Annotated in this window: 47 protein-coding genes and 1 tRNA gene; 17 read left to right on the forward strand and 31 right to left on the reverse strand. The window is 72.5% G+C overall.

Annotation, left to right across the window (positions count from 1 at the left end; translation table 11 throughout):
* From SZ60_RS15500 to SZ60_RS15510, 3 genes are all read right to left on the reverse strand, one after another.
* The coding region (locus tag SZ60_RS15500; protein ID WP_043597644.1) for a chaplin family protein at positions 1 to 1,288 on the reverse strand (1,288 nt) is incomplete at its 3' end.
* A gap of 99 nt (positions 1,289 to 1,387) precedes the next feature.
* Positions 1,388 to 2,425: a hypothetical protein gene (locus SZ60_RS15505; RefSeq protein WP_043597591.1), complete on the reverse strand. Its 1,038-nt coding sequence runs from the start codon at positions 2,423 to 2,425 to the stop codon at positions 1,388 to 1,390.
* Between the two features lie 183 nt (positions 2,426 to 2,608).
* Positions 2,609 to 3,292 (reverse strand): hypothetical protein, encoded by a 684-nt coding sequence (locus SZ60_RS15510; RefSeq protein ID WP_043597594.1) that lies wholly within the window; start codon positions 3,290 to 3,292, stop codon positions 2,609 to 2,611.
* Positions 3,293 to 3,668: 376 nt separating this feature from the next.
* On the opposite strand from SZ60_RS15510, the gene SZ60_RS15515 reads away from it, so the two are divergent.
* Both SZ60_RS15515 and SZ60_RS15520 read left to right on the forward strand, forming a co-directional pair.
* Complete coding sequence (locus tag SZ60_RS15515; RefSeq protein WP_043597596.1) at positions 3,669 to 4,961, forward strand: ice-binding family protein; 1,293 nt, start codon at positions 3,669 to 3,671, stop codon at positions 4,959 to 4,961.
* Positions 4,962 to 5,058: 97 nt separating this feature from the next.
* Positions 5,059 to 5,571 carry a MarR family winged helix-turn-helix transcriptional regulator gene (locus tag SZ60_RS15520; protein WP_043597597.1) on the forward strand — a complete coding sequence of 171 codons (513 nt, stop codon included), beginning with the start codon at positions 5,059 to 5,061 and terminating at the stop codon, positions 5,569 to 5,571.
* 21 nt (positions 5,572 to 5,592) lie between these two features.
* Here SZ60_RS15520 and SZ60_RS16690 read toward each other — a convergent pair whose 3' ends face one another.
* The 4 genes from SZ60_RS16690 to SZ60_RS15540 all read right to left on the reverse strand — a co-directional run bounded on the left by SZ60_RS16690 (position 5,593) and on the right by SZ60_RS15540 (position 10,093).
* On the reverse strand, positions 5,593 to 7,008 hold the full coding sequence (locus SZ60_RS16690; protein ID WP_052505462.1) for a LamG-like jellyroll fold domain-containing protein: 1,416 nt from the start codon (positions 7,006 to 7,008) through the stop codon (positions 5,593 to 5,595).
* Positions 7,009 to 7,043: 35 nt separating this feature from the next.
* Positions 7,044 to 7,649, reverse strand: coding sequence for a hypothetical protein (locus tag SZ60_RS15530; protein ID WP_043597598.1), 606 nt, complete (start codon positions 7,647 to 7,649; stop codon positions 7,044 to 7,046).
* Positions 7,650 to 7,832: 183 nt separating this feature from the next.
* Positions 7,833 to 9,509: an AarF/ABC1/UbiB kinase family protein gene (locus SZ60_RS15535; RefSeq protein WP_231567191.1), complete on the reverse strand. Its 1,677-nt coding sequence runs from the start codon at positions 9,507 to 9,509 to the stop codon at positions 7,833 to 7,835.
* A 41-nt stretch (positions 9,510 to 9,550) separates the two neighbouring features.
* On the reverse strand, positions 9,551 to 10,093 hold the full coding sequence (locus SZ60_RS15540; RefSeq protein ID WP_043597601.1) for a PadR family transcriptional regulator: 543 nt from the start codon (positions 10,091 to 10,093) through the stop codon (positions 9,551 to 9,553).
* Between the two features lie 386 nt (positions 10,094 to 10,479).
* Between SZ60_RS15540 and SZ60_RS15545 the strand changes: the two genes are divergently transcribed.
* Positions 10,480 to 12,774: an Ig-like domain repeat protein gene (locus SZ60_RS15545; protein WP_043597603.1), complete on the forward strand. Its 2,295-nt coding sequence runs from the start codon at positions 10,480 to 10,482 to the stop codon at positions 12,772 to 12,774.
* A 231-nt stretch (positions 12,775 to 13,005) separates the two neighbouring features.
* Here SZ60_RS15545 and SZ60_RS15550 read toward each other — a convergent pair whose 3' ends face one another.
* From SZ60_RS15550 to SZ60_RS15570, 5 genes are all read right to left on the reverse strand, one after another.
* The gene (locus tag SZ60_RS15550; protein WP_043597604.1) at positions 13,006 to 13,791 is read right to left on the reverse strand and encodes an SDR family oxidoreductase; all 786 of its coding nucleotides are present in this window, start codon (positions 13,789 to 13,791) and stop codon (positions 13,006 to 13,008) included.
* A gap of 258 nt (positions 13,792 to 14,049) precedes the next feature.
* On the reverse strand, positions 14,050 to 16,515 hold the full coding sequence (locus SZ60_RS15555; protein WP_043597648.1) for a beta-glucosidase: 2,466 nt from the start codon (positions 16,513 to 16,515) through the stop codon (positions 14,050 to 14,052).
* 41 nt (positions 16,516 to 16,556) lie between these two features.
* The gene (locus SZ60_RS15560) at positions 16,557 to 17,462 is read right to left on the reverse strand and encodes a carbohydrate ABC transporter permease (RefSeq protein WP_043597605.1); all 906 of its coding nucleotides are present in this window, start codon (positions 17,460 to 17,462) and stop codon (positions 16,557 to 16,559) included.
* The gene (locus SZ60_RS15565; RefSeq protein ID WP_043597606.1) at positions 17,459 to 18,493 is read right to left on the reverse strand and encodes a carbohydrate ABC transporter permease; all 1,035 of its coding nucleotides are present in this window, start codon (positions 18,491 to 18,493) and stop codon (positions 17,459 to 17,461) included. Before SZ60_RS15565 ends, SZ60_RS15560 begins: the two co-directional genes overlap by 4 nt.
* 10 nt (positions 18,494 to 18,503) lie before the next feature.
* The gene (locus SZ60_RS15570) at positions 18,504 to 19,790 is read right to left on the reverse strand and encodes an ABC transporter substrate-binding protein (RefSeq protein ID WP_043597607.1); all 1,287 of its coding nucleotides are present in this window, start codon (positions 19,788 to 19,790) and stop codon (positions 18,504 to 18,506) included.
* A 147-nt stretch (positions 19,791 to 19,937) separates the two neighbouring features.
* Between SZ60_RS15570 and SZ60_RS15575 the strand changes: the two genes are divergently transcribed.
* The 3 genes from SZ60_RS15575 to SZ60_RS15585 are packed head-to-tail and all read left to right on the forward strand — an operon-like array spanning position 19,938 to position 22,373.
* On the forward strand, positions 19,938 to 20,945 hold the full coding sequence (locus tag SZ60_RS15575; protein WP_043597608.1) for a LacI family DNA-binding transcriptional regulator: 1,008 nt from the start codon (positions 19,938 to 19,940) through the stop codon (positions 20,943 to 20,945).
* A 58-nt stretch (positions 20,946 to 21,003) separates the two neighbouring features.
* Positions 21,004 to 21,660: a hypothetical protein gene (locus SZ60_RS15580; RefSeq protein WP_043597652.1), complete on the forward strand. Its 657-nt coding sequence runs from the start codon at positions 21,004 to 21,006 to the stop codon at positions 21,658 to 21,660.
* Positions 21,657 to 22,373 (forward strand): hypothetical protein, encoded by a 717-nt coding sequence (locus SZ60_RS15585; protein WP_043597609.1) that lies wholly within the window; start codon positions 21,657 to 21,659, stop codon positions 22,371 to 22,373. Before SZ60_RS15580 ends, SZ60_RS15585 begins: the two co-directional genes overlap by 4 nt.
* Before the next feature lie 261 nt (positions 22,374 to 22,634).
* Here SZ60_RS15585 and SZ60_RS15590 read toward each other — a convergent pair whose 3' ends face one another.
* On the reverse strand, positions 22,635 to 23,999 hold the full coding sequence (locus SZ60_RS15590; protein ID WP_043597610.1) for an SLC13 family permease: 1,365 nt from the start codon (positions 23,997 to 23,999) through the stop codon (positions 22,635 to 22,637).
* Positions 24,000 to 24,117: 118 nt separating this feature from the next.
* Positions 24,118 to 25,479 carry a homoserine dehydrogenase gene (locus tag SZ60_RS15595; RefSeq protein ID WP_043597612.1) on the reverse strand — a complete coding sequence of 454 codons (1,362 nt, stop codon included), beginning with the start codon at positions 25,477 to 25,479 and terminating at the stop codon, positions 24,118 to 24,120.
* A gap of 167 nt (positions 25,480 to 25,646) precedes the next feature.
* On the opposite strand from SZ60_RS15595, the gene otnK reads away from it, so the two are divergent.
* From otnK to SZ60_RS15610, 3 genes are read left to right on the forward strand one after another with little or no spacing between them, the layout of a single operon-like run.
* Entirely contained in the window at positions 25,647 to 26,921 is a 1,275-nt protein-coding gene (otnK, locus tag SZ60_RS15600) for a 3-oxo-tetronate kinase (protein WP_043597613.1), read from the forward strand.
* On the forward strand, positions 26,918 to 27,595 hold the full coding sequence (locus SZ60_RS15605; RefSeq protein WP_043597614.1) for a class II aldolase/adducin family protein: 678 nt from the start codon (positions 26,918 to 26,920) through the stop codon (positions 27,593 to 27,595). Before otnK ends, SZ60_RS15605 begins: the two co-directional genes overlap by 4 nt.
* A 20-nt stretch (positions 27,596 to 27,615) precedes the next feature.
* Positions 27,616 to 28,401 carry a DeoR/GlpR family DNA-binding transcription regulator gene (locus tag SZ60_RS15610; RefSeq protein WP_043597616.1) on the forward strand — a complete coding sequence of 262 codons (786 nt, stop codon included), beginning with the start codon at positions 27,616 to 27,618 and terminating at the stop codon, positions 28,399 to 28,401.
* Here the strand turns inward: SZ60_RS15610 and opgC are convergent, their stop codons facing one another.
* The 13 genes from opgC to SZ60_RS15680 form a co-directional block, all read right to left on the reverse strand.
* Complete coding sequence (gene opgC / locus SZ60_RS15615; protein ID WP_156155637.1) at positions 28,402 to 30,948, reverse strand: OpgC domain-containing protein; 2,547 nt, start codon at positions 30,946 to 30,948, stop codon at positions 28,402 to 28,404.
* The gene (locus tag SZ60_RS15620; RefSeq protein ID WP_052505463.1) at positions 30,936 to 31,355 is read right to left on the reverse strand and encodes an ATP-binding protein; all 420 of its coding nucleotides are present in this window, start codon (positions 31,353 to 31,355) and stop codon (positions 30,936 to 30,938) included. The genes opgC and SZ60_RS15620 overlap by 13 nt, the downstream gene beginning before the upstream one ends.
* Positions 31,348 to 31,680, reverse strand: a complete 333-nt coding sequence (locus SZ60_RS15625) for an STAS domain-containing protein (RefSeq protein WP_043597617.1) — start codon at positions 31,678 to 31,680, stop codon at positions 31,348 to 31,350. Before SZ60_RS15625 ends, SZ60_RS15620 begins: the two co-directional genes overlap by 8 nt.
* A complete protein-coding gene (locus SZ60_RS15630) occupies positions 31,677 to 33,626 on the reverse strand; it encodes a glycosyltransferase (protein WP_231567193.1) in 1,950 nt (649 codons plus the stop codon). Before SZ60_RS15630 ends, SZ60_RS15625 begins: the two co-directional genes overlap by 4 nt.
* Before the next feature lie 59 nt (positions 33,627 to 33,685).
* Positions 33,686 to 34,876 carry a GAF domain-containing SpoIIE family protein phosphatase gene (locus tag SZ60_RS15635; protein ID WP_052505464.1) on the reverse strand — a complete coding sequence of 397 codons (1,191 nt, stop codon included), beginning with the start codon at positions 34,874 to 34,876 and terminating at the stop codon, positions 33,686 to 33,688.
* Positions 34,877 to 35,033: 157 nt separating this feature from the next.
* Entirely contained in the window at positions 35,034 to 35,639 is a 606-nt protein-coding gene (locus SZ60_RS15640) for a hypothetical protein (RefSeq protein ID WP_043597619.1), read from the reverse strand.
* Between the two features lie 77 nt (positions 35,640 to 35,716).
* Positions 35,717 to 36,109, reverse strand: a complete 393-nt coding sequence (locus SZ60_RS15645; RefSeq protein ID WP_082060222.1) for a hypothetical protein — start codon at positions 36,107 to 36,109, stop codon at positions 35,717 to 35,719.
* Between the two features lie 20 nt (positions 36,110 to 36,129).
* Positions 36,130 to 37,188, reverse strand: coding sequence for an Asp23/Gls24 family envelope stress response protein (locus SZ60_RS16695; protein WP_052505465.1), 1,059 nt, complete (start codon positions 37,186 to 37,188; stop codon positions 36,130 to 36,132).
* 96 nt (positions 37,189 to 37,284) lie between these two features.
* Complete coding sequence (locus tag SZ60_RS15660; protein ID WP_043597625.1) at positions 37,285 to 37,887, reverse strand: hypothetical protein; 603 nt, start codon at positions 37,885 to 37,887, stop codon at positions 37,285 to 37,287.
* On the reverse strand, positions 37,884 to 38,462 hold the full coding sequence (locus SZ60_RS15665) for a DUF6286 domain-containing protein (protein WP_043597626.1): 579 nt from the start codon (positions 38,460 to 38,462) through the stop codon (positions 37,884 to 37,886). The genes SZ60_RS15660 and SZ60_RS15665 overlap by 4 nt, the downstream gene beginning before the upstream one ends.
* On the reverse strand, positions 38,459 to 38,812 hold the full coding sequence (locus SZ60_RS15670) for a hypothetical protein (RefSeq protein ID WP_043597627.1): 354 nt from the start codon (positions 38,810 to 38,812) through the stop codon (positions 38,459 to 38,461). The genes SZ60_RS15665 and SZ60_RS15670 overlap by 4 nt, the downstream gene beginning before the upstream one ends.
* The gene (locus SZ60_RS15675; protein WP_043597628.1) at positions 38,809 to 38,997 is read right to left on the reverse strand and encodes a DUF2273 domain-containing protein; all 189 of its coding nucleotides are present in this window, start codon (positions 38,995 to 38,997) and stop codon (positions 38,809 to 38,811) included. The genes SZ60_RS15670 and SZ60_RS15675 overlap by 4 nt, the downstream gene beginning before the upstream one ends.
* Positions 38,994 to 39,431 (reverse strand): Asp23/Gls24 family envelope stress response protein, encoded by a 438-nt coding sequence (locus tag SZ60_RS15680; protein ID WP_043597631.1) that lies wholly within the window; start codon positions 39,429 to 39,431, stop codon positions 38,994 to 38,996. The genes SZ60_RS15675 and SZ60_RS15680 overlap by 4 nt, the downstream gene beginning before the upstream one ends.
* 190 nt (positions 39,432 to 39,621) lie before the next feature.
* On the opposite strand from SZ60_RS15680, the gene SZ60_RS15685 reads away from it, so the two are divergent.
* The 3 genes from SZ60_RS15685 to SZ60_RS15695 are packed head-to-tail and all read left to right on the forward strand — an operon-like array spanning position 39,622 to position 41,194.
* Complete coding sequence (locus SZ60_RS15685) at positions 39,622 to 40,257, forward strand: RNA polymerase sigma factor (protein WP_082060218.1); 636 nt, start codon at positions 39,622 to 39,624, stop codon at positions 40,255 to 40,257.
* On the forward strand, positions 40,254 to 40,862 hold the full coding sequence (locus SZ60_RS15690) for an Asp23/Gls24 family envelope stress response protein (protein ID WP_043597669.1): 609 nt from the start codon (positions 40,254 to 40,256) through the stop codon (positions 40,860 to 40,862). Before SZ60_RS15685 ends, SZ60_RS15690 begins: the two co-directional genes overlap by 4 nt.
* Positions 40,859 to 41,194: a hypothetical protein gene (locus SZ60_RS15695; RefSeq protein ID WP_043597633.1), complete on the forward strand. Its 336-nt coding sequence runs from the start codon at positions 40,859 to 40,861 to the stop codon at positions 41,192 to 41,194. Before SZ60_RS15690 ends, SZ60_RS15695 begins: the two co-directional genes overlap by 4 nt.
* Before the next feature lie 99 nt (positions 41,195 to 41,293).
* On the opposite strand, the gene hxlA is transcribed toward SZ60_RS15695, so the two are convergent.
* Positions 41,294 to 41,917: a 3-hexulose-6-phosphate synthase gene (gene hxlA / locus SZ60_RS17325; RefSeq protein ID WP_043597635.1), complete on the reverse strand. Its 624-nt coding sequence runs from the start codon at positions 41,915 to 41,917 to the stop codon at positions 41,294 to 41,296.
* Positions 41,918 to 42,094: 177 nt separating this feature from the next.
* Between hxlA and SZ60_RS17330 the strand changes: the two genes are divergently transcribed.
* The gene (locus tag SZ60_RS17330; RefSeq protein WP_043597637.1) at positions 42,095 to 42,946 is read left to right on the forward strand and encodes a LuxR C-terminal-related transcriptional regulator; all 852 of its coding nucleotides are present in this window, start codon (positions 42,095 to 42,097) and stop codon (positions 42,944 to 42,946) included.
* A gap of 257 nt (positions 42,947 to 43,203) precedes the next feature.
* Here the strand turns inward: SZ60_RS17330 and SZ60_RS15710 are convergent.
* Together SZ60_RS15710 and SZ60_RS15715 are read right to left on the reverse strand one after the other, a co-directional pair.
* Positions 43,204 to 43,276, reverse strand: a tRNA-Arg gene (locus SZ60_RS15710).
* 87 nt (positions 43,277 to 43,363) lie between these two features.
* A complete protein-coding gene (locus tag SZ60_RS15715; RefSeq protein WP_043597638.1) occupies positions 43,364 to 43,654 on the reverse strand; it encodes a hypothetical protein in 291 nt (96 codons plus the stop codon).
* Positions 43,655 to 43,836: 182 nt separating this feature from the next.
* On the opposite strand from SZ60_RS15715, the gene SZ60_RS15720 reads away from it, so the two are divergent.
* From SZ60_RS15720 to SZ60_RS15730, 3 genes are all read left to right on the forward strand, one after another.
* Complete coding sequence (locus SZ60_RS15720) at positions 43,837 to 44,424, forward strand: helix-turn-helix domain-containing protein (RefSeq protein WP_043597639.1); 588 nt, start codon at positions 43,837 to 43,839, stop codon at positions 44,422 to 44,424.
* Between the two features lie 8 nt (positions 44,425 to 44,432).
* On the forward strand, positions 44,433 to 45,812 hold the full coding sequence (locus SZ60_RS15725) for an MFS transporter (RefSeq protein ID WP_082060220.1): 1,380 nt from the start codon (positions 44,433 to 44,435) through the stop codon (positions 45,810 to 45,812).
* Positions 45,813 to 45,884: 72 nt separating this feature from the next.
* Complete coding sequence (locus SZ60_RS15730; protein ID WP_156155640.1) at positions 45,885 to 46,745, forward strand: phosphatase PAP2 family protein; 861 nt, start codon at positions 45,885 to 45,887, stop codon at positions 46,743 to 46,745.
* 44 nt (positions 46,746 to 46,789) lie between these two features.
* Here the strand turns inward: SZ60_RS15730 and SZ60_RS15735 are convergent, their stop codons facing one another.
* Complete coding sequence (locus SZ60_RS15735; RefSeq protein WP_043597640.1) at positions 46,790 to 47,941, reverse strand: VIT1/CCC1 transporter family protein; 1,152 nt, start codon at positions 47,939 to 47,941, stop codon at positions 46,790 to 46,792.
* 33 nt (positions 47,942 to 47,974) lie between these two features.
* On the opposite strand from SZ60_RS15735, the gene SZ60_RS16700 reads away from it, so the two are divergent.
* The coding region (locus SZ60_RS16700) for a DUF429 domain-containing protein (RefSeq protein ID WP_156155641.1) at positions 47,975 to 48,424 on the forward strand (450 nt) is incomplete at its 3' end.

Consider the following 48,424-nt stretch of genomic DNA (forward strand, 5'->3'; position numbering starts at 1 on the left):
CGGTGCCGGTGCCGGTCGTGGTGCCCGTGCTGGCCGAGTCACCGACCACCGAGACGGCGTTGCCGCCCACGGTCACGGGCAGCCCCACCGACGGCACGACCTGCGTGCCACCGAGGACGCCGTCGTCACCGCTCGTGGTGCCACCGGTCGTGCCGGTCCCCGTGGTGCCGGTGCCGGTGCCGGTCGTGGTGCCCGTGCTGGCCGAGTCACCGACCACCGAGACGGCGTTGCCACCCACGGTCACGGGCAGCCCCACCGACGGCACGACCTGCGTGCCTCCGAGGATGCCGTCGTCACCGCTCGTGGTGCCACCGGTCGTGCCGGTCTCCGTGGTGCCGGTGCCCGTCGTGCCGGTTCCGGTGCTGGTGCCCGTGCTGGCCGAGTCACCGACCACCGAGACGGCGTTGCCGCCCACGGTCACGGGCAGCCCCACCGACGGCACGACCTGCGTGCCACCGAGGATGCCGTCGTCACCGCTCGTGGTGCCACCGGTCGTGCCGGTGCCCGTCGTGCCAGTGCCGGTGCTGGTGCCCGCGCTGGCCGAGTCACCGACCACTGAGATCGCATTGCCACCCACGGTCACGGGCAGCCCCACCGACGGCACGACCTGCGTGCCACCGAGGACGCCGTCGTCACCGCTCGTGGCGCCGGTGGCCGAGCCGGCGGGAACGGCGTCGGTCGCGCCTCCTGCGGGGGCCTCGGTCGTGGTGCCCGTGCTGGCGGAGTCGCCCAGCACCGAGATCGCGTTGCCGCCGACCGTGACCGGCAGGGTCACGTCGACCAGGCCCTGGGTGCCCGAGCCGATCGAGTCGTCACCCGACGTGGTGGCCGGTGCGGACGCCACAGGGGCGGCCGGGGCCGGGGCCGGGGCGGGCGCCGCGGCGGCCGAGTCGCCGAGCACAGAGATGGCGTTGCCACCGACGGTGACGGGCACGTCGACCGAGACGATGCCCTGGGTGCCCGAGAGCACTCCTGAGTCACCGCTCGTCGTCGTGACCGGTGCCGCAGGTGCGGCAGGTGCGACAGGTGCGGCAGGTGCCGCCGCCGGGGCGGCGGGAGCAGCAGCTGGCGCGGCAGGTGCCACGGCCGTGCTGCTCGAGTCGCCGAGGACGCTGACCGCGTTGCCGAGCGCCGAGACCGGGGCCTCGACGACGGCGCCGACCTGGGTGCCCGAGAGCAGCCCGTCGTCACCGGTGGTGGTCGCCGCGTTCGCGGCGGTCGTTCCGAGGGCCCAGATGCCCCCGACGAAGAGCGCTCCCATGAGCCCTCTCGAGACGTACTTGTTCATGGTCTTCTCCAAGAGATGAGGTGTGTGGTGCCGCGCAGTCGCGGCGGGGTCGCTGATGTCGCCGGCAGCCGGGAAGCTGCAGGGGCGACGCGACCGGCCTCAGTCGGGAGAAGAGTCGGTGTCGTACGCAGGCGTCGACGGGAGGTCGTCGTCGCCGTCCGCGGACCCCGCCGAGACGGCGAGTCCGGGAAGCTGGGAGGCGCGGGTCGCGTCGAGCGCGACGGCACCGCCGGCCGCGCCCCCGCCCGAGGCCTGACCGTTCGCGCTGCCGCCGGTGCTCGAGGGCAGGGCGGGCGAGCCGTGGTCGTCTCCGGCGGGACGCGGCGTGGGGCCCTGGGTGGGTGCCAGGGGCACGGTGGTCACGTCGGCACCCGTCGCCGGACCGGCGGCGATCTGCGCCCGCAGGGTGGTGACCGCGTCGGTCGCCTCGGTCGCCGCGTCGGCGACCGACGCAGCCGTGACGACGTCGGCGCCGACAACTCCGAGGAGGTCGATCCCGTCGTCTCCTGCTGCCGCATCGGTGAGGGCGTCGCTCGCGGGGAGCGTGAGGCCGGGCCGGGGCGTGACACCCTCGGGCACGACGGGCGGGACGATCGGCGTGGCGGGGGCCGCCGCCGAGTCGCCCACGGCGGTGAGGCCCTCGTCGACGACGCCGGTCAGCGGGTCGGTCACGGTCGAGACGGGTGCCGGGCCGGTGACGGCGGACACCACGGGGACGGCTGCGACGACCTGGTCCACGGTCTGCGCGACGGGCGCGACGACGGCCGAGACCGGTGCGGCGGCCGCGACCTGCTGCACGGCCTGTGGCACCACGGGGGCGGCGGCCTTCACGACCTGCTGCACCGGGGGCGCGACGGCGGTGGCCTGGACGGCGACGTCCGTGACCTGCGACACCGCGCCTCCTGCGGTCTGACCGACGGCGGCCACGGGGGCGTCGAGCGAGCCGGCGACCTGGCCGACGGCCGAGGTGACGCCGCCGAGAAGTGACGAGGGGGCTTCGTCGGCCGAGGCCGACGTCGACGAGAAGGCGAGTCCGAGACCGACCATGCCGATCGCCGCGAGACCCGAGAGGCCGAGGAGGCGCACGAGACGGATCGAGGCGGGTCGCCTCGTCGTCGTCTCGGCCGTCTGATCCACGGCGCACCTTCTTCGGTCGCGTCTCACATCGGGTGGTTGGTCCCGACACCGGGGCCGTGAGCCCCTCATCACGCTGGTAGGACGCGATGTGCCGTCGTTTCTACGCCGACCGACCGGAGTTGTCCATGAGGACACCTCAGATGTACCCCGTTCAACCAGGCTTTCCCCAGGTGCCGCGAGAGGTCACACCAGCTCGAGGTCCCAGGCCGGCGGCACGTAGGCGGAGCCCCAGCCTGCGCGTAGACGGGTGATGGCGCGGTCGAACGACTCGAGCACGTCCATCTCACGGCGGACCATCGACTGGAGCTGCAGCCCCTCGTACAGGGCGATGAGTTGCTCGGCCCCTCGGGCCGGCTGCATGGTCTCGGGCTCGCGCCCGAGCTCCACGTCCTGTGCGAGGGAGGCGTGGATCAACCGGTAGAACTGCAGCCACTGCTCGTACAGGGGCCTCGCGAGCGGGTGGCCGGGCGTGGCCGCGACGTTGACCGTGGCACTCAGCAGGCGCATCAGCGCGGGCTCGGCGGCGTTGGCCTGGACGATGGCCCGCAACAAGGCGATCGTTCCGTGGGTCCGGGCGAGCGGCAGCAGGGGGCGGGTGCGGCGACCGACCCAGAGGTCGACCGTCGCGAGCACGAGCCCGTTCCAGTGGGTGAACTCGTCGGTCACGACCTTCACGGGCAGGTCGGCCGCCTCGGCGACGAGCGCGAACGACGCCTCGTGGAAGGCGTGCACGGTGAAGACGCGCATGGCCGCCTCGACGATGGCGATGCGTCGCTCGACGGCGACGGACGGGGCTCCGAACGGGACGGCCGGGGCGGTGGGGGCCGTCGGGTCGTCCGCCGGCTCGGGGTGGGTCTCGTGGATCACGGATCGACGTTACGGACCGTGGCGAGCACCGGTCGACGCCCAGTCCGGGGCACAAGGCACCCGCTGCGCCGGTCGCGTCACCGAGGCGACGCGACCGACGGGGCCGGAGGGGGCGCGTACCCGAACGCCGCCGCCCTCCTCGCCGCACGACACCCGATGGGTCGTGGCCGGTCCTCACCCGAAGAGGACCGATGTGGCGTGTCCAAGTTGTACGCCAGCCATCACCCGACCCCCTCAACCCCGGGCGGATTATCAGGAACTGTTTTAAACATTGTGTTATCAGGTCGTTCCGCGTATACATCGAGTAGCGGGGAACTCCAACGCGTACCGATCACGTGTGTCCAGGGGTCTCCTCCTCTTCCAGTCAGGTGGCGCCATGCCCCGTTCGACGTCCACCTCCCTCCTGGCCCGTTCGGGGCTCGTCCTCGGCGTCGCCGCAGCACTCACGGTGGCTTCGGCCCTGCCGGCGAGCGCCGCGAACGTCATCGACGGTCCCGTCGACCTCCAGTCGGCCGGCACCTATGCCGTGCTCGCCGCGTCCACGGTCACGAACACCGGAACGAGCGTGGTGAACGGCGACGTCGGTCTCAGCCCGGGCACTTCGGTCGTCGGATTCGACGCCGGCGGCCCCGGTGTGATCGTCGGCGGCGTGCAGCACGTGAACGACGAACCGGCGCAGCTCGCGCAGCAGGACCTCACGACGGCGTACGACGTGGCCGCGGCCCTCACCCCGCAGGAGAGCAACGTCATCGACCTGGCCGGTCGGTCGCTGACCCCGGGCGTCTACTCGGGGGACGCGGTGCAGCTCACCGACAACGGCGCCCTCGCGTTCGCCGGCAGCGCCGAGTCGGTCTGGGTCATCCAGGCCGCCAGCACCCTGACCATCGGCTCGGCCACCACGATGACCTTCTCCGGCGGCGCGAGCGCCTGCAACGTCTTCTGGCAGGTCGGCAGCTCGGCCACCCTGGGCAGCGCCGCGGACTTCCGCGGGACGATTCTCGCCCAGCAGTCCATCACGGCCACCACCGGCGCGACCGTCATCGGACGCCTCCTCGCCCGCGGCGGCGCGGTCACCCTCGACACGAACACCATCACCGTTCCCGCGGCCTGCCCCACCGTCGGCACCCCGTCCGAGACCGTCGCCCCGACCATCACCTCCGGCAGCCCGACGGCCGCGACCGAAGGCACGCCCTACTCGTTCACCGTCACGGCGACCGGCACCCCGGCCCCGACGTTCACCGTCACCACCGGCACCCTGCCCGCCGGCCTCACGCTGAACGGCACCACGGGCGAGATCTCGGGCACACCGACCACGCCGGGTGACACCACCGTCACCATCACGGCCGACAACGGCACCACGCCGCCCGACACCGCGGACTACACGATCACGGTCACGCCGGCCGACGTCGTCACCCCGCCCCCGGGCGACGGCGGCACCCCTCCCGGCACCGTGACTCCCCCCGGCACGACCACGCCCCCCGGCACCGCCACCCCGTCGACCCCGGCGGTCCCCGTGTCCGACCGGAACGGCAACGGCCCCCGCGGCGACCTGGCCTACACGGGCTCGGACACCGTGATGCCCGCGATCGGTGCCGGCCTGGCCCTGCTGCTCGGTGCCTCGCTCGTCGTCACCACGGCGATCCGTCGCCGACGCCTGAATCGTTCCTGACCGATGTCCCCGGGCGGCCCGTCGATGTGCTTCGATGGGTCGCCTGCGGATGTCCCCGTCACAGGACGGATGCTCGCGGACCACATGAGAGGTCCTGATGAGCCACGTCCCGACGACCCCCGACGACTACGTCCACGACCCCGACTCCACCTCGGGCCGCGTCATCGACGCGATCTACGCCCTCCAGGACGCCGAGGCCCTGTACCGGGCCCGACTTCGATCGAAGTTGGGCATCGGCGCCAGTGAGCTGACGACCGTCCAGTTCCTGGCGCGACTCGAGACCCGGAACATGTCGGCTCGGCCGACGGACGTCGCGGCGCACCTCGGGATGACGAGCGGAGCCGCCTCGATCATCATCGCCCGTCTCGTGACCCGCGGGTACGTCGTCCGCCGGAGGAATCCCCGGGACGGACGCGGGCAGCACCTCCAGCTGACCGACGCCGTGCACGGCGCGGTCGCCCGAGCGGCGGGTGGGGGCCGGCTGGGAGCCCTGGACGGGGTCCTCGGCCTGTCCGAGCGCGAATCACGACGCGTGGTCGCCTTGCTCTCGGGTGTGACCGACGGCTTCACCGACGGGGCCTCGATCGACCGACCCGCGCCTCCTGCCTGAGGCCCTCCCCTCGGAGGCCGGTCACCGGCCCGCCGCGTACCTCGCGCTCACCTCGGCCGCCGTCGATGCCACGTCCAGGACCGTCGTGTCGTCGAGGTCACCGCGGTAGTACTTGCTCGTCGGGGACGACGGCCACGAGATGCTGACCGCGTCGTAGCCGATCCGCCAGTAGCCGCGGGCGTTCTCGGCGGCCGTCTGGGTCGACGAAGCGACGAGCGTGCCGTCGACGTAGAGGGCCGTGCCCGACGGGCCCAGGGTCGCCGTCGCCAGGTGCCACGCACCGTCCGTGTAGGCCGCCGGACTCTCGACGCTGAAGTAACCGCCGCTGTAGACGCCGAAGATCAGCGTGCCCTCGTCGGTCAGGTAGAGGTGGCGGTCGTACTGGCCCGACAGTCCTGCCCGGCTGTTCCCGAAGCCGATCAGCTTGCCGCCCGTGGTCGTGGTCGTGCGGAACCAGGTCTCGACGGTGAAGACCTGCGGACCGTCGATCATCTGCCCCGTCGTGACCTGGCCGCTCACGCCGTCGAGCCGCAGGTAGGGTCCGTCGCCGGCGGCGCACGTGCCTCCTTCGATCGTGGCCCCGGGCGTGAGGGTCCCCGATCGTCCGTTGCCGCTGCTGTCGCGCGCGCTCGTGCCGACGCCGTCGTTGAACTGGTAGGCGAACCGCGCCTGCGCCGCCACCGGACGATCGAGGCACGAGAACCGGGACGTGGCGAATGCGCTCGACGTCGACGTGGTGGCCGAGAACGCGGCGTGGCTCGAGCCGACGACGAGGAACAGCACGGCCACCCCGGCGACCACGGTCACCACGAGACCCGAGACCCTGACGGCGCGGGATCGCCCCGACGGGTGCGGGGGTGCGCGGTGGCGGGAGAGGGCGAGCGGGTCGGCGACGTCCTCGCTCGCCGGCTCGAGCCGCGTCGCCGCGAGCAGGAGCAGCACCACGAGGGACACGACGAGCACGCCCAGGACGCGATCGCCACCGTGCCAGAGCATCGCCGACCCGATCGACGGGACGAGCAGGACCCCGACGCCGTGCACGGCCCCGGGCGACACGAGGCTGGAGTCGACCTCGGCGTTGGCGTCGCCCTTCAATCGCAGCGAGCCGTCGTCGGTCGTGTCGACCAGCCGGTGCAAGCGCAGGTCGCCGGCGCGGTCCGGGTCGTCGACGAGCAGCACCTGCCCCGCGTCGAGGGCGGCGGCGTCGACGGGCATGGCCACGACGACGTCCCCCGGGGTGATCGCCGGAGCCATCGACCCCGAGGCCACGGTCGTGGGCGACCAGCCCCAGAGGGCCGGGACGGCCGCCCAGAGCAGGAGGCACACGGCCGTCGCCAGGACGACCCGCGCCGTCGTCGCCAGGCACAGCGCACCCCAGAACGACAGGTCGGAGCGGACCTGCGGGGTGGTGGCGGCGGGGGCTGCGAGGGTCGTCATGATGGCGTGTTCCGGCTCGGGCGTCGACTCCCGCGCTAGCGGGTCTGGGCCTCCCAGGTGAAGGCGATCGCCGCCCGGGAGTCCTGACCGGTGTTCGGCGTCGACTGGCTGAGCGAGTACGAGAACTTGAACGAGCGAGCCTCGGAGGTCGTCCCGGTCGGCGACCAGGTCGGGGCGCCGTTCGCGTAGCCGGTCCGCTGGCTCGCGAAGTCGGCCAGCGTGCCCGAGAAGACCTGGGCCCCCTGGCTCGCCGGGGTGAAGCCGTCACACGACGCGCTCGAGGCACCCGACCCTTGTTGGATCGTCAGGTCGAGGTACGACGACAGCGAGTTGGTCGTGGTGGCCGCGGTGCCGTAGAGGCGGACGGCCGAGGGCAGGCTGCCCGTCGAGGTGACCGTGACGCACTTCGTCCCGGCGTCGCCGGGCATCAGGTTCGAGGCCGAGAACAGGGCGACGTCGGAGTCGTCGTCCGTGAGCTGCACGGTGCCGGTGGACCAGTTGCTCGTCGGGTTCGAGGTGGTGGCCGAGAAGGCCGAGTACGACGCCGTCGAGATGATGGCGCCGGAGGCGATGACGGCGACGGGCACGGCGGCCCAGCGGGCACGGCGCGTCCAGCGGGCGCGGCTGATCGATCGGGACATGTCGGGGAGTCCTTCGGGTGGGGTGTCGCCGAGGCCCCGTGGTGCCGGTCGGGAGGGAGCTCGGACGTCTCGGCACGGTGCCGATGGGGCGAAGGTACCGACGGATCGCCTTCTCGGTGAGGGTCGACGTGTCCCCAGTGAGGGGGATCGCCCCCGTACCCCGCCGGATCGTCCCGCCCTGCCTCAGCGGCCGCGGCCCGCCACGAGCGCGTGCAGCAAGGGGACGGCCGAGGTGACCATCAGCACCGTGCCGACCACGTCGTCCCCGTCGCGCAGGACCGCCCCGGCGATCAGCAGGGCCGCGAAGAGCACGGCCGAGACCACACGCCGCGCGGTCCGCTCGATGCGGGTCAGCTGGCGCTCGATCCGGGGGCTGCCCACCTCGAGCGTGCCGTCCTCGAGGCGCGTGACGAGGTGGTCGAGTCGGCCGGGCAGCCGCACGGCCACCGTGGCGGCGTCGAGGGTGCGGCGCGTGACGTCCTGCACGGCGTTGCCCCGTTCGTCACGGATCAACTGGGCCGCGTACGGCTCGACCGAGTCCCACAGGTTGAAGGCGGGGTCGAGCGCGCTGGCGACCCCCGAGGTCAACGTCATCGCCCGGAGGACGAGCAGGAAGTCCTCGGGCAGCTGGAACGGCAACGACCGGATCAGGTCGCCGAACTGACCGGCGAACTCGCGGTACTCGCGCGGGTCGACCTGCCGGAGCTCGGCGAACCCCATGCCGCCGAACCGGGCGAAGGTGGCGGTCACGGCCCGCTCGAGCCCGAGTGTGTCGGCGCTCGGCAGCAGGACGCCGAGGTCGCGCATGGCGCCGACCATGCCCGAGCCGTCGCGGGACGCCGCCGCGATCAGCAATTTCCGCAGGCCCGTCCGGGTGCCGGTCGGCACCTCGCCCATCATGCCGAAGTCGATGAAGGTGAGCTTCCACGGTCGCTGTCCGTCGACCGCGTCGGGCACGGGCGTGACGAAGATGTTGCCGGGATGCGGGTCGGCGTGGAAGAACCCGTGGGTGAACAGCTGGTCGAACATCACCTCGGCGAAGACGGGCGCCACCTCGGCGGGGTCGATGCCGGCAGCGGCGAGCGCGTCGACGTCGGTGATCTTGATCGCCGAGACGTCGTCCAGCACGAGGACGCGACGCGTGGTGCGCTCCCACACGACGTCGGGCACGCTCACGCGGTCGTCGTCGGCGAAGTCGGCGGCGAACCGGGCCGAGTTGGCGGCCTCGTTCAGGTAGTCGATCTCCTCGAGGCTGGTGCGCGCGAACTCCTCGACGAGGGCGGGGGCGTCGACCCGGTCCGACACCAGTCGGACGTGGCTGAGCCAGCCGCCGACGCGACGGAGCGCGGCCAGGTCGACGTCGACCACGGCGTCGATGCCGGGCCGCTGCACCTTGAGCACGACGGCGGAGAGGCCCGTGTCGGCCGCGTCGGCGGGCCCGAGCGTCGCGCGGTGCGCCTGGCCGAGCGACGCGGCGGCGATGGGAGACTCGGCCACCGTCGCGAAGACCTGCCCCAGGGGTCGGCGGAGTTCGGCCTCGGCCAGGGCCCGGATGCCCGCGAAGGGGACGGGCGTGACCTCGTCCTGCAGCCCCTCGAGCTCTTTCGTGATCTCGGGCGGCAGCACGTCGAGGCGTGACGACAGGTACTGGCCGACCTTGATCATCAGGCCGCCGAGGTCGAGCGCGAGCGCGTGGAATCCCCGGGCGAAGCGACGCATGCGCCGGGCCCGGGTCCGCTCGGCCAGACGCCGCAGGCCGAAGCGGGGCAGGACGAGTTCGAACCACCAGGTGACGGCGAGATGCCGCGAGGCGAACCGCAGGATGCGGCGGTACCGCGCGCGACCGGCCCGGTCACGCACCGGAGGACTGGACGCGGAGGGGTCGGTCGACGCCACCCTCGTCAGTCTCGGGCGAGGATCGAGTAGATGCGACGACGGGCCTCGTCGAGCACCGCCACCGCCTCGTCGACCTGCTCGGGCGAGCCCGTTCGGCCGACCTGCGCCGTGGCACGGGCCAACTCGACGCCAGCCTTGGGCAGGGCGCGGAAGCGGTCGCCGGTGGCGGTGCGCTCGGGCTCCCACGGTGCCGACGGGTCGACCCCGGCGGCGGCGCGACCGGCCTCGGTGAGCGAGTAGACCTTGCGGCCGTCGGTCTCCTCCGCGGCGACGAGCCCCTCGTCCGAGAGCAACTGCAGGGTCGGGTACACGGAACCGGCGCTGGGCTTCCAGTCGCCACCGCTCCGCTCGTCGATCTCGCGGATGATCTGGTAGCCGTGCATCGGGCGTTCGGCCAGCAGCGCGAGGATGGCGGCACGCACCTCGCCCCGGGGGGCGCGGGTGCCCTCGCGGCGGTCGAAGGTCGAGCGGAGCTGCTCCATGGCCTGCCACATGCCGTCGAGGCCGGTGCCGAATCCGAACGTGCCGGGTGCTGACGTGCTGCTCATGGTGTTCTCCTTCTCGAGGGTCGGACGCGGTCGAACGATACCCGGACGATATACCCCGTCCCCTGGAGCGTCAGGGCTGACGCCCAGGCAGGAGGCGCGGCCACGGAGGTCCCGAACGGTCCTGTTCTGGGGGTGCCCGACCACTCGGACGGGGGGTCCGCGCCGGCGGACCGGGGTGGTTGAGTTCCATTCGTGGGTATGAACCCCCACCGACGGCTCGCTGCCGTCACCTCTCCGGCGTTCCCCGACGTCCGCCGGCGAGCCCTGCCGCCTCGGCGTTCCCCGACGTCCGCCGAGGCGGCAGGACCTCCGTCGTTCCCCGACGTCCGACGGAGCAGCACATCCTCGGTGACGACTCGCGCCTCCGAGACCTCTTGGAGTCCTGCATGCCCTCGTTCCCGACCGGCCGCCTCGCGGCCACCGCCGCCGCCGCGGCCCTGGTGCTCACCGCCCTGGTGTCCGCACCGGCCCAGGCCGCCGCCCCCTCGTCCGTCTCGGCCGGCACGGTTCCGGTCACGACGGCCTCGGCCTCGACCACCACGTCGACGTCCGCCGCCTCGACGGTCAGCGCGGGCGTCGCGGCCGACCTGTCCCGCGACATGGTGAAGGTGCCCGCCGCGCCCCTCCTGAAGGCCCAGACCGACGACGCCGTGTCGCCGGTGGCCGGCGTGACGAACCACCCGGTCTACGTCAGCCTCGCCACGGTGACGGCCGCGACCTCGGACGACTCCGCGACGCCGCCCGACGAGGCCTCGGTCCGCGCCGCCGTCACGCAGCTGCACGACTACTGGTGGGAGGAGTCGGGTCACACCGTGAACGTGACGCTCGCCGGCATCGAGACCCGCCCGCTCGACCAGACCTCGTGCGTCCCCGCCACGGTGCTGAACTCGGTCCACACCTCGGCCTTCGGGGGTCGGTTCGCGAAGTACGCGTGGGCCGGGACCAACGAACACCTGATCGTCCTCAGCCGCGAGACCTGCGGCACGACGGCGACGGCGTTCGGCACGGTCGGCGGCGACGGCGGCGAGGTGTTCAGTTCGTACGGCGCGGGCACCGCGCTCGGCGTCCCGGTCCTGTTGCACGAGTTCGGCCACAACCTCGGGTTCGGCCACGCCGGCGCCGGCATGTGCCGCAGCACGACCTCGTTCGACGGGGCCGCGAGCGACTACCGCTACGCCACCTCGACCGACACCCCCGCCGCCTGCCCCGTGCTCGAGTACGGCGACTTCCTCGACATCATGGGCTACTCGGTCTCGTCGGCTCGACCCCACCTGTCGTCCGTGCAGCGCGTGCGTGCCGGCTTCCTGACCGACGTCACCACGCTCAGCGGGGCCGGCACCACCCGGCAGGTCACCGTCGCCCCGCTCGACGGCAGCGCCAAGGGCCGCGCCCTCAAGGTCGTCGATCCGCTCAGCGGGCAGGACTACTACGTCGAGTACCGCACCGCCACCGGCACGGACGCGACCAGCGCCGAGTTCGGCGGTCGGGCGGCGTCCTGCGCGCTCGTCGCGTCGGGCTTCACCCGCTGTGCCCTCACCAGCGACAAGGCGACCGGCAGCGTCCGGGTGCTCCGACCGCTCACCCTCTCGGGCAGCACGGTGTCGACCGTCGCCCTGGCCGTCGGCCTCGACTCGAAGCGCGACCCCAGCCGTCGCGACACCCACCTCGACGCGGGCGAGTCGTTCACCAGTGCGAACGCCGGCTTCACCGTGTCGGTCCGCTCCATGACCCCGTCCGGAGGCGCGGTGCTCGACGTGACGCTCGCCGGCGCCGCCAAGAAGGCTCCCGCCACGACCACCACGAGCGCGCTGACCGTCGACCGGACCCGCCAGACCTACGGCTCCACCACGCGCATCACGGCCACCACGCAGGTCACCACGGCCGACGGGTCCGCCCCGGCCGGCACGGTCACGCTGCGGGACGGCACCACCGTCGTCGGCTCCGTGCGGGTCGGGGCCGGCGGACGCGCCGCGGTGACCCTGCCGGGGACCACGGCCGCGGGTGCCCACTCGCTGCGCGCCTCCTTCGTCCCCGACACGGCCGCCCAGGCCGCGTCGGACTCGGCGGTCGTCCCGGTCACGGTCGACAAGGCGGCGACGACGGCCTCGCTGACGCTGGACCGCAGCACCCAGGCCTACGGCTCGACCCCCGTGACGGTGACGGTCGCCGTCACCGGCGTCGCCGGGGTCGCACCGACCGGCACGGTCTCGGTGTCGCTCGACGGCACCCGCGTGGCACAGGTCGCCGTCTCGGGCGGCAAGGCGAGCTACGCGCTGCCCTCGACGACGACCGTGGGGACGCACCGCCTCGTCGCGACCTTCACGCCGGCCGACGCCTCGCTGACGTCGTCGACGAGCAGCACGGCCAGCATGACCGTCACGAAGGCGACGTCGACCAGCACCCTCGTGCCCGGCTCGACCGCCGTCAAGAAGAACACCGCCTCGAGCGTCACCGTCACGGTCTCGGCCACGGGCGTCCCGAACCCGACCGGCACCGTCACCGTGACCACCGGCGGCAAGGTCGTCGGCACGGCGACCCTCTCGGCCACGGGTTCGGGGCGGGTGACGGTCCCGGTCGCGAAGTTCGCGCAGGCGGGCACCTACTCGCTGTCGGCCTCGTACGCCGGGGCGAGCACGGTCTCGACCAGCGTCTCGAAGCCGGTGCAGGTCACCGTCCGCTGACCCCCGCCGCGCCTCCTGCCCTGACCGCCCCGCAGTGTCGGCTCGAACGACCTGCCCATTCGCACCTGCTCTTCGCCCTCCCGACCCGCGACGCACCCGGTTTCGAACCATGCACCCAGAAGAAACGGGGTGCAAGGTTCGAAACCAGGTGCGAGAGCGCAGGCGGCGCGGGCCGGCAGGGTGCGAGGCGGCAGGAGGCGCGGGTCGGCGACTCGGGACGCCCCGCGTACATCAGTACTTCGCGGACTGCCCGCCGTCGATCGGCACGACCGCCGCGTTGACGTAGGTGGCGTCGTCCGACAGCAGGAAGGCGACGACCGAGGCGATCTCGTCGGCCTTGCCGTAGCGCTTGGTCGGGTTGATCTGGATGAACTGCTCGGCGGCCTTCTCGGGGTTCTCGGCGTCGATCTGACGCATCGAGGCCTCGACCATGGGCGTCCAGATGGCGCCGGGGGCGATCGCGTTGACGCGGATGCCGAACTCGCCGTACTCGACGGCCGAGTTGCGGGTGAGGCCGACGACGCCGTGCTTGGCCGCGGCGTAGCCCGACTGGTTGCCGACGCCGCGGATGCCGCCGACGCTCGCCGTGTTGACCACGGCACCGCCGTCGCCCTGCGAACGCATGACGCCGAGCACCTTCTCGAGGCCGAGGAACACCCCGCGCAGGTTGATCGAGACGACCTTGTCGAACTCGTCGGCGCCGAACCGCTCGGTGAGGTTCTGCTTGCCCTCGATGCCGGCGTTGTTGAAGAACGCGTCGATGCGCCCGAAGCGTTCGACCGTCGCCGACACGTAGCGGGCGACGTCGTCCTCGCTCGACACGTCGGCGACGACGGTCAGCACCTCGGCACCGGGGACGGCCTCGAGCACGGCGGCCTGCGAGTCGGCGAGGCCCTTCTCCGAGACGTCGACGAGCGCGAGCTTCGCCCCCTCGCTCGCGACGCGGACGGCGGCGGCCCGGCCGAGGCCCGACCCTCCGCCGGTGATGAGGACGACCTTGTCGGTGAAACGCTCCATGGGACGGGCTCCGGTTCTCTCGTTCGGTGGGCCCGACGCGGCGCCGGGCCAGTCGCCGCGCGACGGTGCGCGACTCGCCGTAAGGCTACACATGTCGCCTTACTGCCCCCTGACCGCGGCGTCCGCCCGACGCCTCCCGCCCGCCGCGCCGCAAAGAACCCCGTTCCGTGCGAGGAACCACGAACCTTCGTGGTTCATCGCACGGAACGGGGTTCGCGGGCAGAGGAGGCGCGGGTCGGCCACCCGAGGAGGCGCGGGTCAGCTCCCGTTGCGCGTCGCGATCTCGACGCCGACGATGCGCTCGTCGGCGATCGTCACGGGGTACACGTCGCCCGTGAAGCGCACCGCCGCCTCGGTCTCGCGTTCGGCGCACGAGCCGCCGACCCAGAGCTCGACGTCCCCGGGCTCGACGACCCGTCGGTGCTGCCGGTCCGTGAGCGCCAGACGGGTGGTGGGGACGCGGAAGACGACCCGCGCCTCCTGACCCGGTTCGAGCGCGACGCGCGCGTAGCCGAGCAGTTGCGCGACGGGCCGGGTGACCGAGCCCACGACGTCGTGCGCGTACAGCTGCACGAGGTCGGTGCCGGGGCGAGAGCCCGTGTTGGCGACCGTCACCGACGCGACGAACGAGCCCCCCGTGGGCACCTCGGCCGAGTCGACGACCAGGTCGGAGCGTCGCCACGAGGTGTACGACAGCCCGTGACCGAACGGCAGCACGGGCGTGCTGTCGGCGCTCGTCACCTCGGACGGTCCACCGAGCACCGGGTGCAGGTAGGAGAACGGCTGTGCGCCGGCCGACCTCGGCAGCGACACGGGCAGGTGCCCGGACGGCTCGACGCTGCCGGCCAGGACGCCGGCGACGGCGGCGCCGCCCTCCTCCCCCGGGAAGAACGCCTGGACGACGGCGGCGGGCGCCCCCGCACCCGACACCGCCCAGCCGATGGCGTACGGCCGGCCCGAGAGCACGACCATCACGGTCGGCGTGCCGGTGGCGACGACGGCCTCGACGAGCTCGCGCTGCACCCCGGGCAGCTCGAGGCTCTCGACGTCGTTGCCCTCACCGACGGTGCCCCGTCCGAACAGGCCGGCCCGGTCGCCGACGACCACGACGGCGACCTCGGCCCCGCGCGCGGCGTCGACTGCGGCGGCGATCCGTGACCGGTCGTCGCCTTCGACGTCGCAGCCGGCCTCGACCACGACGTCGGCTGCGGACAGCTCGCTGCGCAGGGACCCGGCGACGGTCGGCAGCTCTATGCCGAGCGGCACGCCCGGGTGGTGCGCCAGCACGTGGTTGACGAACGAGTAGCAGCCCATCAGGGCCTCGGCGCTGTCGCCGTTCGGCCCGATCACCGCGACCGAGGCCGGGCCGGCACCTGCACCGGCACCAGCACCGGCGCCAGCACCGGCACCGGCACCAGCACCGGCACCAGCACCGGCACCGGCACCGGCACCGGCCGCACCAGCAGCGGCACCGGCACCGGCACCAGCGGCACCGGCGGCCCCACGAACCAGTGGCAGCACCCCGTCGTTCGTCAGCACGACGACCGACTCGTCGGCCAGCCGTCGCGCGACCGCCCGGTGCTCGGCCGAGTCGAGGTCGATCGAGGTCGGCGGCGGCGTCTCGAACGTCTCGTCGAGCAGCCCGAGCTCCTCCTTCTCGGCGAGCACGCGGAGGACCGCCCGGTCGACCAGCGCCTCGTCCACCTCGCCGCGGCGCACCCGCTCGGCCAGGGGCGCGAGATAGGCGTCACCGGTGGGCAGCTCGACGTCGATGCCGGCCTCGAGGGCCAGTGCCGCGGCCTCGCCCCGGTCGGCGGCGACCGCGTGCATCACCTGCAGGAACGCCACCGAGAAGTAGTCCGACACGACGACCCCGTCGAACCCCCACCGTCGGCGCAGCACCTCGGTCAGGTACGACGGCGTCCCGGCGACCGGCACCCCGTCGATCTCGGCGTACGAGTTCATCACCGAGCGCACCCCGCCGTCCAGCACGGCCATCTCGAACGGCGGCAGCAGGACGTCCTCGACGAACCGCGGTCCGACCTGTGCCGGTGCGTGGTTGCGCCCCGCCGCCGAGGTCGAGTAGCCCACGAAGTGCTTGAGCGTCGCGTGCACGCCGGCCGCCTGCAGCCCCTTCACGTAGGCGGTGCCGATGGTGCCGACGACGTAGGGGTCCTCGGCGATGCACTCGTCGACCCGACCCCACCGGGTGTCACGGATGACGTCGAGCACGGGCGCGAGACCCTGGTGCACGCCGAGGTCGCGCATGGACCCGCCGATCAGCCGGGCCATCTCCTCGACCAGCTCGGGGTCGAACGAGGCCCCCCAGGCGAGCGGCGTGGGGAACGTCGCGGCCTGCCAGGCGGCGAGGCCGGTCAGGCACTCCTCGTGCACCAGCGCGGGGATGCCCAGACGGGTCTCGTCCCGCAGGCGGCGCTGTTCGCGCCACAACCAGGAGGCGCGCTCGACGGGGTCCACCGGCCTGGTCCCGTAGACCCGCGTCAGGTGCCCGAGCCCGTGCCGGGTCGCCTCGACGTAGTCGCCCGACGTCGCCATCTCGCCCTGCATCGGGGCGACGTTCTCGGCGCCCTGGTCGACCCACCAGCCGACCAGCTGGGCGAGCTTCTCGTCGAGGGTCATCTCGGCCGCCAGCGACGCCACCCGGTCGGAGGCGCGGGGTTCGCCGACCGTGAGGGCCTGCGGTCGGTGAGCGGTGTCGGTCATGTCGGCTCGCGCCTCCTGGTCTGTGACGGTGTCGGTGGCGGTCATCCCTTGACCGCCCCGGTGAGCCCGCCGACGATGCGGCGTTCGAAGAGGCTGAAGAAGATCAACGCGGGCAGCATCGAGAGCGCCGTGAAGGCGAGCACCCGTGCCGTGTCGACCGAGTACTGCGACGAGAACGCCTGCACGCCGAGGGGCAGGGTGAACGTCGACGGGTCGTTGAGGATGAACAGCGGCAGCAGGTACGAGTTCCAGGCGCCGATGAAGGCGAGGATGCCCACCGTGATGACGCCGGGCAGCGACAGCCGCACCACCATGCGGAAGAAGAAGCCGAGGCGGCTGCAGCCGTCGATGAACGCGGCCTCCTCGATCTCGTCGGGGATCGCGCGGAGGAACGGCACGAGGATGATGATCGTCGTCGGCAGGGCGAAGGCGATCTGCGGCAGGATCACGCCGGCCAACGAGTTCGTCAGGCCCAGGTCGCGGATGACGAGGTACAGCGGCGTGATCGCGACGGTCATCGGGAACATCAGCCCTGCCGCGAAGAGCGCGTAGAGCACCCCGCGACCGGCGAAGCGGTACCGGGCCAGCACGTAGCTGGCGGCCAGGCCGAGCGCGACCGTGCCGATCGTGGTCGCCCCGGCCGAGATCAGCGAGTTGCCGACCTGTCGCCAGAACGTGCCGCCGGTCAGCACGTCGAGGTAGTTGCCGATCTGCCACGGGCTCGGGAACCCGGACGGGTCGGTCGTGATCTGCGCGTTGGTGCGGAAGCCTCCGATCACGATGAACGCGACGGGCGCGAGCATCGCCACGATGACGACCGCCGCGACCACGTACGCGACGCCGCGTCCGGGGTCGGCGATGCCGCGCCTCCTGCGCTTGGCCGGTCGGTCGCCGGTGACGGCGGGCCCGCGGCCCCGAGGAGGCGCGGTGAGGGTCGAGGCGGTCATCGTTCTTCTCCTGCGGTGGTCGCCGAGGTCGTGACGGCCCCGGCCGTGTCGCGTCGCAGCACGAAGCGCTGGTAGACGAGGGCGACGACGAGCGAGATGAGGAACAGCACGACCGCGACGGCGTTGCCGTAGCCGTAGCTGCCCGAGGTGCGGCCGTTCGCGACCATGTAGGTCGCCATGGTCGAGGTGCCGGCGGTCGCCGCGATGTACTGACCCCAGATGATGTAGACGAGGTCGAAGAGCTGCAGCGAGCCGATGATCGACAGGAACGCCCAGATGCGCAGCGTCGGTCCGAGCAGCGGCAGCGTGATGCGGCGCTGGATCTGCCACCAGCTCGCGCCGTCGATGGCCGCGGCCTCGCTGAGCTCCTCGGGCACGCCCTGGAGCCCGGCGAGGAAGAGGATGACGGCGAAGCCGACGTACTTCCAGGTGATGATCACCAGCAGCGTCCAGATGGCGATGCTGGGATCGGCGAGCCAGTCGGTGGCGAACGAGCCGAGGCCGACCTTGGTGAGCAGGTCGTTGACGGCGCCGCTGCCCTGGAGCATGAGGCTCCAGCCCGTGCCGACGACGACCTCGCTGATGACGTAGGGCACGAAGATCAACACGCGGATGAGCGACTGACCGCGCAGCTTGCGGTTGAGCAGCAACGCGAGGCCGATGGCGACCGGGCCCTGCAGCACGAGCGAGAGCACGACGATCGTGGCGTTGTGCCGCAACGCGTCGAGGAAGGTCGGGTCCTGGAAGATCGTGACGTAGTTGCGGAACCCGACGAAGTCGGTCGGCGGGCCGAAGCCGGACCAGCTGAAGAAGCCGTAGTAGGCGGCCATCACGATCGGGAAGACCACGAACGCCAGGAACACCACGAGGGCGGGGCCGACGAGCAGGGCGATCTCGAGGCCGCGGGCGCCACGCCCCTTCCGGGACACGGCCCGGGAGGCCACCGGGGGCGAGACGAGTGCCTCGCCCCCGGCGGTGGCGTGAGGCCGCGAGGGTGCGGCGGGCCGCACGGAGGGTTCGCGGAGGCTCACGATCCGACCTCTACGCCTTCTTGGCGGCGGCGTCGACGGCGTCGACGAACTGCTGCGGCGTGCCGTCGCCCGAGAGCAGGTCGACCACGGCGACGTTCATCGCGTTGCCGACGTTCAGGCCGTAGACGGTGTCGAGCCACTGCGAGACGAACGGGGCGTCGTTGTAGGCGCTGAGCACGTCCTGCAGGTAGGGCTCGGTGACGGCCTGCTGGGCGACCGTGTTGACCGGAGGCGCGTTGAAGGCCTTGTAGTACGCCTCCTGCACGTCGGGGGTCGCCAGGTAGTTCAGGAAGTCCACGCACGAGTCGGGAGCACCGGCCGAGCAGGAGTACCCGTCGACGCCGCCCATGATGGCGCCGGCCTCGCCGTCACCACCGTCGACGGCGGGGAAGGGGAACCAGCCCAGGTCGGACAGCGGCTTCTGGTCGGGCGTGAGCGAGGCGATGACGCCCGGGTCCCACGCACCCATCAGTTCCATGCCGGCCTGGTGGTTGGCGACGAGGCCGGCCGAGCTGCCGGCGCCCTGCTGGGCAGCCGTGGTGAGGAAGCCGTCGTTGAAGGGCTCGGTGTCGCGGAAGTCGGCGAGGTCCTCGGCCGCCTTCACCCAGCAGTCGTCGCTGAAGTCACGGTCGGTCGCGGCCTTCTCGAGCACGTCCGAGCTGCACGAGCGCAGGGCGAAGAAGAAGTACCAGTGCGCGGCGGGCCACGCGTCCTTGCCGCCGAGCGCGACGGGCGAGACACCCGAGCCCTTGAGGGCGGTGACGGCCTGGTCGAGCTCGTCCATCGTCTTCGGGGCCTCGGTGATGCCGGCCGCGTCGAAGAGGTCCTGGCTGTACCAGAAGCCCCCGGGGAGGACGGCGACGGGCATCGAGTAGACCTTGCCGTCGACCGAGCCCGACCCGAAGGTGCCCTCGCTGATGTCCTTCTTCGCCTCGTCCGAGATGACGTCGGTGAGGTCCTTGACCTGTCCGGCCGAGACCATCGCCTGGAGCTTGCCGCCGCCGCGCTGCAGGAACACGTCGGGGGCGTCGCCCGAGTTGAGGGCGGTCTGCAGCTTGCTGTCGAAGTCCTCGTTCTGGACGGTCTGGACGTCGATCTTCACGTCCGGGTTGGCCTTCTCGAAGTCGGCCGCGGTCGCCGTCCAAAAGTCCTGGCCGGGGCCGGTCGTCGAGTTCTGCCAGAGGGTGAGCGTGCCGTCGTCCGACCCGCTTCCTCCCCCGGTGCTGCAGCCGGTCAGCAGTCCCGCTCCGATCAGCAGGGCCGCCGACCCGGCCAGGAGCCGTCGAGATGTGGTCATGGTTCCACCTTTTCCTCTTCGTTGAGCGGCCGTGGTCGGCCGAGCGTGCCGTGCTCCGATGCGCGGCATGGCCTCAGTGTCGAAAACGTCCGGACGGGTGTCAAACGTTTTCGAAAACCATTTCCGTCGGGCTAGGCTGCGGACGTGATGACGGCACGGGTGACGATCCACGACGTGGCACGGGCGGCCGGGGTGTCGGTCGCGACGGTGTCGAAGGCGGTCAACGGGCGCTACGGCGTCTCGGCCCAGGCGATCGAGCGCGTCATGGCGGCGGTGGACGAGCTCGGCTACGAGTCGAGCCTCGTGGCCAGCAGCATGCGGGCCCGCCGCACCGGGGTGATCGGCGTGCTCGTGGCCGACTTCGAGCCGTTCAGCTCGGAGGTCCTCAAGGGCGTCGGGGCGGCCGTCCGGTCGCGGGGCGCCGAGTACGACCTGCTGGCCTACAGCGGAGCGCACCGCGGCGAGAACACCGGCTGGGAGCGTCGCTCGCTCAGCCGGCTGAGCGGCACGCTGATCGACGGGGCGATCCTCGTCACGCCGTCCGTGCTGACGACGGCCGCGAGCATCCCCGTGGTGGCCGTCGACCCGCACACCGGGCGCACCGACCTGCCGTCGGTCGAGGCCGACAGCCGCGGCGGGGCGTTGCTCGCCGTCGAGCACCTGCTCGGCCTGGGCCACCGGCGGATCGGATTCCTGGCCGGGCGCCCCGACCTGCGCTCGGCGTCGTTGCGCGAGGCGGGCTACGTGCAGGCGCTGCGGGCGGCCGGCGTCACCCGCGACCCGGCACTGACCCGCAACGGCGACTTCGAGTTGACGGCCTCTCGCCAGGCGGCCCGCTCGCTGCTGACCAGCCCCGACCGGCCGACGGCCGTCTTCGCCGCCAACGACCTCTCGGCCATCGCCCTGCTGCGCACCGCGCTCGACCTCGGCCTGCGGGTGCCCGACGACCTCAGCATCGTCGGGTTCGACGACATCCCCGAGGCCTCGCGGGAGTCGCCTCCGTTGACCACCGTGCAGCAGCCCATGCAGCGGCTCGGCAGCGCGGCCGCAGGCATGCTCTTCACGATGCTCGAGGGCGGCGAGCCGGCCGCCCCCGAGGTGCAGCTGCCGACGCGGCTCGTGGTGCGCGGCACGACGGGGCCGCCGCGCGGGTGACCAAGATCTGCCCTCGGACTTCCACAATCATTCGCGATCACGTACGGTTGTGCACACCATGGCCGAATTGAGCGCATCCGAGTACGCGAAACGTCACGACATCTCGACCCGGCGTGCCCAGGCGGCCGCCGCGGACGGACAACTCGACGCCCGGTGGGTCGGCGGACGATGGCTGATCGACGACGCCGCCCCCCATCGACACCAGCCCGGTCGCCCGCTATCGCGCCGCTCGGCGGACGCCTTGATGGCTCGGCTGACCGATGAGCCCGACTGGGCGAATGGACTGTCACCCAGCGAGCGGGGCCGGACGCTGGCCCGGATCGTCGAACTCCGGCAGGGCACGACACCGTCCGAACGCCTCGCCCTCTGGCTCCGGACCGCCTACCCCACAATGCGGGGGTTCGACGCGCCGACTGCCGACCTCCCCGATCTCCGACTGGACACCCGGCTCACGCCCGGGGGCAGCAGCGACGAACGCTCGGGCATGAGCGACGGCGGCAGGCTCGAGGCACATGTGTCGGCTGTCGACCTCGACGCCGTGGTCCACGAGTACCTGCTCGTCCCGTCCCGCCGACCTAACGTCGTGCTCAGGGTGCACGACGGCGCCGCACCGCGGCCGCTGCCACTCGGTGCCCTCATCGCCGACCTGGCGACGAACACCGGGCCCCGAGAACGAGCCGCCGCCGACAGGTTGATCCACGAGGGCTCGCGATGATCGTCGCGCCTGCGCTCCGAGCCGCCCAGGCCGACGCCTGGCACGCCCTCTTCGAGGTGCATGAGCGCCTGCCGACCGGCTGGGCCGTCGTCGGCGGCCAGATGGTCCAGTCACATTGCTGGGAGCGCGGGTCGACGTCCGCCCGCCCCACGAACGACGCGGACACCGTGCTCGACGTACGTGCCCATCCGACGATGTTGCTGCGATTCACGACGGTCCTCCGCGACTGCGGGTTCGTCGCGGACGGCCAGAGCTTCGAGGGCCATCAGCACCGCTGGGTCCGGGGCGGCGCTCAGATCGACGTCCTCATCCCCCGCTTCCTCGGCGAGCGGGCGTCCTCACGTCGCGGCATCACCGGCGGGACGACCCTCGCCGCCCCGGGCGCCCAGGGTGCGGTCGACCGGGCGTGCGCCGTCGAAGTCCGGGTGAACGGCCGCGACGGCGTCGTCTCGCGGCCGACCTTGCAGGGCGCGCTCCTCGCCAAGGCCGCAGCCGTCGAGATCCCGGGAGACGACCACACGCGACACCTCGTCGACATCACCACCCTCGTGTCGCTCGTCTCCCGCCGGGATCGAGTGGGGGTGGACGTCACCGAGACCGAACGTCGCCGCATCCGTGCCGCCCTCAGCCTCATCGAGCGCGATCCGCTCGTCTGCCGGGTCGCGGACGTCGACCCGATCGTCGTCGACCGGCTGCGCCTGGCCTTCGCCTGACCCCCGCAGACCCCGGTGTCGCCCTTGACACCAGAGTCCGTGCCGAGAGTTCGGGCTCCCGACGATGCCAGCGGTTCGGGCCGCCGACGGCGTGCCGCGACGGGGTCGGTCGGGCACGGGGTGCCCAGGGGCACCCGGGCATGTCTTCGGAGCGGCACGTCTCCCCCGTTGGGGTGACATCGCGAGAAAGGCGGAAACGCAGGAGGCGCGGGTCACGCGACCCGCGCCTCCTGCGTCCTCGAGGCCGTCAGGCCCGACCGATCAGGCCCAGAGGAACGGCACCACGAACGCCAGCAGCGTGACGACCGGTCCGATGACCACCATCGAGAGGCCCCATCGGGTCAGGTGGCGGTAGAGGCGCGGTCGGTCCTCCTCGACGCCCGAGGCGACGATGGTCGCGCCGGTCGTGCCGAACGGAGCGCAGTCGACGAGCGAGGCGGAGATCGCCAGGGCGTAGATGAAGCCGGTCATCTCGAGTCCGCCGCCCGGGACGAGCAGGGGGACGGCGAGCGGGATGAGCGCACCCAGGATGCCGATGGTCGAGGCGAAGGCCGACACGAGACCGGCGATGACGCAGATGACGAACGCGGCGAGCAGCGGCGACGAGACCGAGCGGGCGACCTCGCCGAGCTGGTCGATGGCACCGAGCCGCGTCAGGACGCCGACGTAGGTGATGATCCCGCCGAGCAACAGGATGGTGTTCCAGTCGATGCGCGCCAGCGACGCACGGCCGACGTCGGGCTTGAGGAAGGCGAGGAAGACGGCGAGCGTCAGCGCGACCGCACCGAGGTTGAGGTCGACGTCGAGCAACGTGATCGTGAAGAAGCCGACGATCAGCACCGGGATGCTCACGAGCACGACGAGCTGGTACGCGCCGAGTCGGGTGGCGGTGGCCGGCTCGGTGAGGACGGCGGTGCCGCCCTGACCGTGCCCGGCACCGGCAGTGCGCCCGCTTCCGGCACTGCGCGTGCCGCCGGTCCCGCCGGCTGCCACCGTGGCCCGGGCCGCGCCGGCCGCCCGGGTCCGGGCGATCAGCTCTCGACCGCCGAACAGGAAGAACGCGACCAGCACGACGAGCGTGTTGACGCCGACCGAGAGGCCGAACATCAGACCCGGGTTGTACGGGATGCCCGAGGCCCGTGCCACGGTCATGACCGTGATGCCGTTGATGCTCGTCGGGGCGAGGGCTCCGCCCACGATGGCCGAGCTCATGACGATGCCCATCATCGTCGAGTGGATCTTGTGCTTGTGCGCCAGGCTCATCGCGATCGGCACGATCGTGAAGGCGGCGTGCGACGTGCCGAGGCACGCGACGAGCGTGCCGATGACGAACATCGCCCAGGGGATGAGTGCCACGCGGTCGCCGATCAGACCGACCGAGCGGTCGACCAGCCAGTCGACGACGCCGGTCTCGCGGGCGATGCCGAACAGGTAGGTGATGCCGAGCAGGATCAGCAGGGCGTCGACCGGGAAGCCGCCGAGGACGTCGTCGAGGCTCTCGCCGACGACGAGCACGCCGACCAGGAGGGCGGCGACGAACGCCAGGGCGCCCATGTGCACGTTCCGGATCGCCGAGAGGGCGAAGACGGCGACGAGGACGATCAGCGCGACGAGCTCGACGCTCACGAGGTCGCCGCCGGGGTGGGTTCGGTCGGTTCGGGGGTGTAGGGCATCGTCGTCGATCTCCTGGTTCGGGGTGTCACGGGTCGGGAGGGGGGAAGGGGAAAGGCCGAGGAGGCGCGGGTCAGCGACCCAGCGCGAGCCCGGCCCGGTAGGCCGCCAGCGCCGCCTCGGGCACGTCGGCGAGGTCGTCCAGTCGCACGAGGTCGCCGGGGGCCACGTCGGCCACGAGCCGCGCGCCGCCGAGCAGGTAGTAGGGCGCGATCCCGTCGTCGTCGGGGTCGACGATGACGGGGGCGACACCGGCGATCTCGTGATGGTGGCCCTCGACGCGGAAGGCGGTGCCGGCCGACAGCGCCTCGTCGGCCCGGGCCGCGAGGATCGTGTGCTGCCGGGGCTCGGGCAGGCGCGACGTCCCGTCGACCGCGGCGACGATGCTCAGCGGGGTCTCGACGCCCATGAAGTGGTACGGCCAGTAGATGCAGGCGTGGCGGCCGTCGCGGCTGACGACGTGCCCCTTGCCGCGCAGCGTCTCCCAGGTGACGGGGTCGCCGGTGCGGACGATCACGAAGACGCCGCCGGCGAAGCTGGCCTCGCCCGGCAGGCGGAGCATCGAGAAGACGTCGACGACGCCGGTGCGACCGAGCAGACCGCCGTCCTCGCGTGCCGTGTAGAGGTCGGCGAGCTCGTCCGGCCGGGCGACGGGGTAGTGCATGGCCTCGACGTCGGCGCGGGCGCCGGTGTAGAGCGAGACGACGTTCATCTCGCACGAGTCGGCGGCCGCTGCCCGTTTGAGACCGGCGACCGCCGAGGCACGCGCCTCGACCGTCGCCAGGGGGTCGTCGCCCAGGTCGAGCAGCGACGCCAGGGAGGGGGCGTGGACGGTCGTGCCGGCCTGGTCGACGACGCCCGTGGCCGGGTCGAACGCGAGGTCGTACTCGCCCGACTTGCCGAGGGCCACGACGTCGAAGCCGCACTCGAGCACCCAGGCCACGAGACGCAACAGGTTCGCGGGCTGGTCGCCGTCGCCGGGCAGGTACCGCAGACCGGCCGCACGGGCCTTGGCGCTCAGCGCCACGCCGGCGACGGACTCGACCTCCTTGCTGACCATGACGACGTGCACCCCCCGGTCGAGCGCGGTGTCCGCGTAGCCGTGCCCGGCCTCGATGCGACCGGTGGCCTCGACGAGGACGTCGACACCGTCCCAGTCGACGGCCGAGGCGTCGGCGATCACGGCGATCGAGCCGGCCGAGACCGCCTCGGCGGTCGCCGCCGCCGTCGACGGCGTCGCGACGGACGCGGCGGGCACCCCGAGCTCGTGGAGCATGGCCGTCACCCCGTCGACGTCGGGGTCGACGAGCTGCGTGGCCGTCAGGTCGGGCAGGCGGCGCAGCTGGTCGAGCAGCGTGCGGCCGTAGCCACCGTTCGCGCCGGTGAGGAGGACGCGGACCGGAGTCGCGCGAGACGTCGTCGAGTGGAGGATCACCGTTGTTCCCGTTCGTTCAAGAGGCCAGGAGCGGCCCGGGCGAGCATGGCAACTGTAGCGAGACTTATCAAATTGTCAAACATCGCACCAAATAGTCACATAGACTGTCCTCGCCCACCCGCCCAGTCCGAGGCGCCGTGAGCCCGCCCGCCACCGAGAGGTCCTGCATGTTGATAGGTGCCGTCGCCGACGACTTCACCGGAGCCACCGATCTCGCCTCGGGCTTCCGCCGCCGTGGCCTCGAGACGGTGGTCGTCGTCGACCCCGCCGCCGTCGAACCGACGACGTACGCCGGCGTCGACGCGGTCGTGGTGGCCCTGAAGACCCGCACGGCCCCGGTCGACGAGGCCGTCGAGCAGTCGGCCGCCGCCCTGTCCTGGTTGGTCGAGGCCGGCGCCGGACGATTCGCCCTGAAGTACTGCTCGACCTTCGACTCGACCGACGAGGGCAACATCGGGCCCGTCCTCGACGCCTTCCGCGACCGGCTCGGGGTCGACCGGGCGATCGTCGTCCCCGCGTTCCCCGCGAACGGCCGCACCGTCCGCGACGGTCGCCTCTTCGTCGGCGACGACCTCCTCGAGGACTCGTCGATGCGTCACCACCCGTTGACGCCCATGACGCGCTCGCGGCTGCGCGATCTCCTGGCGCCCCAGACACCGACCCCCGTGACGGAGGTTCCCCTGGACGACGTCCGCGCCGGGGTCGACGCGCTCCGATCGACGCTCGACGACGCGCCGTCGGGCTACCTCGTCGTCGACGCCGTGGACGACTCCGACCTCGAGACGATCGGCCGGGCGACGGCACACCACCGCCTCCTCAGCGGCGGAGCGGGCCTGGCCCTCGGGGTCGGTGCCGCCGACGCCCCGCCACCCGCCCTGCCCGCCGAGTTCTCGCACGTGAGCGGCCGACGCCTGGTCGTGTGCGGGTCGGCGTCCACCGCCACCCGCGGCCAGATCGCCCACGCGGCGGCCACCCACCCCACGCGCAAGGTCGACCTCGCGGCCGCCACGACCGACCCCGCGGCCGAGATCGCGGCACTCGCCGACTGGGTGCGCGGTCTCGACGCCGACTCGGTCCCCGTCGTCTACTCGGTGGGCGACCCGTCCGACGTCGTGGCGGCGGGCCCCCGCGGCCCGTCGACCTCGACCTCGACCTCGACTCCGTCGGCCGCGTCCGTGGTCGAGTCCGTCCTGTCGACCCTCGTGCACGACCTCGTCGCCGACGGCACGGTAGGGCTGGTCGTCGTCGCCGGTGGCGAGACCAGCGGTGCCGTCGTGACGGCACTCGGGGCACCCGCCCTGATCGTCGGGCCACCGCTGGGCCCGGGCGTCTGCTGGAGCGCCGCGACGACGAGTGACGGCCGACCGGTCGCCCTCGTCCTGAAGAGCGGCAACTTCGGTGCCGCCGACCTGTTCTCGACCGCCTGGGAGGCCCTCTCGTGACCGCCACGACCACGAAGACCGCGACGACCGCGGCCGAACGACTCGTCGACGCCGGCCGCGCCCTCGTCGCCGCCGGCCTCAGCCCCGGCAGCTCGGGCAACGTCAGCGTCCGCGACGGCGACCGTCTGCTCATGACCGGTACCGGCACCATGCTGGGGTCGCTCACCGTCGACGACCTGTCGGTGCTCGCCCCCGACGGCACGCTGCTCGCGGGCCCGAAGCCGTCGAAGGAGGTCGCGCTGCACCGCGCGATGTACCTCAAGAACCCCGAGCACCGGGCCGTCGTGCACGTGCACTCCCCCTCCGCCGTCGCCCTTTCGTGCCTCGAGCCCTGGTCCGGGCACTGCGCCGTGCCGCCGCTCACGCCGTACTCGCTCATGCGGGTCGGCCAGGTGCCGCTGCTGCCCTTCGTCGCCCCCGGCGACCCGGCCATGGGGTCGCTGGTCACCGACAGTCCGCTGCCGTTCCGCGCGGCCCTGCTGTCGAACCACGGCAGCGTCGTCAGCGGCGAGGACCTCGACCGGGCCGTCCTCGGTGCCGTCGAGGTCGAGGAGGCCTGCCGGATCGCGCTGCTGACCCAGGGCGCCGACCGCCGCCTCATCCCCGCCGACCAGGTGGCCGCCATCACGGCGGCGTCGGGCATGCCGTGGACGGGCCCCACCGCACTAGGCTGACCGACGCGAGAAAGGCCGACGTGTCCCCCACAGCCCCCCTCATCCCCGAGCAGCGGCGCGAGAGCATCGTCGAGCACCTGCAGCGCGAGCGCGTCCTCAGCTACCGGCAGCTGACCGACCTCCTCGGCGTCAGCCAGATGACGGTCCGACGAGACGTCGCGACCCTCGAGGACGAGGGTCGGGTCACGGCCACCCCCGGTGGCGCCAAGCTCACCCCGCGACTGCTGGTCGAGGCGAGCCGGGACGTCAAGCAGGACGTCGACGTCGCCCAGAAACGGGCCATCGCCCGCGCGGCCGCGGCGCTTGTGCGCGACCACATGACCGTCTACCTCGACGCCGGCACGACCGTGCAGGCCATGCGCGAGCACCTCGACGACCTCACCGGCCTGACGGTCGTCACGAACGACCTCGCGACCGTCCGGTCGTTCTTCGACCACCCCGACGTCGACCTCATCGTCGTCGGGGGCCGGGTCGACAGCGCGAACCAGTCGACGCTGGGGCGGCTGACCCGGTTGACGCTCACCGAGCTGTCGCTCGACCTCGCCTTCATCTCGTCGAGTTCGTGGGACCTCACGCACGGCGTCACGACGCCCGTCGAGGCCAAGGTCGAGGTCAAGCGGGCCGCGCTCGAGGTCGCCGAACGCTCGGTGCTCGTCGCGGACAGCTCGAAGTACGGTCGCTTCGGCAAGTACCGGGCCCTCCGCCTCGCCGAGCTCGACACGATCGTGACCGACGACCGCCTGGGCGACGAGGCGACGGCGGCCCTGGTCGACGCCGGTCTCGACCTCGTGGTCGCCGCCCCCTGATCAGCGCGGGACGACCGAGAACAAGAACTTCTTCTTCACCATCACCCAGAGCAACAGCACCGAGACCACGTGGACGACCGTGCCGACGATCACGTCCGAGCGGTCCAGCCCGGGGATCGACGCGACGGCGAGCACGAAGAAGACCTGCCAGATGAACACGTAGAGGCTGGCCTGCCCGAGGGGGACGTAGAACCAGCCGAGTGCCGCCGAGAGCGGCTTCCAGAACACGGTGAGGATCGCGTAGACGCAGACGACCACGAGCGCCACGTCGACGAGCCGGCCCCACTGCATGTCGACGCGCTGGTAGCCGGTCGAGTACAGGGTGTCGTACAGACCCGACGGGATCGGCCCCGGGCTGAAGCCGTAGGCGTGACCGGCCCAGATCAGCGCGAGGAAGCCGGCGTAACCGACGACTCCCACGCCCACCAGGACCTTGCCGAGCCGGGTGGTCAGCGCCGCCACGATCTGCCGCCGGTACCAGCCGATCACGAGACCGTGGGTGAAGAGCACCTGCCAGGCGACGAGCGGGAACACCGGCTCGAACTGCGACGGCAGGAGGTGGAAGTCCGGGAAGACCACACCGACGGCGTAGATCGCCCAGCTGAGCAGCAGGACGGCCCACCAGGCACGCCGCTTGATCGCCCACGTCAGCGCCGGGATCGTCAGGCTCAGGACGACGAACAGGCCCATGATGTTGAACGGCCACGGCCCCATCTCGAGCAGCAGCAGTTGGCGCACCGCGTACCAGGGCGGCGGGTAGTCGAGCAGGCGGTCGACGTTCGGGTAGAGGTCGTAGACGCGTCCCTCGGCCGAGGTGCCCGTCATGCCCGTGCCGCGGTCGGTGAAGGTCGTGATCGCGGCGGTGTTCAGGAACGGCACGAAGCTCAGCGCGAAGACGATCAGGATGACCGCGAGGGTCACGACGTACTGCTTGCGAGCCCGGACGAACGCACCGATCGCCGCCGCCTTCTCGCCGTACTTCTTGATGCCGAGCGGGTAGACCATGCCCAGCACGATGCCGCTGAGGAACACGAACATCTCGGCGCCCGTGATCGCCCCGACGGCCTTCAGCGTGACGAACGAGAACGGCCCCGCGACCTCGATGTGCGTGACGACGACGGCCAGGATGATGAACCCGCGGAAGAGGTCGATGCGCAGGTCGCGGGCGGGGGATCCGTCGTCCGGGTAGCGCCAGCGGGGCAGCAGGCGCCCGACGACGCCGCTCACCAGGAAGGCCAGGGCGAGCGCCACGGCACAGGCGACGATCCAGCCCATCTCGTCGCCGCCGCCGTCGCGCACCTGTACGGTCGCGGCGTCGCCGTCGGTCGAGGTCACCCGGTCGCTGACCGGTCCGAGGTCGACGCGGTCGCCCGCCTCGAGGTCGGTTCGCAGGGCCTCCGCGATTCCCGGCTCGGCGGTGGCCCGCCAGTCGACGGGTCGGTCGCCGGCCTCGGCCTCGTCCCGCTCGACCTCGAGCCAGGTGACGCCGGCGATCCGGTCGTGGGTCGGCAGGGCGTCGAACACCTGACGCCACCAGCCCTGCTTGACGTCGAGCTCGGGGGCACCGTCGAACTCGTCGGCGTAGAGGGCGCCCGTGTCGAGCAGCATGGGTCGGTCGCGCCCCTCGGCGAAGCGCTCGTAGAACGTCGACGGCTGAGCCTCGGTGTAGCCCCAGGTCTCGTCGAAGCGCGCCTCGACCTCACCCGCCGCCGGGGCCTGGTTCTCGACCAGCGGCACCGACGTGCCGGCGGCCGTCGAGGCGCTGCCCTTCGCGAAGTAGAACATCGACTGACCCACCCAGTCGACGGCGTCGTCGCCCGGGTAGTACGGCCCGTACGGGTCGTCGGCCTCGGTGACGCGCCCGTCGTCGTTCGTGTCGAGCAGGTCGACGTCGCCCGAGGGGGTCTCGGTGAGCCGGCCGACGGCGTCCGAGAACGGATAGCCCGCACCGTAGGACGGAGCCCACACCATGCGGGCCTGCGAGTCCCCCGCGTGGACCACGTCGGCCAGCGTGCGGAACGCCCCGACGAACGCCGTGGGCTGTTGCCCCCAGCGCTGCCAGTTGCCGTTCATCTCGGGCGCGAAGCGCACCAGCTGGAGCGTGCCGTACTGCTGGTCGATCTCGGTCAGCAGGTCGTCGGCCCGACGCGCGTCCGCGGCGTCGAGGTCGGCGAGCCGCCCGGTGGGCTCCAGGCTGACCACGAGCACGGCGCCCTGGGCGGCCGCGGCACGGGCCGACCGTCGCCACTCGTCGGTGGCCCGACCGTCGAGCGGGTAGTCGATGTTGACGCCGTACAGCGACGGCGTCGCGCCGAGTCGACCGGCGTAGCCGTCGGGGCCGTCCGAGCCCCAGTCGAGGTCGGGGCCGAACCACGTGCCCGAGGGTTCGGGAGGCGCGGCGGCGGCCGACGCGGACGTCGCGTCCCCGAGCACCGCCGGCCCCAGCACCAGCGGCACGAACGCCGCGACGGCGAGCAGGGCCGCGCCGATCCGACGGGCCGCCCGCCGACGTGGCACCGTCGCCGACGGGTGCCTCAGCGTCGGCACACGAGCGTCCACACGTTGCGGCCGTCCTCGTGGCGGTAGTCGAGGCTCTCGAGGCTGAGGAGCGCCAGGGCCAGGCCGCGACCGTCCTCGTCCTCGAGGTCGGCCATCGAGACGGCGCTGAGGTCGATCTCGCTGGGCATGCCGTTGTCGTGGAAGACGGCCCTCAAGCGGTCGTCGGTGGCGGAGAGCTCGAGGGTGAAGCGGCGTCCGCGGTCGGCCTCGGACCGGCGCGAGTGCTCGACGACGTTCGCCGCGATCTCGACGATGGCGGTCTCGAACGAGAAGCGCGTCTCGAGCGAGTCGTCGCCGAGCGAGGTCCACCACGCCTCGAAGGCGTTCTGCACCAGGTCGATGCTCTCGGGTTCGACGGCCACGTCGATGACGACGGGGCCGGGACGCTCAGTCATCGAGGGCGGCCGCGACCGAGGCGCGGGGCTTGAGGATGCGGTCGAGGTTCGTGAGGCGCAGCACCATCGAGACCTGCTCGGTGGGGGCCACGAGCCGCAGGTCTCCCCCGGCCTGGCGTGCCGACTTGAGGCACGACACGAGGGCCCCGAGGCCCGACGAGTCCACGAACGTCGTGCCCGAGAGGTCGACGATGATGAGGCGGTCGCCGGCCGCGAGACGTGCGGCCACCTCGTCGCGGAGTTGTGGTGTCGAGACGACGGTGAGGCGCCCCTGTGGGGAGAGCACGCAGCCGCCTTCGACGGCCTCGACGGTGACGGTCATCATGATTGTTCCTTGTCGTGGGGTGCCGAGGGCCCCGGATAGAGAACGGCCCGGACGATGATGCTGAAGATCACCAGGTCGAAGAGCACCCAGGCGATGTTGACGAGCGGCGCGATGCCCTCGGCCTGCCCGGTGGCGTAGCGGATGCCGACCAGCACGAGTGCGGCGACGAGGCAGGCGACGGCCCAGATCTGCGGTCGGACGAGGTCCCACCGGGGGCCGGTGGCCGCCTGCTTCGTCTTGGGCGTCACCGAGAAGCCGAGTGCGCGGCCGCGGTAGACGTTCTGGAACGCCGTGGTGACCGAGGCGATCCAGACCGGGAAGAGCGCCAGCGAGTACTGCTGCCCCCGCCAGGTCGGCCTGCCCGCCGCGACCACCCAGAAGAGCAGCTGGTTGAGCACCAGGAAGGGGATCAGGCGGGCGAAGAAGTCGACGCTGTAGGCCTGCACCGGCACGACCCCGAACGACAGGCAGAGCACGGGCGCCGCGATGTAGACCACGGCGGCGAAGCCCGAGAGATAGCTCCACATGGTGGAGAAGTACATGAGACGCTGGCCCCACGACAGCCCCTTCTGCACCAGGGGGTTCTCGCGGAAGAACACCTGCATGGTGCCCTGGGCCCAGCGCAGCCGCTGCGTCATCATGGTCGCCAGGTCTTCGGGCGCGAGCCCGATCGCCAGGGTCTCGTCGTGGTAGACCGACCTCCACCCCAGCCCGTGCAGGCGCATGGCCGTGGCCATGTCCTCGGTGACCGAGATCGTGGCCAGGGGCATGATCGCCTGCGCCTCGGAGCCGCGGTCGACGTCGAGCGCCCCGACGAGCAACGAGATCGACTCGATGGCGGCGAGCGGCGAGGACGACCGCTGCGCGAGCAGGTCGAGGGCCGCCTCGTCGAGGGCGTCGAACGTGTCGGGGCCGAGCGACATGGCCGCGAGCTCGGCGAGGTCGCCCTTCATGGCCGCGAGGTCGGCGTCGGCGAAACGGAAGGCGATCGTGTCGATGCTGCGCTGGAACCGGTAGGTGACGTCGCCGATGGACTCCCCTGCGGCGAACTCGGCCCGGGCCCGCTCGACGACGGTCTCGGCGTCGTCCAACGCCTCGAGCACGCGGGGCTGGCCGACGGCCTCCTCGCGGGCCCGCACCAACAGCTTGCGCGAGGTGCGGACGGCTCGACGCACGGCGGCCTCGACCTCGGTGACGTACCGCGAGACGCCCAGCTGCATCAGCGCCTCCCGACGGAGGACCGCGTTCGACCCGCAGAAGAACGCGCTGTTCCAGCCGTCCTTCGACTGCTGGATGGGCCCGTAGAACAACGGCGCCTGGCTGCCCAGGGGGTCGGACTCGGGCACGTTCTCGAACCACTGCGGCGTCTGCACGAGAGCGACGCGCTCGTCCTTGAAGTAGCCGAGGGTGCGGTCGAGGATCTCGGGCTTCGGCACCTGGTCGGCGTCGAGGATCAGCAGGAACTCGCCCTCGGTCGACAGGAGGGCGTTGTTGAGGTTGCCGGCCTTCGCGTGGCGCGGCCGGTCGGCCCAGTCGTCCGACCGGGTGATGACGCCGATGCCGGCGGCGTCGGCGGCGGCCCGGATCTCGGGGCGACCGCCGTCGTCGAGTATCCAGGTCGTGTGCGGGTATCGGATGCGCTGCGCCGCGAGGGCGGTGCGCATGACGAGGTCGACCTCCTCGTTGTAGGTGGTGACGAAGACGTCGACCGTGACCCGAGTCTCGAGGCCGTCCGGGTCGGGCGCGGTCGGCGGCTCGCCACGCTCACGCAGCCGCCAGGCCCCGAGGCCGAACAGCAGCGAGTCGATCACGCTGTACGTCTCGGCGAGGATCAGCGGCACCGCGATCCACCACGACGACCAGTTCACCGACGCGGCCCAGCGCCAGACGATGTAGTTCAGACCGGCGAGCGACGCCAGCAGGACCGCCACCCGGATCGCGACGATGCGGCGACCCGGGGTGGTCCGGTCGAGCAGCCGCTGGTCGCGGCGACTCAGGGTGTCGGTCACGCGCGACGGTCCATGACGACGACGGTGACGTCGTCGCGCGAGAGGCGTCGCTCGGTCAGGGCCGCCATCGAGCCGAGCAGGCCGAGGCCGTCGGCACCGCCGGTGGCGGGCCGCGTCGCGAGCCGCCCGACCTCGAGGGCCCAGTCGAACTCGTCGTCGAGGACGTCGAGGACGCCGTCGCTCATGACGATCAGCTGGTCGCCGACGCCGAGGCGGGTCGTCTCGGTGACGTGCTGTTGCTGCTCGTCGAGCCCGAGCGGCAGCCCCGTGCCCGCGAGGTGCTGCACGCTGCCGTCGGCCCGGACGATGATGGACAGCCCCGCCCCGGCGTCGACGAACGAGAGTTCGTCCGTGTCGAGGTCGAGGACGGCGTGGAAGTACGTGACGAACGTCCCCGTGCGCTGGAGGTCGGTCCGCACGGCTCGTTCGATGCGGTCGACCGCGAGGCCGAGTTCGCGTCCGGCGGCGACCTGCGGTGAGGCCGCCCGACAGGCCGCCCGGACGGAGGACCCGATGATGGCCGCCCCGACGCCCTTGCCCATCACGTCGCCGACGGCCACGTGAACGAACCGGCCGACGAGTCCGTAGTCGTAGTAGTCGCCCCCGACGCTCAGCGAGGGCAGGCAGATGCCCTCGACCCGGACGCCCTCGACCTCGAGGGGCTCGGCCGGCAACAGCGCCTGCTGCGTGGAGCGGGCGGCCGAGGCGTCGGCGTCGGCGAGGAGCTCGACCTGGGCCCAGGCGGCCAGGTCGCGGAACTCGGCCATCTCGTCGTCCGAGAGCTGCCGGGGCTCGGCGTCCATCAGGCAGAACGACCCCACGACGTTGCCCGATCCGTCGCGCAGCGGGTGACCGACGTAGAACCGCAGCCCGTTGTCGTTGAAGGCGCCCAGGTGGGCGAACCGCGGGTCGACGCGGGCGTCGTCGGTGGTGACGATCTCGCCCGTGTCGGTCACGAGGCTGCACGGGGTGTCGGTGCGCCCGGACTCGGGGTCGTCGAAGCCCGCCCGGCCGACGAAGAGCGCGCGCTCGTGGTCCATGACGGTGACCGACGACAGCGGCACCCCGAACACGGCCCGGGCGACGCGGGTCACGCGGTCGAGGCGGGCCTCCTGGCCCGACTCGACGATGCCGAGCGTCTCGACCGCTCGCTGCCGACGTTCTTCGCGGACTTCGTCCCTGATCACACGGCTCCCTCTCGCTGGGCGCGCCTGGTGGGAGCGCGCCGTCTCCGAACCCTGCAACGATGCCACAGAGCCCTCGCCGCGTCATGCCCACCATTAGGGGGACACCGAGGAGGCGCGGTGCCGGTCGACCGGCACCGCGCCTCCTCGAGGCCTCGCGTCAGTCGAGGAAGTCGAAGACGAGATCGAGCGATCGGGCGGGCTCGATCGGAGCGGGCGACCCGGCAGGCGCCGCGACGAAGATGCTCAGCAGACCGTGCGGGGTCAGGACGACCGAACCGCCCCCGACGACCGGTGCGTCGGCATCGGCCGTGGCGACGAAGGCCCGACCGTCGAAGGCGTCCACGCGCTCGTCGTCGACCTGGTCGAGGGAGAGCCCGTCGACGTTCCCCTCTTCGGGCACCTCGGCGTCCATCCCGGCCGCGTCGAGCTCCTTCACCGTCGCGATGAACCCGACGCGTGACCCGTCGGCCTCGCTGGTCCACGTGCAGTTCGCCTCGTCGTCGCCGATGGTCGACGTCTCGGCGACGAGGGTCCGCCCCGTGACGAGATCACCCAGCACGACGCCCGCGGCGTCGCAGTCGGCGGGCAGGGTGAACTCGCCGGACGCCTGCTCGGCGGCGTCGGCCGTGGCCGTCGCCTGACCCGACGACGACCGACCGGCGTCACCGGAGTCGTCACCGCCGCCGGTGCAGCCGGCGAGCAGCAGCGTGAGCGCGACGGCCCCGGTGACGGTGGCGAGTGCTGGTGTGGTGGTGAAGCGCATGATGATCCCCCGGTGACGCGCCGGACCCCTTCCGACGACCGCCTCAGCCTAGACGGGTCGGTCCACCTCGGGACCGGTCAGTTGCCGGGCCAGAACCGGGCGACCAGGTCCTGGATGAACGGGATGAGGTCCTGCACCTGGTCGACACCGGCGAGGGCGACGGCCACGAGGGGCCACAGCGACACGACGAGCGTCGAGATCACGGCCGCCACCCCGAGCACCCAGGCCAGGGCGCCGTTGCGCACCTTCACGACGAGCAGCAGCAAGACCAGGGCCAGCACGTAACCGATGGCGATCGCCGCGGCGATCGAGCCGACGGGCACGTCGAGGGCGCCCGCCGTGCCGCCGTCCGCCGCACCGATCAGGGTGAGGACGGGCAGCAGCACGCCGACGACGATCAGCACGCAGATCACGACCGAGGTCACCAGGGCGGCCCAGACGGCCCGTGGCCGGGGGCGTCGGGTCGTCATCGTGGTGCGCCGCCCGAACATCACTTCTCCGTCGTCGCGACGTCGTCGCCGTCGACGACGACCTGCGCATCGCTGTCGGAGTCGATCTCGACGGTCACCGTGCCACCGTCGACCGTCACGGTCACGTCGGCGCCCTCGGTGTGGCCTGCGTCTCCCGAGGAGGCGCGGGGGGCGTCGTCGTCCGAGGCCCGGTTCTCGTCCACCGCGTCGGCGACGCCGTCCACGGCGTCGGCAGCCTTCTCGCGGGCGCCGGCGACGACCTCGGACGTCTTGTCCAGTGCGGCGTCGGTGGCGTCGGCGGTCGTCGAGCGGGCGTCGTCGCCGCGGTCCGCCGCGGAGTCGTGGGCGTCGGCGGCAGCGTCCTTCGCCTGGTCGGCCACGTTACGTGCCTCGTCGGCGACGTCGTCGGCCTTGTCCGCCGCCTTCTCGCCGACCTCGGCGGCGGTGGCCTTCGCCTGCTCGGCGACCTCGCCGGCCTTGTCACCCAACTCGCGGGCCTTGTCGGACAGGTCGCCCGCCGCATCCGCGGCGCGGTCCCGTGCCTCACCGGCGGCGGCCTTCGTCTTCTCGCCGGCCTCCTTCGCCCGGTCACCCGCGGCGGAGGCGGCGGCGCCGACCTTGTCGCCGGCGTCCGAGACGGCCTGCTTCGCCGTGTCCGCCGCGGCGTTCACCTTGTCGGCGGCGTCCTCGTCGGAGTCGAACGGGCCGTGCACGTCGGTGACGGTCACGTTGACCGTGACCTCCTCGCCGTCGAGTTGCCCGACGGCGTGCTGGACCTGCGTGCGGACGGTGTCGGCCAGCGTGGTGACGTTGGTCGGGTACTCGGCCACGACGGCGATGTCGACCACGAGTCCCTCGTCGGTGGTGCCGGCCCGGACGCCGGGGACCGAGCCCGTGCCGATCGCCGTGCGCAGGGCATCGGCCAGTCGCTGGGTCGAGGTGCCGAGGGCGTGGACGCCCGAGACGCCGAGGACGGTGACGCCGATCGTGTGCTCGAGGACCTCTTCGGGCGAGGTGGCCTCGGTGGACGCCGCAGCGTCGATGTCGATGGGGGTGACGTGGTGGGTGGACTCGTTCATGAGACCGGCCTTTCATCGGGGAACGTGGATGGTGCGACGGACGGCCCCCGTCCTCGGTCGAGGGCGAGGGCCGTCCGTGCGGTGGGGCGACGGGCGTCAGTCGAGCCGTGTCGCGGACGACATCTGGCTGCGCAGTCCGCCGTTGATCTGGATGACGACGGGCGTCTCGGTGCCGAGGACGCCGTCCCAGTGGGCGACGGCCTGGTCGATGCTCCGGCGGATCTCGGTCGGCGACACGCCCCGACGGGCGTTCGCGGTGACCCGCAGGACCGACTCGCGCTTGACGCGGAAGGCGGTCACGTCGACCGAGACGATGCCCGGGGTGTCGGCCAGCGCCTCCTCGAGGACCTGTTCGGCGACCTTCGCGTCGATCACCAGGCGACCACCGGTGGTCTGGTCGCGACGCGAACCCTCGTCGACGGTGAGCAGCGTGCCGGTCTGGCCGTGCCCCTGTCGCAGGGCGAACCAGGCGAGCAGGATGATCAGCACGAGGCTGACGACCGCGACGACCCAGAGGATCCACGGCTGGTCGGTGAGGGCGTCGGTGGTCGGGCCCTTCACGTCGGAGGCACCCTGCGAGACGGTCTGCTGGACGTCGGGCAGGAGGGCGCCGACGGCGACGGCTCCGCCGGCGAGCAGCAGCACGAGGCCGATGACGAAGACCACGATGCGGTTCAGAGCGCGATTGGTGCTGTTCATGAGCCGACCGTTCCTTTCTCGGACAACTTGACCTTGTGACGCAGGGCCGGGCTGAAGTCGTAGGCGTCCAGTTCGTCGCGGACGGCCTCGTCGATGCTGCGGACGTCGGTCTGACGGCCCGACGTGCGGGTGACCTCGATCAGGGCGCTGCGCTTGCCCACGCTGACGCTGACCTGCGAGGGGTCGACGTCGCCGGCGTAGCTCGCGGTGCGGGCCAGCGAGCGGGCGATGACCCGGTCGTCGACCACGGCCACGGTGCGCTCGGCTCGACCCCCGCGACGACCCCGGCGACCGGGGGCGAGCGACACGACGATCAGGACGAGCCCGATCAGGGCCACGACGACCGCGACGGCCGTCAGCACCCCGACGGGAGCACTCGCGGCGTCGAGGGTCGAACCGACGAGGTCGGTCGGCGCCAGGAGCAGCGGTGCCGTACCGACGGCCTCGAGGACCGCCTCGGTGCCGATCCACGCCAGGGCGACGATCAGCAGGACGGCGAGGGTGATGGCGATGCCGGCCCGCGACGAGTGCGTCTCACGGCGCACGATGCGCTTGTAGAGCGATGCGGTGCTCATGCGACGCGCTTCCTCTCTCGGATGTCGGCACCGGTGATCTGCAGGTCGACCTTGTCGATGCTCGACCCGGTCAGCTGCAGCACGCGGTCACGGATGGTGGACTGGGCCGCCGTGAGGCGGTCCAGCAGGGTGCCCGAACGGCGTTCGGAGACGCCCAGGGGCGAGACCCGGATGGGGGTCTTGGCGATCACGCTGAGAGCGCCGTCGTGGTCGGCCAGCTCGACCGACACCTTCGACGCGGAGACCTCGAGGGCCTCCGCGGTGACGGCCGAGACGACCCGACGCACGGCACGTGACGTGATCTTGTTCCGGCCGTGGAGGGCCCGGTCGGCCGTCACCGCCGCGGTCACGACGACCGCCGCCCGCGGAGTGCGTCGGCGAGGCCGCGGACGTCGAGCTTGCCCTCGACGACACGGCCGACGCCGAATCCGATCGCCATGGCGATCGCGACGAACACGAAAGCCCAGAAGCCGAAGGCCAGGGCGGTCAGCGCCAGGACGGCGCCGACCAGCATGCCGGTGGTCGTGGCGGTCACTTGACGCGGCTGTCGTCGGTGTCGTCGTCGTTGTCCTCGGAGGGGATGTACACGTCGGAGACGGTGACGTTCACCTCGGTGACCTCCATGCCGACGACCTGCGAGATGGCGTCGGTGACGGACTTGCGCACGTCGTCGGCGACCTTCTGCAGCTCGACGGGGTACTCGGCGACGATGACGATGTCGGCGGCGACCTGCTTCTCGCCGACCTCGACCGAGACGCCCTGGCCGCGGTCCTGCTGGTTGATCACGTTGCGGATCGCGCCGATGGCACGGGCGGCACCGTTGCCCAGGTCGTGGACGCCGCGCACCTCGCGGGCTGCGATGCCGGCGACCTTCGAGACGACGCCCTCGGCGATGGTGTTCTTGCCGGCGGCGTGGGACTGCGTGGTCTTGGCAGCGGCGGTGCTGGTGGAGGGGGTCACGTTGCTCATGGTTGCTCCTTGCTCTGGACCGGTGGACCGGTCGGTGTCGGGGTGCCCGTGAAGCGGGTCACATCATTCAGACGCATGGGGCACGGCGGGTGTCATGGTGGGTCAGCCAGCTTTCAGGCAACGATTCACCACCACTCACATTTCGGCCATCACGTCCCCCGATCCGGGCACGGGGTGGTAGTCAAGAGGCATGGCGCGGGCCGTCCGGCCCCCGCCTCCTGGGTTCCGCCGCGTCCCGTCCCGCCCCGTCCGATCGCAGGAGGTCGTCATCACCACCGACGACCCCCTCCTCGACGCCGCGGACGCGACGCTGGCCGTGCGGGCCCGCGACGGCGACGTCCACGCCTACGAGGTCATCGCGCGCCGACACGGACCGTTGATGCGGGTCTACGCCGCGCGCCTGCTGGGCTCCGACCTCGAGTCGGACGACGTCGTGCAGGACGCGTTCCTCACCGCCTGGCGGCGCCTGGCCGACCTCGACGACCCGTCCCGGGTGCGCAACTGGCTGATGCGCATCGTCAGCAACAAGGCGGTCGACCGTCTGCGGGTCCGGCGCGACCACGACGACGTCGACCGGCTCGAGGTGTCGGCCCCGCGACACGAGACGCCCGAGCGCGTGGTCGAGGCCCGGTTGCAGCTCGACGCCATGTGGTCGGCCCTCGACAAGCTCCCCCTCGACCAGCGACGGTGTTGGCTGTTGAGAGAGACCGCCGACTACTCGTACGCGGACATCGCCGAGGCCCTCGACCTGCCCGTCTCGACGGTCCGGGGCAAGATCGCGCGGGCCCGGGCGTTCCTGATCACCGAGATGGAGGCGTGGCGATGAGCATCGACGACCATTCCCCCCTCGACGTGCCCGAGACCGACGACACGGTCGACGGCATCCCGGTCGACCGCCTCGTCGACTACCTCGACGCGGGGCGCACCCCCCGCGACCCGGCCATCGAGGGGTCGGCCGCCTGCCGTCTCTACCTGCAGTCGCTGGCCCGGGTGCACGACCTGTCCCGCGCCTCCCTCGAGGACCGGGCCACCCGCGAGCCCGACCGCGACGGCGCCTGGATCGACGGCCTGCTCGACTCGATCCGACGCGAGGTCGTGGGCGGACGCGAGATCCCGGTGGGGCACCCCGACCCCGCGGTGCGGTTGAGCGTGACGGAGGCCGCGGCACGAGGGCTGGTGCGCCGGGCCGGTGACGAGCAGTCCGGCGTCGTGCTCGGATCGACGGCCTTCGAGGGTGACCTGACGACGGCGGGGGCCGACGTGGTCGTGCGGGTGACCGCCGCGGCCCGGTACGGACTCGACCTCGGCGCCGTCGCCGACGAGCTGCGCACGCGCATCACCGAGACGCTGACGCGGCACACCGGGCTGACCGTCGTCCGGGTCGACGTGCTCGTCGACGACGTCTTCGTGGCGAGGGAGGACGACCGATGAGCGACGACCTGCTGTCCCGTGACCTGACCGAGGTGCTCCGCGGCGTCGAGGGCGTGGTCGACGTGTTCGACGCGCACCCCGTCGTCGAGGGTGCGGTGCGAGCCGTGGCGGCCGGTCTCGACCTCGCGGGCTCGACCGGCCTCGTCGAGATCTCGCGGGCGGCCGGCTCGGTGTCCGTCACCGCCCACGTGGCGACCGCGCTGGACTCCCCGACGCCCGAGACGCTGGCCCGGGCGGCCGACGCGCTGCGGGGACGCCTGGCCGCCTCCGGCCTCGCAGGCGACGAGGTCGTGGTGTCGGTCTCGGCCCGCCTGGTCGACGCGCCCCGCTGACCGCGGGACGACGAGGAGGCGCGGTGCCGGTCCGACCGACACCGCGCCTCCTGCGCGTCAGCGCTCTCTCGTGAGCCGCTGCGGGTGGTGCGTGTGCTGCTATTTGATGGCGGCGCGGATCTCGGCGGCGGCACCGGCGACGTCGTCGGCCGAGTAGATCGCGGCACCGGCGACGGCGACGTCGGCTCCGGCGTCCTGGACCGAGCCGACGGTGGCGGCCTTGACGCCACCGGCGACCGAGAACGGCACGCCCGACGCCTTGCCGGCCTCGAGCAGCTTCTCGAACGTGAAGCCCTCTTCGGCCTGCTCGTCGAGCCCGGCGTGCATCTCGACGAACTCGGCACCGAGCGCGACGACCTCCTTGGCGCGGGCGGCCTTGTCACCGACGCCGATCAGGTCGACGACGATGCCCTTGCCGTGGGCCTTGGCGGCCTTGACGGCACCCGCGATGGTGCTGTCACCGGCGACGCCGAGCACGGTCACCAGGTCGGCGCCGGCCTTGAACGCCTCGCCCGCTTCGAGCTCGCCGGCGTCCATCGTCTTGAGGTCGGCGAAGACGATCTTGTCGGGGTGCGCCTCTTTGATGGCGGTGATGGCGCGGAAGCCCTCGGCCTTGATCAGGGGCGTGCCGAGCTCGATGATGTCGACGCTGGGCGCGGCGGCGGCGGCCAGCTCGAGGGCGGCGTCGGTGGTCAGGGTGTCCATGGCGAACTGCAGCTTCATGTGGTGCTCCTCGTGGGGGCGACGGGGCCCGATCGGGCCTCTTAGTACGTCGTCGATCCCGTTGCCTTCGATCCTGGTCCGACGATGCTGTGAGAGCAGCCCCTCGACGGGGGCGTCCCACCCACCCGTTCGGGTAGGGAGGGCGGCGTCGGGTAGGTGGACGCCTAGTGTGGGCCCATGAGCCACACCGTGCACGACGGCCCCACCCGAGCCGGTTCCGACGCCCTCGCCCGGACGCTGGCGTCCGAGCACGCTCGGGCGACCGCCGACCTGGTGGACCGGCATGCGATGACGCTCGAGTCCGTGCTGGCCGCCCTGCGCTCGCGACGCCTCGACGACCGGGCGGCGCGGGCCGAGGCCATCGACGTCGCGGCGGGGGCCCTGGTCGCCCTGAGGACCGGCTCCGACCGCGACCGGGGCACGACCCTCGAGCCGGTCGTCGGCGCCTTCGCGCGCCTCCGGTCCGATCTGCGTCCGCTCGTGCGCTTCGGCGACCTGGACGTCCAGTTCGTCGAGCCGCCGGCGACGGGTCGGGCCCTGCCGGGCGACGTGGCGCACGTGGCCCGGGCCGTCGTCCGGAACGCCGTGCTCACCTTCGTCGACGCGGGTGACGCGCGTCGGGTGCGCATCCAGTGGGACTGCGACGGCCTGAACCTGCTGATCGCGATCCGGGACGACGGAGCGGGCGAGTTGACGGCACACGACGACGCCCTGCGGCCGATCACCGAGCAGGTCTCGGGGGTCGGGGGCGAGCTGACGGTGGCGTCGACCGTGGGGTGGGGCTCGGAGCTGACGGTGCGCCTGCCGCTCGACCCGCCGCCGTCGAACGAGCCGTGGGAGCTGGTCGGGGCTCTGAGCGAGCGCGAGCGCGAGGTGCTGCACCGCGTGGCGGCCGGTGACCGGAACCGCGACATCGCGGCAGCGCTCGGCATCAGCGACAACACGGTGAAGTTCCACGTCTCGAACCTGTTGCGCAAGCTCGGTGCCCGCAGCCGCACCGAGCTCGCCGCCCTCGCCTCGTCCCCCTGACCCGGAGGCGGCACTCTGCCCTCTCGGCCCCCGCGTGACATCGAGTGGTCCCGAACCGTCCTTCGTCCCGCCACGAACGACGGTTCGCGACCACTCGACCACCGAGCGCGGGCAGGAGTGGTGACGGGCGCGGCGCGAAGCGCCGAGCCTCGTCCCGTGCGAGTTCGCGCCGAAGGCGCACGCCGCCGGAGGCGGCCGAACAAGCACCGAAGACGAGGAAAGCCCCTGCCGTGTAGGGCAGGGGCTTTCGAGTCGCGTGCGCCTGGAGGGACTCGAACCCCCAACCTTCTGATCCGTAGTCAGATGCTCTATCCGTTGAGCTACAGGCGCGTTTCTCTGGCCGATTGGCCAGAGGAAACACTACACGAGGGAGGCGCGGGGCGCGAATCGAGCCGACCCGCGCCTCCTCGGGTCGTGTCAGTAGGTGTGTTTGCCTTCGCCGTCGCCCTTGTAGTCGCCGATCAGCTCGTCGACCTGGCCGGCCTCGGCCTGGCCGGGCTGACGGGTGGGGACGGCGTCGTCGGCGGGTCCGTCGTCGAGCGTGCGCGAGCCGGTGCCACCGTCGGGGTGGTTCTCGCTCGTGATCTCGACGGGGCGGTCGTCCCGCTCGCCGACGGTGTGGTCGCCGTGACCCTCGCCGCTGCTGTTGCCGCTGCGTTCGAGGTCGGTCTCGTCGGTGCCGTGCGGGTCGTCCGGGGTCTTCGTCATCGGGTTCCTCCTGCGCGCCGGGCTGTCCGGCGGTCGTGTTCCGAGCATGCGCCGCGGGCTCGGCCTCCGCCCGCGACACCCACCACACTCACGGCTCGACCGGTCGGCCTGCCCGCCCAGGAAGTCACCAGAAAGCACAACACCTCTTGCGCAACACCTCTTGTGCACCTACCGTCGACTCCATGACCCCGCGTGAGACCTCCCGCCACACCCTCACCGACGCCGCCTCGATGCGCGTGCTCGCCCACCCGACGCGGTTGCGCCTCCTCGGCCTCCTCCGCGAACGCGGCCCGCAGACGGCCGCCCAGCTCGGCGACGCCGTCGACGAGGCCCCGGGGACGATCAGCTACCACCTGTCGAAGCTCGCCTCGATCGACCTCATCGGGCCCGCCGAGCCGCAGACCGACGACCGCCGCGAGCGCTGGTGGCAGGCCACCGCCCAGCTCACCAGTTGGGAGCCCGCCGAGCTGCTCGACGACCCCGACCGCCTCGTCGCCTCGTCCGCCCTGCAGAAGTCGATCGGTCAGGTGTACGCGGCGCGCTTCGGCGAGTACGTCGACGCGACGCCCACCCTGCCCCGCGAGTGGGTCGCGGCCGGGGCGAGCGGTGACCGCAGCCTTCGCCTCACGGTGACCGAGCTCGCCGCCCTGCGCCGCGACCTCGAGGCCGTCGTCGACCGGTGGCTCGACGCCAGTGCCGCACACGACCCGGCGACCGACGACGGCGCCGAGTCGGTCGTGCTCGTCTACCAGTCCTACCGCCGCCCCTGAGGGCCGTCGTGAGCGAGAACGGACGAGCCGAGGAGGCGCGGGGCACCGACGACGCCCCTCACCTCGGCCGCACCGACCGGCCCCACGACGGGCGCCCTGGTCGCACCGCCCGCGTCGCCCTGTCGTCCCTGGTCGCGGCCCACGCGATCTCGCAGACCGGCAACGTCGTGACGGCCTTCGCGGTCCCCTTCTACGTCCTGGGGCTCGGGGGGTCGGGGGCCGAGGTCGGGCTCGCGGCGGCGTTCGCCACGGCTCCGGTGATCATCGGCGGACCGCTCGGCGGCGTCGTCGTCGACCGGGTCGGGCGCCGACGGGCCGCGATCGTCGCCGACCTGGTGAGCGGCGCCTCCGTCCTCGCGATGCCCGTGCTCGCCCTCACCGTCGGACTGCCGTTCTGGGCCCTGCTCGCGCTCGTGTTCGTGGGCGGGCTGCTCGACAGCCCCGGGCAGGTGGCGCGCCGGGTGATGCTGCCCGGGCTGACCGAGCGGGCCGGGGTGCGCATCGAACGCAGCGTGGGGCTGATCGACGGGTCCGAGCGCTTCGCCAAGCTGATCGGGGCCTCGATCGCGGGGCTGCTCGTCGCCGCCGTCGGGCCGGTCGCGTCGCTGTTCGTCAACGCCGCCACCTTCGCCGTGTCGGCCGCCCTGACCGGGGCGCTCGTCCCCGCGCCCGATCCGGTACGGACCGGATCACCGAATCCGAGAGACGACCACCCGACCGAGCCGACCGAGCCGACCCGCGCCTCCTACCGGGCCGACCTCGCCGAGGGAGCCCGGTTCGTCGTCCGCGACCCCCTGATGCGGCTCATCGTCGCGCTCGTGCTGGTCACGAACCTGCTCGACGCCGCCCGAGGGTCGACCCTGCTGCCCCTCTACGCGAACGACCGACTGGGAGGCGCGGCCGCCCTGGGGCTGCTCGTCGCCACCATGGGCGGGTGCGCCCTCGTCGGCAACGTCGCCTTCGGCTTCGTCGCCCACCGGGTGCCGCGCCGCGTCACCTTCGTCGTCTGCTTCACCCTCGCCGGGGGCCCCTCGAGCCTGGCGTTCGCCCTCGGCGCCCCGCTGCCCGTGCTGGTCGCCGCGACGGCCCTGTCGGGGCTGGCCGCCGGCGCGCTCAACCCGATCCTCGGCACGGTGCAGCTCGAGCGCACCCCCGAACACCTTCGCGGACGGGTCTTCGGGCTGGTCACGGCCGGAGCCTGGGCCGGCATCCCGATCGGCGCCCTGCTCGGCGGCCTCGCCGCCGACACCATCGGACTGGCGGTCGCGTTCGGCATCGTCGCCGTCGTCTACACGACCGTCACGCTCACCCCGCTCGCCGGCGGCGACTGGCGGCTGATGGAGCGCGGACGGGGGACGACGCCGCGATCACCTGCACCCCCGCTGTGAGTCGTGCCGACCCCGGCGCATCGGCAGGTCGGACCGAGCCGGTTTCCAGGCGACGTGTAGTTAGCTCGTCCGGTGACTGCTCACCCGACCCTCTCGACGCCCCCGGCGGTCCGTCGACGGGCCACGGGTCGCTGGGTGGTCGCGTCGTCGGCGTCGCTCGTCGTGCTGGCGGGCGTCTACACGATCGCCGTCCTCACCGAACCGGGCCAGTCCATCGAGGACAGCATCCTCCGCTCGGTCGACGGCACCACGTTGCTGCAGTCCGGGGTCGCGCTCGACGCCATCTCCCCGCCGGCCGTGCTGCTGGTCGTCGCCCTCACGATGGTGGTGGCGTTCCTCCGCCGGCGACCCGGCTCGGCCGTCCAGGCGGGTGTGCTGATCGTCGGGGCCACGGTCACCACCCAGGTGCTGAAGCAGCTCGCGCCCCGTCCCGAGCTGACGGGCGAGCTCTACGGCAACAGCTTCCCCAGCGGGCACGTGACGGTCGCCGTCGCCGCCGTGCTGGCGATCATGACCACCTTCGGCCGGCACGCCCGGCCGCTGTTCTACATGGTCGGTGCGGCCTTCGCGGCCGTGGTCGCCGAGCAGACCGTCGCCTTCGGCTGGCACCGCTGCAGCGACGTCGTCGGCGCCTGTGCCGTGGCGCTGCTCTGGCTCGGTCTCGTGCGCATCGGTGCCGCCCGGCTGTCGCGTGACCCTCGCGGTCGCGACGACGTCGGCCCGCGGTCGCACGGGGCCACCTCGGTGGTGCTCGGCCTCGCGCTGGTCGTCTGCCTCACCCTGTCGGGTGCGATCTGGAGCATCGGCATCGGCTCCGACATGAGCCTCACGACGTCGACCGGCCAAGGGGTGCTGATGGGTGCGCGCCTGGCCGCGGCCGGTGTCGTGCTCGTCACGTGCTGGATCGCGTGGAAGCTCGACCGCAAGGCCTGACGCACCCGCAGGCCCGACCGGCCGGCTCGGCGTGCCCGCCGGGCTCAGCCCGCGGCACCCGTCCCGAACAGCAGCCCGAGCAGGTACGTCACGGCGGCCGCTCCGAACCCGATGCCGAGCTGACGTAGGGCCCGCCTGACCGGGCTCGCCCCCGACAGCAGCCCGACGACGGCACCGGTGCCGAGCAGGGCGACGCCGACCAGGGCGGACGCCACGACGACGGCCGCGAGACCGGACAGCCCGAACAGGTAGGGCAGCACGGCGATGACGGCCCCGGACGCGAAGAAGCAGAAGCTCGAGGCGGCAGCGCCGAAGGCCGTGCCGAGGGTCTCGTGGGTGGCGGGCTCGTCGGCCGAGCGCGCCTCCTGGTCCGGGGCGTATGCCCAGCCGGCCGTGGCGGCGCCCGGCGCGGCCCCGGCAGGAGGCGCGCTCGGCGACGAGGCTCCTCGCCCCACGCCCGCGAGCACCTGCCGCGCGTGGGCCTCGGCCTCGTCCGGCGACATGCCCCGCGCCCGGTAGACCAACGCCAGCTCGTTCGCGTCGACGTCCAGGTCGGGCAGCACCTGCCGCGCCGTCGGGTCGGGGGTGGAGGCGTCGAGCAGCTCACGCTGCGACCGCACCGAGACGTACTCGCCCGCCCCCATCGACAACGCCCCGGCGAGCAGCCCCGACAGCCCGGTCAGCAGCACCACGTGGTTCGCGACGCCCGACGCGCTGATGCCGAGCACGAGCGCCAGGTTGCTGACGAGCCCGTCGTTCGCCCCGAACACCGCCGCACGGAACGACCCCGACAGGCGGTTGCGACCCCGCTCGGCGAGCCCGCGCACGACCTCGCCGTGGATGCGCTCGTCGGCGGCCATCGCGTCGGTGGCGTCCGCGTCGGTCGCGTAGGGCGACCGCGCCTCGGCGCTCTGCACCAGCGCGAGCACGAAGATCGAGCCGAAGCGACGGGCCAGCACCCCGAGCACGCGGGTGCGCAGGTCGGTCCGGGCCGGGCGTCCGACGTCGTCGCCGAGGAGGTCGACCCAGTGCTGCGCGTGACGGCCCTCGGCATCGGCCAGGGCGATCAGGATCGCACGCTCCTCGCCGTCGCGGCGGCGGGCGAGGTCGCGGTAGGTCGACTCCTCGGCGCGTTCGTCGGCGAGGTAGCGCCGCCAGCGACGCAGGTCGGCCGGGGTGCGGGTGCTGGTGGGCATGGGGACAGTATCGGCCGCGAGTACGGTCAGACGGTGACCACACCCCGGCCCCGCTACCTCGGCGTCGACCTCGCCTGGCGCGACTCGACACCCGAGCGTCCCGCGAACGAGACCGGCCTGGCTGTGGTCGACGCCGACGGGACGGTGCTCGACGCCGGTTGGGCCCGCGGGGTCGACGAGGTCGAGGCCTGGGTCCTGCGCTGGTCGACGCCCGGTTCGGTCGTCGCGATCGACGCCCCGGTGCTCGTGCCGAACGCCACGGGAATGCGGGCCAGCGAACGGCTCGTGGCGCGCGCCTACGGTCGCTGGCACGTCTCGGCCAACGCGAGCAGCGCCTCCTTGCCCTGGCTCGGCGGGCGCACCCTCGGCGAGCGCCTCGAGCGAGCCGGCGGTGTCTACGACGACGGCGTCGTCCCGGTGGCGGCCGACGCGGTCGGGCACTTCGAGTGCTACCCGTACACGACGCTCGGAGCCTGGGCCGGC

It is taken from the genome of Frigoribacterium sp. MEB024 (assembly GCF_000878135.1).
Lineage (GTDB): Bacteria > Actinomycetota > Actinomycetes > Actinomycetales > Microbacteriaceae > Frigoribacterium.

Excerpts from the sequence above, each read along its gene's own strand:
- SZ60_RS17330 (WP_043597637.1), top strand. The coding sequence starts at position 42,095 with ATGAGCCACACCGTGCACGACGGCCCCACCCGAGCCGGTTCCGACGCC.
- otnK (WP_043597613.1), top strand. The coding sequence starts at position 25,647 with ATGTTGATAGGTGCCGTCGCCGACGACTTCACCGGAGCCACCGATCTC.
- SZ60_RS15585 (WP_043597609.1), top strand. The coding sequence starts at position 21,657 with ATGATCGTCGCGCCTGCGCTCCGAGCCGCCCAGGCCGACGCCTGGCAC.
- SZ60_RS15570 (WP_043597607.1), bottom strand. The coding sequence starts at position 19,790 with ATGACCACATCTCGACGGCTCCTGGCCGGGTCGGCGGCCCTGCTGATC.
- SZ60_RS15665 (WP_043597626.1), bottom strand. The coding sequence starts at position 38,462 with ATGAGCACCGCATCGCTCTACAAGCGCATCGTGCGCCGTGAGACGCAC.
- SZ60_RS15680 (WP_043597631.1), bottom strand. The coding sequence starts at position 39,431 with ATGAGCAACGTGACCCCCTCCACCAGCACCGCCGCTGCCAAGACCACG.
- SZ60_RS15555 (WP_043597648.1), bottom strand. The coding sequence starts at position 16,515 with ATGACCGACACCGCTCACCGACCGCAGGCCCTCACGGTCGGCGAACCC.
- SZ60_RS15715 (WP_043597638.1), bottom strand. The coding sequence starts at position 43,654 with ATGACGAAGACCCCGGACGACCCGCACGGCACCGACGAGACCGACCTC.
- SZ60_RS16690 (WP_052505462.1), bottom strand. The coding sequence starts at position 7,008 with ATGACGACCCTCGCAGCCCCCGCCGCCACCACCCCGCAGGTCCGCTCC.
- SZ60_RS15580 (WP_043597652.1), top strand. The coding sequence starts at position 21,004 with ATGGCCGAATTGAGCGCATCCGAGTACGCGAAACGTCACGACATCTCG.
- SZ60_RS15685 (WP_082060218.1), top strand. The coding sequence starts at position 39,622 with ATGGCGCGGGCCGTCCGGCCCCCGCCTCCTGGGTTCCGCCGCGTCCCG.
- SZ60_RS15540 (WP_043597601.1), bottom strand. The coding sequence starts at position 10,093 with ATGAGCAGCACGTCAGCACCCGGCACGTTCGGATTCGGCACCGGCCTC.
- SZ60_RS15720 (WP_043597639.1), top strand. The coding sequence starts at position 43,837 with ATGACCCCGCGTGAGACCTCCCGCCACACCCTCACCGACGCCGCCTCG.
- SZ60_RS15515 (WP_043597596.1), top strand. The coding sequence starts at position 3,669 with ATGCCCCGTTCGACGTCCACCTCCCTCCTGGCCCGTTCGGGGCTCGTC.
- SZ60_RS15640 (WP_043597619.1), bottom strand. The coding sequence starts at position 35,639 with ATGCGCTTCACCACCACACCAGCACTCGCCACCGTCACCGGGGCCGTC.
- SZ60_RS15735 (WP_043597640.1), bottom strand. The coding sequence starts at position 47,941 with ATGCCCACCAGCACCCGCACCCCGGCCGACCTGCGTCGCTGGCGGCGC.
- SZ60_RS15625 (WP_043597617.1), bottom strand. The coding sequence starts at position 31,680 with ATGATGACCGTCACCGTCGAGGCCGTCGAAGGCGGCTGCGTGCTCTCC.
- SZ60_RS15690 (WP_043597669.1), top strand. The coding sequence starts at position 40,254 with ATGAGCATCGACGACCATTCCCCCCTCGACGTGCCCGAGACCGACGAC.
- SZ60_RS15660 (WP_043597625.1), bottom strand. The coding sequence starts at position 37,887 with ATGAACAGCACCAATCGCGCTCTGAACCGCATCGTGGTCTTCGTCATC.
- SZ60_RS15550 (WP_043597604.1), bottom strand. The coding sequence starts at position 13,791 with ATGGAGCGTTTCACCGACAAGGTCGTCCTCATCACCGGCGGAGGGTCG.
- SZ60_RS15545 (WP_043597603.1), top strand. The coding sequence starts at position 10,480 with ATGCCCTCGTTCCCGACCGGCCGCCTCGCGGCCACCGCCGCCGCCGCG.
- SZ60_RS15530 (WP_043597598.1), bottom strand. The coding sequence starts at position 7,649 with ATGTCCCGATCGATCAGCCGCGCCCGCTGGACGCGCCGTGCCCGCTGG.
- SZ60_RS15560 (WP_043597605.1), bottom strand. The coding sequence starts at position 17,462 with ATGACCGCCTCGACCCTCACCGCGCCTCCTCGGGGCCGCGGGCCCGCC.
- hxlA (WP_043597635.1), bottom strand. The coding sequence starts at position 41,917 with ATGAAGCTGCAGTTCGCCATGGACACCCTGACCACCGACGCCGCCCTC.
- SZ60_RS15645 (WP_082060222.1), bottom strand. The coding sequence starts at position 36,109 with ATGACGACCCGACGCCCCCGGCCACGGGCCGTCTGGGCCGCCCTGGTG.
- SZ60_RS15695 (WP_043597633.1), top strand. The coding sequence starts at position 40,859 with ATGAGCGACGACCTGCTGTCCCGTGACCTGACCGAGGTGCTCCGCGGC.
- SZ60_RS15575 (WP_043597608.1), top strand. The coding sequence starts at position 19,938 with ATGACGGCACGGGTGACGATCCACGACGTGGCACGGGCGGCCGGGGTG.
- SZ60_RS15620 (WP_052505463.1), bottom strand. The coding sequence starts at position 31,355 with ATGACTGAGCGTCCCGGCCCCGTCGTCATCGACGTGGCCGTCGAACCC.
- SZ60_RS15520 (WP_043597597.1), top strand. The coding sequence starts at position 5,059 with ATGAGCCACGTCCCGACGACCCCCGACGACTACGTCCACGACCCCGAC.
- SZ60_RS16695 (WP_052505465.1), bottom strand. The coding sequence starts at position 37,188 with ATGAACGAGTCCACCCACCACGTCACCCCCATCGACATCGACGCTGCG.